This is a genomic window from Bacillus sp. ms-22, assembly GCF_009759805.1.
Classification (GTDB): Bacteria; Bacillota; Bacilli; order Bacillales; family Bacillaceae; genus Bacillus; species Bacillus xiamenensis.
Map to the genome: position 1 here is coordinate 691,284 of NZ_CP046653.1, position 57,671 is coordinate 748,954.

55 protein-coding genes and 1 other annotated feature (1 of these 56 only partly in view) are annotated in these 57,671 nt (G+C 40.0%); of the genes, 43 read left to right on the forward strand and 12 right to left on the reverse strand.

Annotation, left to right across the window (positions count from 1 at the left end; translation table 11 throughout):
* Positions 1-76 precede the first annotated feature (76 nt).
* From GPA07_RS03565 to hpf, 21 genes are all read left to right on the forward strand, one after another.
* Positions 77-1,252: a two-component sensor histidine kinase DegS gene (locus GPA07_RS03565; protein WP_008360205.1), complete on the forward strand. Its 1,176-nt coding sequence runs from the start codon at positions 77-79 to the stop codon at positions 1,250-1,252.
* A gap of 64 nt (positions 1,253-1,316) precedes the next feature.
* Positions 1,317-2,006, forward strand: coding sequence for a two-component system response regulator DegU (gene degU, locus GPA07_RS03570; protein ID WP_008348273.1), 690 nt, complete (start codon positions 1,317-1,319; stop codon positions 2,004-2,006).
* 212 nt (positions 2,007-2,218) lie between these two features.
* Positions 2,219-3,061: a DegV family protein gene (locus GPA07_RS03575; RefSeq protein ID WP_157292039.1), complete on the forward strand. Its 843-nt coding sequence runs from the start codon at positions 2,219-2,221 to the stop codon at positions 3,059-3,061.
* Between the two features lie 119 nt (positions 3,062-3,180).
* A complete protein-coding gene (locus GPA07_RS03580) occupies positions 3,181-4,560 on the forward strand; it encodes an ATP-dependent helicase ComFA (RefSeq protein WP_145939407.1) in 1,380 nt (459 codons plus the stop codon).
* 64 nt (positions 4,561-4,624) lie between these two features.
* Positions 4,625-4,918 carry a late competence protein ComFB gene (locus tag GPA07_RS03585; protein ID WP_008360197.1) on the forward strand — a complete coding sequence of 98 codons (294 nt, stop codon included), beginning with the start codon at positions 4,625-4,627 and terminating at the stop codon, positions 4,916-4,918.
* Positions 4,919-4,944: 26 nt separating this feature from the next.
* Positions 4,945-5,601 carry a ComF family protein gene (locus GPA07_RS18585; RefSeq protein WP_008360195.1) on the forward strand — a complete coding sequence of 219 codons (657 nt, stop codon included), beginning with the start codon at positions 4,945-4,947 and terminating at the stop codon, positions 5,599-5,601.
* Positions 5,602-5,657: 56 nt separating this feature from the next.
* On the forward strand, positions 5,658-6,077 hold the full coding sequence (locus GPA07_RS03595; protein ID WP_008360193.1) for a TIGR03826 family flagellar region protein: 420 nt from the start codon (positions 5,658-5,660) through the stop codon (positions 6,075-6,077).
* A gap of 79 nt (positions 6,078-6,156) precedes the next feature.
* On the forward strand, positions 6,157-6,420 hold the full coding sequence (flgM, locus tag GPA07_RS03600) for a flagellar biosynthesis anti-sigma factor FlgM (protein ID WP_003213252.1): 264 nt from the start codon (positions 6,157-6,159) through the stop codon (positions 6,418-6,420).
* 18 nt (positions 6,421-6,438) lie between these two features.
* Positions 6,439-6,921 carry a flagellar protein FlgN gene (locus tag GPA07_RS03605; RefSeq protein ID WP_008360191.1) on the forward strand — a complete coding sequence of 161 codons (483 nt, stop codon included), beginning with the start codon at positions 6,439-6,441 and terminating at the stop codon, positions 6,919-6,921.
* Between the two features lie 15 nt (positions 6,922-6,936).
* The gene (flgK, locus tag GPA07_RS03610; protein ID WP_008360189.1) at positions 6,937-8,457 is read left to right on the forward strand and encodes a flagellar hook-associated protein FlgK; all 1,521 of its coding nucleotides are present in this window, start codon (positions 6,937-6,939) and stop codon (positions 8,455-8,457) included.
* An 8-nt stretch (positions 8,458-8,465) separates the two neighbouring features.
* Complete coding sequence (gene flgL, locus GPA07_RS03615) at positions 8,466-9,377, forward strand: flagellar hook-associated protein FlgL (RefSeq protein ID WP_008360187.1); 912 nt, start codon at positions 8,466-8,468, stop codon at positions 9,375-9,377.
* 47 nt (positions 9,378-9,424) lie between these two features.
* Positions 9,425-10,003, forward strand: a complete 579-nt coding sequence (locus tag GPA07_RS03620; RefSeq protein ID WP_008360185.1) for a DUF6470 family protein — start codon at positions 9,425-9,427, stop codon at positions 10,001-10,003.
* 28 nt (positions 10,004-10,031) lie between these two features.
* Complete coding sequence (gene fliW / locus GPA07_RS03625; RefSeq protein ID WP_008360183.1) at positions 10,032-10,466, forward strand: flagellar assembly protein FliW; 435 nt, start codon at positions 10,032-10,034, stop codon at positions 10,464-10,466.
* Positions 10,460-10,684, forward strand: a complete 225-nt coding sequence (gene csrA / locus GPA07_RS03630; RefSeq protein WP_157292040.1) for a carbon storage regulator CsrA — start codon at positions 10,460-10,462, stop codon at positions 10,682-10,684. Before fliW ends, csrA begins: the two co-directional genes overlap by 7 nt.
* A gap of 162 nt (positions 10,685-10,846) precedes the next feature.
* Positions 10,847-11,188, forward strand: a complete 342-nt coding sequence (flaG, locus tag GPA07_RS03635; RefSeq protein ID WP_008360179.1) for a flagellar protein FlaG — start codon at positions 10,847-10,849, stop codon at positions 11,186-11,188.
* An 18-nt stretch (positions 11,189-11,206) separates the two neighbouring features.
* Complete coding sequence (locus GPA07_RS03640; protein WP_157292041.1) at positions 11,207-12,721, forward strand: flagellar hook-associated protein 2; 1,515 nt, start codon at positions 11,207-11,209, stop codon at positions 12,719-12,721.
* A 17-nt stretch (positions 12,722-12,738) separates the two neighbouring features.
* Positions 12,739-13,143, forward strand: coding sequence for a flagellar export chaperone FliS (gene fliS, locus GPA07_RS03645; protein WP_008360174.1), 405 nt, complete (start codon positions 12,739-12,741; stop codon positions 13,141-13,143).
* Positions 13,140-13,481 (forward strand): flagellar protein FliT, encoded by a 342-nt coding sequence (locus GPA07_RS03650; RefSeq protein ID WP_008360172.1) that lies wholly within the window; start codon positions 13,140-13,142, stop codon positions 13,479-13,481. Before fliS ends, GPA07_RS03650 begins: the two co-directional genes overlap by 4 nt.
* A 13-nt stretch (positions 13,482-13,494) precedes the next feature.
* Positions 13,495-13,875, forward strand: coding sequence for a DUF8042 domain-containing protein (locus GPA07_RS03655; protein ID WP_008360170.1), 381 nt, complete (start codon positions 13,495-13,497; stop codon positions 13,873-13,875).
* Positions 13,876-13,908: 33 nt separating this feature from the next.
* A complete protein-coding gene (locus GPA07_RS03660) occupies positions 13,909-15,594 on the forward strand; it encodes a methyl-accepting chemotaxis protein (protein ID WP_157292042.1) in 1,686 nt (561 codons plus the stop codon).
* Between the two features lie 189 nt (positions 15,595-15,783).
* Positions 15,784-16,347: a ribosome hibernation-promoting factor, HPF/YfiA family gene (gene hpf / locus GPA07_RS03665; protein WP_008360166.1), complete on the forward strand. Its 564-nt coding sequence runs from the start codon at positions 15,784-15,786 to the stop codon at positions 16,345-16,347.
* A gap of 98 nt (positions 16,348-16,445) precedes the next feature.
* Here the strand turns inward: hpf and GPA07_RS03670 are convergent.
* A protein-coding gene (locus GPA07_RS03670) for an IS3 family transposase (protein ID WP_157291940.1) occupies positions 16,446-17,599 on the reverse strand; the annotation gives its coding sequence in 2 pieces (ribosomal slippage) (positions 16,446-17,326 and positions 17,326-17,599; 1,155 coding nt in all).
* Between the two features lie 237 nt (positions 17,600-17,836).
* On the opposite strand from GPA07_RS03670, the gene secA reads away from it, so the two are divergent.
* The 3 genes from secA to GPA07_RS03685 all read left to right on the forward strand — a co-directional run bounded on the left by secA (position 17,837) and on the right by GPA07_RS03685 (position 23,449).
* On the forward strand, positions 17,837-20,362 hold the full coding sequence (secA, locus tag GPA07_RS03675) for a preprotein translocase subunit SecA (RefSeq protein WP_157293135.1): 2,526 nt from the start codon (positions 17,837-17,839) through the stop codon (positions 20,360-20,362).
* A gap of 67 nt (positions 20,363-20,429) precedes the next feature.
* Positions 20,430-21,531, forward strand: a protein-coding gene (prfB, locus tag GPA07_RS03680; RefSeq protein WP_145939408.1) for a peptide chain release factor 2 whose coding sequence is annotated in 2 segments (ribosomal slippage) — positions 20,430-20,501 and positions 20,503-21,531 — 1,101 coding nt in all. Because the reading frame shifts where the segments join, the coding sequence is not laid out codon by codon here.
* Between the two features lie 124 nt (positions 21,532-21,655).
* Positions 21,656-23,449, forward strand: a complete 1,794-nt coding sequence (locus tag GPA07_RS03685) for a M3 family oligoendopeptidase (RefSeq protein WP_071168503.1) — start codon at positions 21,656-21,658, stop codon at positions 23,447-23,449.
* Positions 23,450-23,465: 16 nt separating this feature from the next.
* On the opposite strand, the gene GPA07_RS03690 is transcribed toward GPA07_RS03685, so the two are convergent.
* Positions 23,466-24,200, reverse strand: a complete 735-nt coding sequence (locus GPA07_RS03690; protein ID WP_157292043.1) for an alpha/beta fold hydrolase — start codon at positions 24,198-24,200, stop codon at positions 23,466-23,468.
* A gap of 189 nt (positions 24,201-24,389) precedes the next feature.
* On the opposite strand from GPA07_RS03690, the gene GPA07_RS03695 reads away from it, so the two are divergent.
* The 5 genes from GPA07_RS03695 to GPA07_RS03715 all read left to right on the forward strand — a co-directional run bounded on the left by GPA07_RS03695 (position 24,390) and on the right by GPA07_RS03715 (position 28,946).
* Positions 24,390-25,238, forward strand: coding sequence for a YitT family protein (locus tag GPA07_RS03695; protein WP_071168505.1), 849 nt, complete (start codon positions 24,390-24,392; stop codon positions 25,236-25,238).
* A gap of 49 nt (positions 25,239-25,287) precedes the next feature.
* A complete protein-coding gene (cccB, locus tag GPA07_RS03700) occupies positions 25,288-25,617 on the forward strand; it encodes a cytochrome c551 (RefSeq protein WP_157292044.1) in 330 nt (109 codons plus the stop codon).
* Positions 25,618-25,998: 381 nt separating this feature from the next.
* Entirely contained in the window at positions 25,999-26,685 is a 687-nt protein-coding gene (ftsE, locus tag GPA07_RS03705) for a cell division ATP-binding protein FtsE (protein ID WP_008358447.1), read from the forward strand.
* Positions 26,678-27,568 (forward strand): permease-like cell division protein FtsX, encoded by an 891-nt coding sequence (gene ftsX / locus GPA07_RS03710; protein ID WP_008358446.1) that lies wholly within the window; start codon positions 26,678-26,680, stop codon positions 27,566-27,568. Before ftsE ends, ftsX begins: the two co-directional genes overlap by 8 nt.
* A 115-nt stretch (positions 27,569-27,683) precedes the next feature.
* Positions 27,684-28,946, forward strand: a complete 1,263-nt coding sequence (locus GPA07_RS03715; protein ID WP_008358444.1) for a murein hydrolase activator EnvC family protein — start codon at positions 27,684-27,686, stop codon at positions 28,944-28,946.
* A gap of 48 nt (positions 28,947-28,994) precedes the next feature.
* Here the strand turns inward: GPA07_RS03715 and GPA07_RS03720 are convergent, their stop codons facing one another.
* Positions 28,995-29,735 carry a sulfite exporter TauE/SafE family protein gene (locus GPA07_RS03720; protein WP_157292045.1) on the reverse strand — a complete coding sequence of 247 codons (741 nt, stop codon included), beginning with the start codon at positions 29,733-29,735 and terminating at the stop codon, positions 28,995-28,997.
* Between the two features lie 153 nt (positions 29,736-29,888).
* Between GPA07_RS03720 and ctpB the strand changes: the two genes are divergently transcribed.
* The 6 genes from ctpB (at position 29,889) to GPA07_RS03750 (ending at position 37,972) form a co-directional block, all read left to right on the forward strand.
* On the forward strand, positions 29,889-31,337 hold the full coding sequence (ctpB, locus tag GPA07_RS03725) for a carboxy-terminal processing protease CtpB (RefSeq protein WP_071168507.1): 1,449 nt from the start codon (positions 29,889-29,891) through the stop codon (positions 31,335-31,337).
* 344 nt (positions 31,338-31,681) lie between these two features.
* Positions 31,682-32,035: a swarming motility protein SwrAA gene (locus GPA07_RS03730; RefSeq protein WP_007500014.1), complete on the forward strand. Its 354-nt coding sequence runs from the start codon at positions 31,682-31,684 to the stop codon at positions 32,033-32,035.
* A gap of 68 nt (positions 32,036-32,103) precedes the next feature.
* Positions 32,104-33,291 (forward strand): PDZ domain-containing protein, encoded by a 1,188-nt coding sequence (locus tag GPA07_RS03735; protein ID WP_034739052.1) that lies wholly within the window; start codon positions 32,104-32,106, stop codon positions 33,289-33,291.
* A 560-nt stretch (positions 33,292-33,851) separates the two neighbouring features.
* A complete protein-coding gene (locus GPA07_RS03740; RefSeq protein WP_157292046.1) occupies positions 33,852-35,117 on the forward strand; it encodes a pectate lyase family protein in 1,266 nt (421 codons plus the stop codon).
* 440 nt (positions 35,118-35,557) lie between these two features.
* Complete coding sequence (locus tag GPA07_RS03745; protein WP_008358431.1) at positions 35,558-36,232, forward strand: NAD(P)H-dependent oxidoreductase; 675 nt, start codon at positions 35,558-35,560, stop codon at positions 36,230-36,232.
* Positions 36,233-36,322: 90 nt separating this feature from the next.
* Positions 36,323-36,547, forward strand: a binding site (T-box leader).
* A 75-nt stretch (positions 36,548-36,622) separates the two neighbouring features.
* Positions 36,623-37,972 (forward strand): amino acid permease, encoded by a 1,350-nt coding sequence (locus GPA07_RS03750; RefSeq protein WP_008358429.1) that lies wholly within the window; start codon positions 36,623-36,625, stop codon positions 37,970-37,972.
* A gap of 47 nt (positions 37,973-38,019) precedes the next feature.
* Here GPA07_RS03750 and GPA07_RS03755 read toward each other — a convergent pair whose 3' ends face one another.
* The 8 genes from GPA07_RS03755 to GPA07_RS03790 all read right to left on the reverse strand — a co-directional run bounded on the left by GPA07_RS03755 (position 38,020) and on the right by GPA07_RS03790 (position 49,301).
* The gene (locus GPA07_RS03755; protein WP_008358427.1) at positions 38,020-39,012 is read right to left on the reverse strand and encodes a glycosyltransferase family 2 protein; all 993 of its coding nucleotides are present in this window, start codon (positions 39,010-39,012) and stop codon (positions 38,020-38,022) included.
* A 29-nt stretch (positions 39,013-39,041) separates the two neighbouring features.
* Positions 39,042-41,186: an ArnT family glycosyltransferase gene (locus GPA07_RS03760; protein WP_008358425.1), complete on the reverse strand. Its 2,145-nt coding sequence runs from the start codon at positions 41,184-41,186 to the stop codon at positions 39,042-39,044.
* Between the two features lie 190 nt (positions 41,187-41,376).
* The gene (locus GPA07_RS03765; RefSeq protein ID WP_008358423.1) at positions 41,377-42,792 is read right to left on the reverse strand and encodes a HAMP domain-containing sensor histidine kinase; all 1,416 of its coding nucleotides are present in this window, start codon (positions 42,790-42,792) and stop codon (positions 41,377-41,379) included.
* Positions 42,789-43,475, reverse strand: coding sequence for a response regulator transcription factor (locus tag GPA07_RS03770; protein WP_008358421.1), 687 nt, complete (start codon positions 43,473-43,475; stop codon positions 42,789-42,791). Before GPA07_RS03770 ends, GPA07_RS03765 begins: the two co-directional genes overlap by 4 nt.
* Positions 43,472-44,455: a YncE family protein gene (locus tag GPA07_RS03775; RefSeq protein ID WP_008358419.1), complete on the reverse strand. Its 984-nt coding sequence runs from the start codon at positions 44,453-44,455 to the stop codon at positions 43,472-43,474. The genes GPA07_RS03770 and GPA07_RS03775 overlap by 4 nt, the downstream gene beginning before the upstream one ends.
* Before the next feature lie 275 nt (positions 44,456-44,730).
* On the reverse strand, positions 44,731-46,065 hold the full coding sequence (locus GPA07_RS03780; protein WP_034739057.1) for an MFS transporter: 1,335 nt from the start codon (positions 46,063-46,065) through the stop codon (positions 44,731-44,733).
* 41 nt (positions 46,066-46,106) lie between these two features.
* A complete protein-coding gene (locus GPA07_RS03785) occupies positions 46,107-46,679 on the reverse strand; it encodes a TetR/AcrR family transcriptional regulator (protein ID WP_008358414.1) in 573 nt (190 codons plus the stop codon).
* Between the two features lie 90 nt (positions 46,680-46,769).
* Positions 46,770-49,301, reverse strand: coding sequence for a PEP/pyruvate-binding domain-containing protein (locus GPA07_RS03790; RefSeq protein ID WP_008358412.1), 2,532 nt, complete (start codon positions 49,299-49,301; stop codon positions 46,770-46,772).
* A 283-nt stretch (positions 49,302-49,584) separates the two neighbouring features.
* On the opposite strand from GPA07_RS03790, the gene GPA07_RS03795 reads away from it, so the two are divergent.
* The 3 genes from GPA07_RS03795 to uvrA all read left to right on the forward strand — a co-directional run bounded on the left by GPA07_RS03795 (position 49,585) and on the right by uvrA (position 54,991).
* Complete coding sequence (locus tag GPA07_RS03795) at positions 49,585-49,830, forward strand: CsbA family protein (protein WP_008358409.1); 246 nt, start codon at positions 49,585-49,587, stop codon at positions 49,828-49,830.
* Positions 49,831-50,121: 291 nt separating this feature from the next.
* Positions 50,122-52,107, forward strand: coding sequence for an excinuclease ABC subunit UvrB (uvrB, locus tag GPA07_RS03800; protein WP_008358403.1), 1,986 nt, complete (start codon positions 50,122-50,124; stop codon positions 52,105-52,107).
* A gap of 7 nt (positions 52,108-52,114) precedes the next feature.
* Positions 52,115-54,991, forward strand: a complete 2,877-nt coding sequence (gene uvrA, locus GPA07_RS03805) for an excinuclease ABC subunit UvrA (RefSeq protein WP_157292047.1) — start codon at positions 52,115-52,117, stop codon at positions 54,989-54,991.
* A 32-nt stretch (positions 54,992-55,023) separates the two neighbouring features.
* Here the strand turns inward: uvrA and GPA07_RS03810 are convergent, their stop codons facing one another.
* Complete coding sequence (locus GPA07_RS03810; RefSeq protein WP_008358394.1) at positions 55,024-55,254, reverse strand: hypothetical protein; 231 nt, start codon at positions 55,252-55,254, stop codon at positions 55,024-55,026.
* A 195-nt stretch (positions 55,255-55,449) separates the two neighbouring features.
* Here GPA07_RS03810 and GPA07_RS03815 point away from each other — a divergent pair, with 195 nt between their 5' ends.
* The 5 genes from GPA07_RS03815 to GPA07_RS03835 all read left to right on the forward strand — a co-directional run.
* Positions 55,450-55,785 carry a magnetosome magnetite crystal formation protein family gene (locus tag GPA07_RS03815; RefSeq protein ID WP_008358389.1) on the forward strand — a complete coding sequence of 112 codons (336 nt, stop codon included), beginning with the start codon at positions 55,450-55,452 and terminating at the stop codon, positions 55,783-55,785.
* Positions 55,786-55,796: 11 nt separating this feature from the next.
* The gene (locus tag GPA07_RS03820; RefSeq protein ID WP_157292048.1) at positions 55,797-56,888 is read left to right on the forward strand and encodes a DUF4097 family beta strand repeat-containing protein; all 1,092 of its coding nucleotides are present in this window, start codon (positions 55,797-55,799) and stop codon (positions 56,886-56,888) included.
* A 6-nt stretch (positions 56,889-56,894) separates the two neighbouring features.
* Positions 56,895-57,089, forward strand: coding sequence for a PspC domain-containing protein (locus tag GPA07_RS03825; protein WP_008358386.1), 195 nt, complete (start codon positions 56,895-56,897; stop codon positions 57,087-57,089).
* Positions 57,090-57,476, forward strand: coding sequence for a phage holin family protein (locus GPA07_RS03830; RefSeq protein ID WP_008358383.1), 387 nt, complete (start codon positions 57,090-57,092; stop codon positions 57,474-57,476).
* A gap of 94 nt (positions 57,477-57,570) precedes the next feature.
* A protein-coding gene (locus GPA07_RS03835; protein ID WP_157292049.1) for a lamin tail domain-containing metallophosphoesterase family protein crosses the window boundary here: on the forward strand, positions 57,571-57,671 show its 5' portion. Its footprint extends 3,754 nt past the window's final position; the window shows 101 of its 3,855 coding nt (coding positions 1-101); the start codon lies at positions 57,571-57,573; the stop codon falls past the right edge of the window.

Here is a 57,671-nt window from a genome sequence, read left to right on the forward strand (position 1 = left end):
TAATTCGACATAAAATACAGATCAATGACATTTATAATAAAAAAAGATGACATCACTGTTACGGGAGGGAAAAGCCATGACAACACCTAAAATGGATCCGAAATTATTGGATTCAATCATCATGAAAATGCTAAGTACAGTTGATGGCAGTAAGGACGAAGTATTTAGAATAGGCGAGCAGTCCCGTCAACAATATGAAAGCCTAGTAGAAGAGCTTAAACAAATCAAACAGCAAGTAAATGAAGTAATTGATTTTGGTGATAAACTAGAAGTACATACGAGACATGCTAGAAACCGATTATCTGAGGTCAGCAGAAACTTCAACAAATTCAGTGAAGAAGAAATTCGAGAAGCCTACGAAAAAGCGCATAATCTGCAAGTAGAACTCACTATGATCCAGCAGCGTGAAAAGCAGCTGAGGGAAAGAAGAGACGATCTAGAAAGACGATTACTAAGCTTACAAGACGTCATTGAACGTTCAGAAACACTTGTGAGCCAGATCACGGTCGTCCTCAACTACCTAAACCAAGATTTACGCCAAGTCGGCGTTTTACTTGAAGATGCTCAGGCAAAACAAGATTTTGGACTAAGAATTATTGAAGCCCAAGAAGAAGAGCGCAAAAGGGTATCACGGGAAATACATGATGGGCCTGCTCAGATGCTGGCAAATGTAATGATGCGTTCTGAATTAATTGAACGAATTTTTAGAGACCGTGGAACAGAAGAAGGCTTTAAAGAAATTAGAAGTCTTAGACAGAATGTGCGAAATGCACTGTACGAAGTGAGAAGAATCATTTATGATTTAAGACCGATGGCTTTAGATGATTTAGGTCTCATTCCGACGCTAAGAAAGTACTTAAACACAATTGAAGAGTACGATGGGAAAACCAAGATTACGTTCCAGTGCATTGGTGATACAGAAAGCGAAAGAATCGCTTCTCAATTTGAAGTGGCACTATTTAGACTAGCCCAAGAAGCTGTCACAAATTCATTAAAGCATTCTGAAGCTGAAGAAATCTCTGTGAAGGTTGAAGTAACAAAAGACTTTGTGACCTTAATTATCAAAGACGATGGAAAAGGCTTTGATATGAAAGATGTGAAAACAAATAAAAACAAATCATTCGGGTTACTTGGTATGAAAGAACGCGTTGACTTACTAGAAGGTAAAATGACCATTGACTCAAAAATAGGTCTAGGGACATTCATTATGATTAGAGTGCCGTTAACATTACAAAATAAAATTGTAAAATAGAGTCAAAAGACATATTGACCGTAAAGTTAAGGTGTAGAACAATAAACATGGGGAGGCGTAGCTTGTGACTAAAGTAAATATTGTAATTATTGATGATCACCAATTATTCCGTGAAGGTGTCAAACGGATTTTAGATTTTGAACCTACTTTTGAAGTAGTTGCAGAAGGAGACGACGGTGACGAAGCTGCACGCATCGTAGAGCACTATCATCCGGATGTTGTCATTATGGACATTAATATGCCGAATGTAAATGGTGTAGAGGCTACAAAGCAACTAGTAGAGCTTTATCCCGAATCAAAAGTCATTATCTTATCTATTCATGACGATGAAAACTATGTGACACATGCTTTAAAGACAGGAGCGAGAGGCTACCTGTTAAAAGAAATGGATGCAGACACCCTCATTGAAGCAGTGAAAGTAGTAGCTGACGGAGGTTCTTATTTACATCCGAAAGTCACTCATAACTTAGTAAATGAATTCCGACGCCTAGCGACTAGCGGCGTTTCAGCACATCCACAGCACGAGGTATATCCTGAAATTCGCAGACCACTTCATATCTTAACAAGACGTGAATGTGAAGTTCTTCAAATGTTAGCTGACGGAAAGAGCAACAGAGGTATTGGCGAATCGCTCTTTATTAGTGAGAAAACAGTCAAAAACCACGTGAGTAACATTTTGCAAAAAATGAATGTAAATGACCGTACACAAGCTGTTGTTGTAGCGATTAAAAACGGTTGGGTAGAAATGAGATAATGTTCCGAACAAGTACTCCTTTTTCGCCTGTTTTTGGTTCTCACACCTTTTTAGGTTGAGAGAGAAAATAGGCAGGACAAGGAGTCTTTTTCGGATATAGCAGCTTGCCTATTGATTAGGCAGGCTTTTTTGATTACTATTATAAATCTAATGAAAAACAATCAGGATACTTTTAAAATAAAAAGAGAAACGAATAAGGAAGGTATTTAAGAATGAAAATAGCCGTTGTAACAGACAGTACTGCTTATATACCACAAGAGCTGCGTGATAAACATCGAATTCATATGATCCCTCTTAACGTCATCTTTGGCACCGAATCATATCGAGAAGAAATTGAGATGGATTGGAAGACATATTATGAAGAAGTAAAAAAGCATAAAGATCTTCCAACGACCTCTCAGCCTGCTTTTGGTGAATTAGTAGGATTATATGAAAAATTAAGTGAAACATATGATGCGGTCATTAGTATTCATCTTTCGAGCGGAATCAGTGGAACATATAATAGTGTAGCCGCAGCGAACGACATGGTCGAAGGAATTGACATTTATCCGTTTGATTCAGAAACTAGCTGTATGGTGCAGGGATTTTATGCACTAGAAGCGGCTGAAAAAGTTCAAGAAGGTGCTTCTCCAGAAGAAATTTTAGCACACTTGAATCAATTGAAAGAAAGCGAAAGAGCCTATTTTATGGTAGACGACTTAACTCATTTGCAAAGAGGCGGCAGATTAAGTGGTGCTCAGGCTTTTATTGGGAGCCTCTTAAAGGTAAAGCCTATCCTTCATTTTGACAACAAGCTAATTGTCCCTTTTGAAAAGATTCGTACACGAAAAAAAGCCATTTCACGCATCTTTGAATTATTCGATGAAGATGCATCACGCGGTGTACCGATGAGAGCTGCAATCATTCATGGAAATAGAGAAGAAGAAGCAGAAGAATTGATTGCACATTTATCAGAAAAGTACCCTCATGTCGAATTTTATAAAAGCTACTTTGGTGCCGTGATTGGTACACATTTAGGCGAAGGCGCTTTAGGTCTTGGCTGGATGATTAGATAGATATCAAAATCCCCTTTTCGTATGGAAAAGGGGATTTATTTTTCTATTTTTGCAGTTGGACGAAAGGTCTTCTCTTTGTACATAATAGGCAAACATTAGTCGAAAGGTGTTGGGTAATATTGAACATGAAGAAAGCGCTGGAACTCCGGCAGCAGCTCCAATCACGACACCTTCTTGCTTTTGAATGTCAATGTACACAGTCTGATTTGGATTGGCTGGAGAAGCAAGGATTTATTGATAGAACACACGCCATTGAAAGAGAATCGATTGGTTTAATATGCTGTCGATGCGGTGTATCAAATAAACGATATTTTGCCCGCTCACCGTGTGAAACATGTCAAAAAGACTGTCTATACTGTAGATCTTGCATCATGATGGGTAAAGTAACTGAATGTGGTTTCCTCTATGAATGGACGGGTCCGCACAAGGAAGAAACAATCCAAGCTGAATTGACATGGCAGGGAGAGCTGTCTAAAGGACAAAAGAGGGCGTCAAAAAGAATGGTAGAAGCGATAAAAAACACATCTGATTTACTGGTTTGGGCTGTTTGCGGTGCGGGGAAAACGGAGGTGCTTTTTCACGGAATTGAATATGCGTTAAATAAAGGAATGAGTGTCTGTATTGCGACGCCTAGAACCGATGTTGTACTTGAACTCGAACCACGAATTAGAAAGGCATTCCAAGGGCTTGATATAGCTGCACTTTATGGCGGAAGTCCTCAAAGATTTCAAATAGCACCGCTAATGATTGCCACAACCCATCAACTGATGAGATACAAAAATGCTTTTGATGTCCTCATAGTAGATGAAGTCGATGCCTTTCCTTATTCAATTGATGAACGTCTTCAATTTGCTGTTGTTAAGGCCATGAAGAAAACAGGAGTTAGGATTTATTTAAGTGCCACGCCATCTAAAAAAATGAAAAAGGATGTGGTTCGTGGACAATTAGAAGCGGTAAAAATTCCTTTGCGTTTTCACCAACAACCGTTGCCTGTCCCAGCATTTCAATGGATTGGACAATGGAGAAAGAAATTAAAAAAGAATCGGCTGCCATCTATTACAATGAACTGGCTGCAGGAACATATCAAAAAGAAAAAAAGGGTTTTACTTTTTGTCCCTTCTATTTCTACTATGAAGAGGGTCACGCAGATCCTTCGAGCACATCATGTAAATGTACAGGGTGTTTCTGCCGATGATCAAGATAGGAAACAAAAGGTTCAACACTTCAGAGAGCATAGATATGATGTTCTAGTTACAACAACAATTCTAGAAAGAGGCGTCACCATTCGAGATGTTCAGGTGGGTGTGTTAGGTGCAGAATCTACTATTTTTACAGAGAGTGCGCTTGTTCAGATTTCTGGCAGGGCTGGCAGACATCCTGAATACGCTAAAGGAGATGTGTTCTTTTTTCATTTTGGTTTAACGAGAAGTATGAAAAAAGCGAAGAAGCACATCGAACAAATGAACACGGTGGCTAAACAGGAGTTTTCTGAAAAATAGTGTAGGTTCAACTAAATCATGATACATTATATTCACAATACACAAATGGCAGGAGAGACAAAATATGCTACTCAACGCAAAAGAAATACTACTCAAAGAAATCCTCTATCAATATCTCAACCAATTAAACATGATTTGTCATTGTGAAAAGTGTATAGAAGATGTATTAGCTATTTCTCTAAATCAAGTGAAACCGCAGTATATAACAGATATCGATAAAATATCTTACAGTAAATCCGAGATGGTAGACAAACAGAAGAATACGGCCATGCTGGTCATTCTTATAGAAGCTGCTTCAACAGTCACAACATTTCCAAGGTGCGAAAAACGTTTGCCGATGAACAAGGAAAATAGTTGATTTGCCCAATTTGTGAGGGGCATTTTGTGGCTGCTTTTACATGGAAGTCATTTCTTCTATCAAATGAAGATCGTTTATGTGTAGCATGTAAGAGGAAGCTAACGAAGATTGACAGTCCTATTTGCCCCAAATGCGGAAGAGTACAGTCAGATGACCATTTGTGCCATGATTGTTCACGGTGGAATAAACGAACTGATTCTGAGGAAGTCCTTGAGAAGAATAGGTCTGTTTATGTTTACAACGATTTTATGAAAGATGTTCTAGCACGATTTAAATTCCGAGGTGATACGGCTTTAGCTGAGCTATTTAAAAGAGATGTACAAGCAGTGTTTAAACGCTCTTTTTCAATCAAAGAGCCTGTGCTTGTCCCAATTCCTTTGAGTAAAGAGAGGCTAAAGGAAAGAGGATTCAATCAGTCGGTAATGCTTGCTTCCATGATTGGTGGACCTATATTCCAGCCACTCATTAAAGTACATCAAAGGAAGCAGTCAAAGAAAAGCAAAAATGATCGTTTAAATCAAAAGGGTTTGTTCCAATTAAAACAGCCAGATCCGATCGTTCTAAAGGATGTCATATTAGTTGATGATATTTATACAACCGGGGCGACAGTCTACCATGCGGCAAGAATTTTAAAAGACGCAGGTGCCAAAAGCGTTTCCTCTTTTACGTTGATTCGCAGTTAAAAATCATGACAATCAACCGATATTAAGAGAAGAAAATAACGTAAGGGGTTTTGGTTATGAATCAATTGGCAAACTGTCCACAATGTAATCAGTTATTTTTAAAAACCACCATCCAAACGGTTTGTAACAAATGTTTTGAAGAAGAAGAACGTTCTTTTGATCTCGTTTATAAATTCTTACGAAAGCAAAGTAATAGACAATCAACCATTGCTGAAATAGTAGATGCAACAGAGGTTGATGAAGAATTAATCCTAAAATTTATTCGATTGAAAAGGCTTCAAATTAGTCAATTTCCGAATATCAACTATCCTTGTGAAAGATGTGGCCAACCGATCAGGAAAAATAAGCTATGTAGCCAATGTGAACAGGATATAAATGCTCAAATCAGCCAAATGAACCAAGAAGAAGAGCGTAAAAGAGAGATCGAATCTAGGAAAAAAGACACCTATTATGCCATTAATCCTAAAAATGACTGATTCCCTAAACTAAGTTGCAGTTTGGTCGATAAAATGGATAGAATCAAGACAGACTGTAACGGAAAGCGAGAGGAATCCCGTGAAAATTAATCGATATGGAACACAACCAGTAAATCCTTACAAGAAAACATATGAGAAACAAACGTTGCAATCGAATCAAGCGAAATCAACTGATAAAGTCGAAATTTCTAAAAAGGCAATCGAAATGCAAAAGGTGCCGAATATCATGAAAGAACGCCAAGATAAAATAGACCAAATTAAAAAAAGCATTGAAGCCGGAACATATCAAGTAGATACAAAAGGCATTGCAGATAAAATGCTAAATTTTTATAAACAACAATAACAAAAGGGAGTAGCGTGGATGTCAGTAAAAATAATTATTGAAGAGCTGCATCGTCTCTATGGATTACATGAACAGCTTCTAAAGCTGTCTAAGGATAAAACAGAAATGCTGAAAAATAATGAGATTGATACTCTTTCAGAGGTTCTGAACCTTGAGCAAAAATACATTCAGGCCATTTCACAATTAGAAGAAAAGCGGATTGAAGCCACAGTTCAATTTTTACAGAATGATCAATCACCGACCATCACCGCATGTATCGAAAAAGCTGAAGGTACGGATCAAAAAGAGCTTATTTCGCTATATGAAAAACTAAATGACATCATGGTGGAATTGAAAGGTGTAAATGAACTAAACAAACAGCTTATTCAGCAGTCACTTCAATTTATTTCACTGACATTCGATCTTGTAAATCCTAACAAAGAAAATATGAATTACGGACAAAATGGTCTTGAGAGTTCAAAGCCTAAACAGCATCGGGCTTTGTTTGATTCAAAGGCGTAAATAAGGAGGATATCTATGGGTTCTACATTCATGGGACTAGAAACGGCAAAACGAGGAATAACAGCTCAGCGTGCAGGTCTTTATGTCACATCAAACAACGTGTCCAATGCAAATACAGAAGGCTACTCAAGACAGAGAGTTGCCTTTAAAGCAGATAATCCTTACCCAGTGATTTCTGTATATGATGGCAAGACATACGGCCAAATGGGGACAGGCGTTCAAGTTGGGACTGTTGAAAGAATACGAGACAGTTTTTTAGATCTTCAGTATAGAGATCATAACAACAATATGTCTTATTATGCAGCGAAGTCGGATGCCCTTTCACAAATGGAAGGAGTTATGAATGATTTGACAGATGAAGGCTTGAATAGAGCTTTTGATAACCTTTGGAAATCATTACAGGTCCTATCAGAATCGAAAAATGCCGATACTGCTTCAGCACGTACAGTTGTTAAAACAAGTGCACAAGCTTTAGTTGACCAATTCCGTCTGCTTAATTCTTCTTTAACAACGATACAAAAGAATTTAAAAACCGAACTTGATTCAACAGCTAAAGATGTGAACACCATTTTATCTCAAATTGATGAAGTGAATAAACAGATTGCAGCAGTAGAGCCTAATGGTTATCTTCCTAATGATCTTTATGATACACGTGATGCTCTTGTCGATCAGTTATCCTCACTTGTTGATATTAAGGTGAGCTACAATCCATCTGGAGGGAATGCACTGAAAATTGCTGAAGGAACCGTCAACATCGACATGATCGGTGCAAATGGACAATCTGTTGGAACGATTTTAAATGGGATTACCAATGAAAAGTCTGAATTGCAAATTTCCTATGATGATACGACAGGACTTATCAACTCACTTCAATTTGGAACGACAACCATTGCAGCAGATCAATTACAAGTGAATGGAAAAATAAAAGCACTTGTTGAGGCGTATGGCTACATGTCAAATGGAGCTGAAAAAGGAATGTATCCAGAGATGCTTGCAGAGCTAGATGAAGTAGCACAAGTATTCATGGATACATTTAACGATGTGCATAAGCAAGGGTACACGTTAAATGGCACAAGCGGACAAGACTTTTTTGACATCGAGAATAACAATGATTTGAATAAAGGCTTGGCAGCTCGTATCAAAGTGAGCGATGTCATTTTAGCATCAACAGATAACATTGCTGCATCTCTTAATCAAACGCAAGGTGACGGTTCGAATGCTACACAATTAGCCGATATTCAAAACTTAAAGCTGGCAATTGGCGGAAATACAACGACGATTCAGGACTACTATCAAAATGTCATTGCTGAAATGGGAATACAAGGTAAAAAGAACATGACGCTTGAAAGCAGTTCAGCAGCGCTTGTTAACTCAGCCAATGAACGCAGAATGTCAACTAGCTCTGTATCTTTGGATGAAGAAATGACGAACATGATCCAATTTCAGCATGCGTATAACGCAGCTGCAAGAATCGTGACATTACAAGATGAGGTATTAGATAAAGTAATAAACGGCATGGGTGTCGTAGGAAGGTAGGGTAACTGATGCGAGTCACACAAGGTATGATTTCTCAAAACTCACTTCGCAATATTAGTAAAAGCTATGAAAAACTCTCTAAAATTAATGAGCAGGCACAGGCTGGAAAACGTTTCACAAAAACGTCTGATGATCCTGTTGCAGCAGTGAAAAGTCTTCAATATAGTACAGCCCTGTTTCGAAATGAACAATATCAAAATAATTTAAATGAGGCACGAAACTGGATTGATACATCTGAAACAAGTGTCACTGAAATCATTGATATTATGTCAAATATACGAGATAAAGTGCTTGATGCGGCGAATGGAACAAAACAGCCAGAAGATTTAGCTGCTGTCGGCGTAGAAGTTGGTCAGATGAAGAAACAAATCATCGATGCAATGAACACTCAAATGTTAGGTAAGTTTGTATTTAATGGGACGAATACTAATGTAAAACCAGTTGTAGAGAATGCAGATGGTACGTATACATTTAATTTTGAGACCTATACAGATGCAAACGCAGTGAAAACGAACATTTCTGATGGTATCACTTTAAATGTGAACTCAAATCCTCTAACAGCGTTTGGTGGTCAGTCTGCCAACGGTCAAAATGTCATTGAAATGCTGACGGATTTAGAAAACGCATTGAAAAATGGAACGTTTACGGATTCAGATGAGGCACTAGGTGATATTGATCAATTCAAAGAAGTGATGAGTGCTGAACGTTCGGATCTTGGTGCCCGAACGAATCGTGTTGACTTAGTCGAAAGCCGTTTGACTGCACAAGCCGAAGTGCTGAAAAATGCTAAATCAGATAACGAAGATGTTGAAAGTGAAAAAGCCATTCTTGATCTTCTTCAACAAGAGACAGTGAATAGAGCTGCCTTAGCAACGACAGCTAAAGTCATTCAGCCATCACTTGTCGATTTCTTAAGATAATAAAAAGCATCCGCTGGGTGCTTTTTTGCATCATGGAGGTGAACATTATGCAAATCCCGAGATTGTTAATAGAGCAAACTTATGCAAAGCTGCAAATGTCAACAACCCCCTCTAGCCAAGAATTAGAACAGCCAAGAGCGGATCTTGAAATTCAACAGCCAAAAGCTGTTATGAGCATCACAAGGACACCGTCGAAATTAACCATTGATCAAACTGAGGCGTTTGCTGATATGGATATCAAATCAATTTTTAGGCGTTCTGAGGAATGGGCAGCTGAAGGGAAACGTGCTGTTGGAGAGGGGATGGGTCGAAGAGCGGAAGAAGGAAGCGAACTAATCAAGATCGAGGAAGGTGGTAGTGCGATTGCGGAGTTTGCCAAAATCAATGGCAGTCCTCCAGCAAAACAATTCACCATCGGTGTGATTCCTTCATTCTTTAGTGTGAAAATTCACTATCAGCCATCCGAGCTTCAAATTGATGTGGAGCCGCAAAAAGCTGTCATAGAGGCAACACCTCATAAACCAATCGTTAACTACAAGCCAGGTAAGGTCAATATTGATATGCTACAATACCCTGAACTAAAAATAGAGGTTGACGAAACTGGTCAAAATGGTGATAAGGTATAGTTAAGAAAAACGAAAAAGGTCGTGAATTATGATCATTCAAACAAAATACCATGGCGAAGTGACGATTAAAGAGGAGCAGATCATCAACTTCTCTAACGGAATTCCAGGATTTCTAGATCAAAAACAATTTGTCATTTTACCTTTATCAGAAGAATCTCCATTTCTCGTTCTCCAATCATTGAAAAATGCAGAATTAGGCTTTATTGTCAGCAGCCCGTTTTTGTTCTTCAATCAATATGAATTTGACTTAGAAGAAGCGGTTGTAGACATTCTCGGTGTTGAAGATGCCAATGATGTAGAAGTGATGGTGATTTTAACAATGGGATCTTCTATTGAAAAAACGACAGCTAACTTAAGAGCGCCTATTATTGTGAACCGGAAAAACATGAAAGCCAAGCAAGTGATTTTGCATGATTCTGCCTATCATACAAAACATTTGTTAGAGGTGGCTTCCTCATGCTAGTTCTATCTCGTAAATTAAATCAGTCAATTCAAATAGGCGATGATATTGAAGTTAAGATTATTTCGATCGAAGGCGATCAAGTAAAAATCGGGATTGAGGCCCCTAAGCACGTTGATATCCATAGGAAAGAAGTTTACTTGTCTATTCAAGAAGAGAACAATCGTGCTGCAAGCTTGTCTTTAGATCTCCTTTCTCAATTATCCTCACAGAAAAAGTGAGGATTTTTTTATCTGATTCCTCCATTTTTCTCCGTGTAAAAGCGTTTCTATGTGGATGTACACCATCTATATGAAACTTTAACAAATCGGTCCATCTATATTTAATTTGAAAATTCAAAGCCGATATAAAAGATAGATTAAAAGCACAGGAGCTGAATAATTATGTCTGTTGGTAAGTTGACATCGCTAGAGCCACTGATTGATGCATTTCAAACCCGTGTTACGAATCATCAGAATGACAATGCAAACACCGATTTACAAGCAAATGGAAAAGTTGTTTCAAAGGACGAAATTGAAAAAACGCTTCAAGGAGCAAATAAGCTGATTGAACCTACTCAATTTCATCTTCAATTTGAATTACATGAAAAACTCAATGAATATTATGTCAAAGTCGTAGATAACCAAACTGAAGAAGTCATTAGAGAAATTCCTTCCAAGGAATGGCTTGATTTCTACGCGGCGATGACAGAGATTGTCGGTTTATTTGTAGATAAAAGAATGTAATTGAAGGGAGAATAAACAATGGTTAATCGAATTACTGGGTTTTCAAATGTGTTTGATATTGATGAAATCGTATCAAAACTTATGAAAACAGAACAAGCACCACTTGATAAAATGACACGCCAGAAACAAACACTTGAATGGCAAAGAGACAGTTATCGCGAGGTGAATTCGAAAGTCAAAGAATTAGATGATTTGATCAACAATTTAAACTTATCGCGTCCAAGTACATATGGCGCAAAAAAGGTGACAAGCTCAAACGAATCTGCTGTCACAGCAACTGGATCAACAAATGCTACATCTGGCTCGATTAATGTGACCCAACTAGCGACAGCTTCCGTATTCAAATCTTCTGGTACATCTGGGTTTACGCCAGCAAACGGTACGTTTACGTTTGAGGTGACAACACCAGATTCTACGACACCAAAAACAGTGACCATTAAAACCACTGATACAGATACCATTGATTCAATCGTGACAAAATTGAATAACTCTCAACTAGGTGTCACCGCTTATAAAGGCCAAATCTCTGATGGAACCAACTACGTGGATACGATCGCTCTGACTTCGCGTACGACTGGTGAAGGTGTCAGTATTAAAGCAACGGATGGCGATTCTGCTTCATTTTTAACGCAATTAGGCTTTCAGGTGGATGGAGATAATAAATTAGTTGCGACCACTCAAGGACAAAAAGCGCAATATGAAATTAATGGTCTCAAAATGGAAAATAACAATAATACATTCACGCAGGCTGGTATCACATATGAGCTCAAAGGAACAACAGATAAGCCTGTCAGCTTAAACGTTTCAACAGATGTGGATACGATTTTTGATAAAATTAAACAATTTGTTGATAAATACAATGAACTGGTTGAGCAGGTCAATGGTAAAGTCAATGAAAAAAGAAACAGAGACTATTATCCTTTAACTACTGAAGAGAAATCAGCTATGTCTGAAAAGGAAGTTGAGCTTTGGGAAACGACCGCTAAGTCTGGCTTGCTGAGAAGTGATTCAATTTTACGATCTGGTGCATCTAAATTAAGAAGTGATTTTTATGCTGATATTACAACAAGTGATGGGAATAAAATTCACATGACACAAATCGGAATTACCACTTCAGATAAATATAAAGATGGCGGAAAGCTTGTAATTGATGAACCGAAACTAAGAAAAGCCATTGAAGAAGACCCGCAGAAGGTCAGTCAAATGTTCATCTCAGGTAGTTTAAACGTGGATTCAAAAGATCAAGACAAAGCGCAGCAACAATATAAAGAACAAGGGATCATTTATCGTGTCAAAAATTCTTTAACAGCCTTCACGAAGAGCATTCAAACAAAGGCTGGAAGCACAACGATGGCATTAAAGGAATACGGACTTGGTAAAGACCTTGATTCTTTGACAAAACGAATGAGTACGTTCCAAGACCGCTTGAAACTTGTTGAAGCCCGTTACTATACAAAATTTAATGCCATGGATAGTGCGATTCAAAAGCTAAACAACCAATCTGGCTATCTTTCTCAACTGCTTGGACAATAATTGGAGGTTTATAACATATGGCAATTCAGAACCCTTATGCCGCCTATCAGAAAAATTCTATTGAGACTGCAACACCGGCCGAGTTGACGCTTATGCTTTATGAAGGATGCTTAAAGTTTATCAAACTAGCGAAGCATGCTATTCAAAAAGACGATGCCGAAGCAAGAAACTTGAACCTGAAAAAGGCTCAAAACATCATCCAAGAATTAAATGTCACCTTAAATCGTACTTATGATGTATCAAAGAGCATGGCGAGTATGTATGACTACATTTATCGTAGACTTATTGAAGCCAATCTGCAAAATGACGAAGAGATACTGAATGAAGTAGAGCAATACGTGATTGATTTCCGAGATGCTTGGAAAGAAGTCATTCAAACCGATCGAAAAGGGCGTCATCACTCTATTGGGGGATCTCTATGAGTATTGTGGACCAGCTGCATGACCAAACATTAAAAATGGCAGCAGAAATAGAGGCCAATCCGCAAAGCGAAACACTGGTTGAAGACTTTGATGCTTTTTTAATTGAGAGAGATGAATTAATGAGAGACATTCAGCATGAGCTTTCAGTTCAAGAGAAAGAGAAGATCAAGGAAATTATTCAAACAGATCAACAGATGGCGAAGCAATTAACAGAGATTCAAAATGGGATAAAAGCAGATATTCAAGCCATTCAACGCAAGAAAACAAAACAGTTAAATTATCAACATCCGTACCAGCCCATGACAAGTGACGGCATATACTACGATAAACGGAAATAAATAGGTGAGACCTGTGGCGTATCGTTCAGATGACTATATCTTATTAACCACATATTATGAACTTCTATATACGATAGAAGAGAGTCTGAAATATTTAGATGAAATTGAGAAGGATTTCACTAAAACAGAAGGGGATCGGATCTTTAATGATCTGATCCATGCCTTCTTTCACTTAGAGACAACACACCCCCTTCTGCTTTCAATTATTGAAAATGATGACTTTGCCAAGACGATTCGTTCGTTTGACCAAATTTTTTTAAGTTTCGATATACTAGCTTTCTATACATTCCCTTCAAATCACTTCCAGTCATTCCTTACAGCATATTTTATACCTGAATATAGAAAGTGGATGGATGAAATACATGCCTGCATGAGGCCGTATGTCATTCATTAATTTTTGTTCAATTCAGACCATTCGGAGGAATTTATGAGACTAAAAAATCAATTTTTATTTGGGCTTATTGTCATATGTGTATTGTTTGTCAGTATTTTAGGATTTTCAAGCTTCATCTATTACAAAACAGATCAATCCTATAAAGCACTCCTCAGCAAAGAAGTAAAGCTGTATCAGACCTCACTGGAATTAGAGACATTGCTGCAAAAGCAGGAAGCACAAATCAAAACATATGTGGTTGTGCAAGACGCTGAAAATTTACAGAAAATTGAGCAAACATATGAAGATATTAATAAGAAAACAACTGAAGCATTAAAACTTAGCACGGTTAAACAAGCAAAAAATCTATTAGATCAAATTTCCGAAAAGAATTATCTTTACTATACCTCAACGAATCGATTATTTAATTCACTGAATATGCAAAATCAAAAAGAATTCAACACCCGCCTCACGCAAGAATTACAGCCTATCGAACAAAAAATACATACCTTTACACAAGAATTTGCCCAAACCCAACTGAAACAGCGTGATCAAAAAATCAGTCAGCTCAACCAAGAAAGTAATCAATTATTGCTGACACTCATTCTTGTCAGCGCAGCAATTGTGGTCGGCTTTTTGATCATTGGGGTCAGATTCGTCCGTCGAATGACAAAACCGATTGTCTCTGTCACACATGCTGCCAGAAGGATGGCAGATGGTGACCTTACACTTGAAGAGATTGAAGTAACCTCTAAAAACGAGATTGGTCAGCTCGCTGCAGCTTTTAACCAAATGACAACTCATTTACGTCAGTTGATTTTACAGGTGCAAAACGGATCAAGGCAGCTGGCTGATTCTGCTACTCAATTTGAAGAAACCATCAGTCAAACCATATCGGCTAGTGAACAGACGTCTAGCTCGATTGAACAGGTCAGTGAAGCTTCACGTGAACAATCGGGAGCAGTTGGAAAAGTGGCCTCTACCATTCAAGAAGTCTCAACGGGCATGCATAATGCGGCTGAACATACATCTGATGTTTCGGGTCACTCAATTTCAGTGACTGAAAAGGCTGAAGAGGGTGCATCCCTCATTCAACAATTTGTGAAACAAATGAGCTCTATTAAAGAATCTGTGAATGAACACCATTCCACAATGGCCAATGTACAAGTGCAGTTTACCGGCATCCAAGACCTGTTAGGGAATATCCATGCTATTGCAGACCAGACGAATTTGCTTGCTTTAAACGCAGCCATTGAAGCGGCAAGGGCTGGGGAACACGGCAGAGGCTTTGCGGTTGTTGCAGATGAAGTCAGAAAGCTGGCGGAAGAATCGAGTCAGCTGACAGATCAAATTAGTCAATTACTCGCGAACGTGAACAAAGATACTGAAAGGTCATCACATTCTATGACGAAGGTGGAACGAGATGTAGCAGAAGGTGTGAAAGTATCGCAATTGTCTGAACAGAGCTTTCATGACATTCTGGAATCGATCCGAGATATTTCCATGAAAGCAGAGGAGCTGTCAGCCACTACAGAGCAAATTTCAGCTAGTACAGAGGAAATTTCTCAAACAGTTGGTGTCATTGAAGAAGGGGCTAAACGGAACTCAGAAGAGACAGAGTATATGTCGGCGGCTGTTGAAGAATCATTAGCGGCGAATGAAGAAATGAAAGCAGCAGCAGAAGATTTAAAGTCCTTGTCTCAATCACTGAAAACATCTATCTCATCTTTCAAGATTTAAAAGCAAGCTGGTCTTTTTCAAGAATCACTCGAATATATATTCATCACCTATCAAGCAAAAGTTGAAGCACCGCAGGATTCGACAAATTTCAATAAAAATTCACATTTTTTTTACGTTTGAGCAGGAGAAAAGGAGGGAAAAGTAGAAATAGGTTTACATATCCTTAATTTTAAAGGAGGCGTTCTTTACATGAATTACAATGTTAGAGGAGAAAACATCGAAGTAACACCTGCACTAAGAGATCATGTCGAGAAAAAAATTGGAAAGCTGGAGCGTTATTTTGAGTCAGATGTTGATGCTTCAGTCAACGTAAACTTGAAGTTTTACAACGATCAAGAATCTAAAGTTGAGGTTACCATTCCAATGACTGATCTAGCACTTCGAGCAGAGGTGCATAATGAGGATATGTACAATGCAGTAGACCTAGCAGCCAGTAAATTAGAACGTCAAATTAGAAAACACAAAACAAAAGTCAACCGTAAATTCCGCGAGCAAGGTGCGAAAAAGCATTTATTTGCTGGGGGAAATGGTGCTGCCGATGTAGCAGTTCAAGATGACGAAGAAGTGGATGAAACAGAAATCGTCAGACAAAAACGGTTCAACTTAAAACCAATGGATAGCGAAGAGGCCATTCTTCAAATGAACATGTTAGGTCACAGCTTTTTTGTCTTCACAAATGCTGAGACAAATTTGACCAACGTGGTCTATCGTCGAAATGACGGTAAATATGGACTCATTGAGCCAAACGCTTAATCATCAGCTTCAGCTGGTTTGGAAATAACCTAAAAAAAGTAAACCCGTTCCCTTCATTGGGACTGACCCCCGTTTTTGAGACAGGGATCAAAACACCTTTACGAAACAGCCAGTTGCCGAAACTCTTTTGGTGACTGGCTGTTTAATTTCAATTGAATTCGGATATTGTTATAATAATCAATATACTCCCTGACTGTTTTTTCTACAATGGCTGTTGTAGTGTTTGTCAGGTGGTGGAGATAAAATCCTTCTGATTTTAAACTTGAGTGGAAGGATTCGATGGGAGCATTATCAGCGGGCATTCCCTTACGGGACATGCTCATGGTAATGCCTTTTTCCTTTATCTCCTTTTGATAAGCATAAGAAGTGTAGACCGAACCTTGATCACTATGAAGTACGCAGCCTTTAGGCAGTGTCTTTAACTGCTTCAATGTATCTAAAACAAGAGAAACATCCTGTTTATCACCAATCGTATAAGCCACAACCTCACTTGTATATAAATCTTTTATGCTGGATAGATAAAGCATTTTTTGCCCAAATGGCAAATACGTGATATCAGTCACCAATTTTTCAAGTGGCTTTGTCGCAGAAAAATCTCGTTTTAAGTGATTTTCTGCAATGTAATAGGGTTGACCGGTCTGTTTACGCTTTTTCACTTTCACACGACACTGCAAACCGTAGGTTTGCATCATTCGTTGTACTCTCTTATGGTTAATCTTCATTTCTTTGCGTAGAAGAGCCGTTATTTTACGATACCCATACGTATACTTGTGCAACTTACAAAGTGTTGAAATAAGCTTGATTAACCCATGTTGCTCTGAGTGATGATGATCTTGTTTTTTCCAACGATAAAATGTTGATTTAGCCACTTCAAATAGCTGACAGAATTCACTGACACTCACTTTATCTTTTACCGTTTCGTAGATCGACACGAGTGCTTCTTTTTCCACCACCTTTCCCATTCTCGGTACTTTTTTAATATGTCTATTTGTTGATTTAGATAGCGATTTTCTGTTTTCAATCTCTCGTTTTCATCTTGGTATTCAGGTCCTTTACCGTATGAATACTGCTTTCCAACAGGTTGATGAAACCGGTGGGTTTCACCATTGTGATACCATTTCATCCAAGTTTTCACTTGTGTTTTATTCTTAATTCCTAGCTTGTCCATGATTTCTTTTGTTGAGACTCCTGCCAACTTCATCTGAACCGCCTCTTCTTTTACACTTGCGGGGTAACTGACTCTTGTTCCCATACAAAAAACACCTCCAAATTGTTTTCAGATATGATATACCCGATTTTCAACTTAAAGGTGTTTTTATTTGTCTCACTTTATGGGGTCAGTCCCATTAGGGGCGGGTTTTTTGTTCTAAATCATTGCAAATTCTTTGGAAATCAAGGAAGGTATGGTATGATAAATGCAGGTAAATATGGACCTGTCAAACTTTTGGACATGCCGAAAAATTGCATGAAAATAGAGGAGCGTTATTATATGCTTGGAATTTTAAACAAAGTGTTTGATCCTACGAAACGTACGATCAGCCGATACGAAAAAAAGGCAAATGAAATTGAAGCTCTCGCTCAAGATTTCGAGAAATTATCTGACGAGGCTTTACGAAATAAAACAATCGAATTTAAAGAAAAACTTGAAAAAGGACAATCTGTAGACGACCTTTTGGTTGAAGCATTTGCAACGGTTCGCGAGGCATCCCGCCGCGTGACAGGAATGTTCCCGTTTAAGGTGCAGCTCATGGGGGGGATTGCGCTTCATGAAGGCAACATCTCAGAGATGAAAACAGGTGAAGGTAAAACGTTGACATCAACAATGCCTGTTTATTTGAATGCTCTTACTGGAAAAGGCGTCCACATCGTGACAGTCAACGAATACTTGGCAAGCCGTGATGCGCAGGAAATGGGCAAGATTTTTGAATTTCTTGGATTAACGGTTGGCTTGAACTTAAACAGTTTAGACAAAGATGAAAAAAGAGAAGCGTATGCTGCTGATATTACGTATTCAACAAACAATGAACTTGGCTTTGACTACTTACGAGATAACATGGTGCTGTACAAAGAGCAAATGGTTCAAAGACCCCTTCATTATGCCGTCATTGATGAGGTTGACTCCATCTTAATTGATGAAGCGAGAACACCTTTGATTATTTCTGGACAAGCTGCAAAATCGACAAAGCTTTACGTACAAGCAAATGCATTTGTTCGTACGTTAAAAGCAGAAGACGATTTCACTTATGATATTAAAACAAAAAGTGTACAGCTGACTGAAAGCGGAATGACGAAGGCGGAAAAAGCATTCGGCATCGAGAACTTGTTTGATGTGAAACATGTGGCTCTTAACCACCACATCGCGCAAGCTCTTAAGGCACATGTTGCGATGCAAAAAGACGTGGATTATGTCGTGGAAGATGGCCAAGTCGTTATCGTTGACTCCTTCACAGGACGTTTAATGAAAGGACGCCGCTATAGTGAAGGTCTGCACCAAGCCATCGAGGCAAAAGAGGGTCTTGAAGTGCAGAATGAAAGCATGACACTTGCAACGATTACGTTCCAGAACTACTTCCGTATGTATGAAAAATTATCTGGTATGACAGGTACAGCGAAAACGGAAGAAGAGGAATTCCGTAACATTTACAATATGCAGGTTGTGACAATCCCGACCAATAAACCAGTGATTCGTGATGACAGACCTGACTTAATTTACCGCACAATGGATGGGAAATTTAAAGCAGTGGCTGAGGATGTGGCACAGCGTTATATGACTGGGCAGCCAGTTCTTGTCGGAACCGTTGCTGTTGAGACATCAGAGCTGATTTCTAAGATGCTGAAAAACAAAGGCATTCCTCATCAAGTATTAAACGCGAAAAACCATGAGCGTGAAGCACAAATTATCGAGGAAGCTGGTCAAAAAGGTGCCGTCACGATTGCGACAAACATGGCGGGACGCGGAACAGATATTAAGCTTGGCGAAGGTGTGAAGGAACTAGGCGGTCTAGCTGTTATTGGGACAGAGCGACATGAATCACGTCGTATTGATAACCAGCTCCGTGGTCGTTCTGGTCGTCAAGGAGATCCAGGGGTTACACAATTTTATCTATCGATGGAAGATGAATTGATGCGCCGATTTGGTGCAGAGCGGACAATGGCGATGCTGGACCGCTTCGGCATGGATGACTCAACACCAATTCAAAGTAAAATGGTGTCTAAGGCTGTTGAATCTTCCCAAAAACGTGTTGAGGGGAATAACTTTGATTCCCGTAAGCAGCTTCTGCAATATGATGACGTGCTTCGTCAACAGCGTGAAGTCATTTACAAACAGCGCTTTGAAGTCATCGATTCTGATAACTTAAAATCAATTGTGATCAACATGATTCAATCGTCTATTGAGCGGGCTGTTGGCTCTTACACGCCGAAAGAAGAGCTTCCTGAGGAGTGGAAACTAGATGGTCTTGTTGAATTAATCAACACGAACTATTTAGATGAAGGTGCCATTACGGTCAAAGATATCTTCGGCAAAGAAGCAGATGAGATCACGGAATTCATTATGGATCGTATTAAAGAGAAATACGATGCAAAAGAAGAGACATTTGGCGAGGAACAAATGCGTGAATTTGAAAAAGTCATCGTTCTTCGTGCGGTAGATTCGAAGTGGATGGATCATATTGATGCAATGGATCAGCTGCGTCAAGGAATTCATTTACGTGCGTACGCGCAAACCAATCCGCTTCGTGAGTACCAAATGGAAGGATTTGCAATGTTTGAGCATATGGTTGCTTCAATTGAAGATGATGTGGCCAAATATGTTCTGAAATCAGAAATCCAAAACAACCTAGAACGTGAGGAAGTTGTTCAAGGTCAAACAACTGCTCATCAGCCTCAAGAGGGAGATGAGGAGAAAACAGTGAAGAAAAAGCCGGTGCGTAAAGTGGTGGATATAGGTCGAAACTCACCATGTCACTGCGGAAGCGGCAAGAAATATAAAAATTGTCATGGGAAGACAGAATAAGTAATGGAAAGAGGTGAAAACCTCTTTCTATTCATGTCAGCTCCTATACATCTATGAGGTGAAGGGTATGGAATTAGTAGAAATTAGACAAGAGCTTGAAAATATGGCTAGCAGGCTAGCTGATTTTAGGGGGTCTCTTTGACCTCGATACAAAAGAAGCAAAAATTGCAGAGCTTGAGGCGACCATGTCAGAAGCTGATTTTTGGAATGATCAGCAAAAGGCGCAAGGTGTCATCAATGAAGCCAATGCACTGAAGGATTATGTGAATACATATCATGAGCTCAGTGAATCTCATGAAGAGCTGCAAATGACGCATGATTTATTAAAGGAAGATTATGATGAGGAGCTTCATGCAGAGCTTGAAAAAGAGCTGAAGAGCTTAACTAAACAGTTTAACGAGTTTGAACTGCAACTGCTCTTAAGCGAACCGTATGACAAAAACAATGCCATTCTTGAGCTTCATCCAGGTGCAGGCGGGACTGAATCACAGGATTGGGGATCTATGCTCCTCAGAATGTATACCCGCTGGGCAGAGCGCAGAGGCTTTAAGGTTGAAACACTTGATTATCTTCCAGGTGATGAAGCCGGAATTAAGTCTGTGACATTGCTGATTAAAGGACATAATGCTTACGGTTACTTAAAAGCAGAAAAGGGTGTCCATCGTTTGGTTCGTATTTCTCCTTTTGATTCATCTGGCCGTAGACATACATCCTTCGTTTCCTGTGATGTAATGCCAGAATTCAATGAAGAAATTGATATTGATATTCGTACAGAGGATATTAAGGTCGATACGTACCGTGCAAGTGGTGCTGGTGGTCAGCACGTCAATACGACGGACTCTGCTGTTCGTATTACCCACATCCCAACAAATGTCGTGGTAACTTGCCAAACAGAAAGATCACAAATCAAAAACAGAGAACGCGCAATGAAAATGCTGAAATCTAAGCTTTATCAAAAACGGATCGAAGAACAGCAGGCGGAATTGGATGAAATTAGAGGAGAACAGAAAGAAATTGGCTGGGGAAGCCAAATTCGCTCTTACGTCTTCCACCCATATTCCCTTGTGAAAGACCACCGGACCAATACGGAGATGGGAAATGTCCAAGCGGTGATGGATGGAGATTTAGATTCATTCATTGATGCTTATTTACGTTCGAAATTATCATAAAAACTCGGCTTCTTGCCGGGTTTTTTTAATTATGAGAAAATAAAATGAATATAAAGGAATACATACGCCATACTGACTCTATATCCTTTGTATGATGAAATTAGCAAATAAAGGGGGAAATACTTTGGGATTAAAACCATTACAAGAGACGTGGGATTTAGATGCCTTTTTTAAAGGAGGCAGTTCTTCACCGGAATTGATGACATACTTACAGCACATCCATCAGCTATTAGATGAATTACGTCAAAAGGTAGATGCCTTTTCAAAAGAAGATACACAGATTGAAAGCAGATTAACGTCTGTCCTTGAAACATATGAAATCACATATAAAAAGCTATCACAAGCAGGTTCATTTGTATCATGTTTGCAATCTCAAAATACAAAGGATATGAAGGCGGGGAGCCTTCGAGGGGCCATTGCCAAGCTGGCAGCTGAATTAGGAACCATTCTTGCCCGCTTTGATCAATCACTTGCTGCCATCCGTACTAGCAAGTGGGAAGAATTGATGAATTCAGCTGCTTTTTCAGATGTTCGCTACATATTAAATGAACGAAGAGAGCGTGTGAAGGATCTGCTGCCTGTTGAACAGGAAACACTGATTCAAAAGCTGGCGGTAGATGGGTATCATGCGTGGGAGGAGCTTTATACCAGTTTAGTGAATAAGATCACCATTCCATTTGAGCAAAATGGTGAAACACAGATGATCTCTGTAGGCCAAGCAGAAAATGCGATGGATGATTCAGACCGTGAAGTGAGAAAAGCCGTTTATCATAATTTAGAGCATGCCTGGACACAGGATGAACATTTATTTGCAAGCACGCTCAATCATCTTGCGGGTTTCCGTTTACAAGTGTATGAAGCAAGAGGCTGGGATCATATGTTAAAAGAGCCTCTGGATATTTGCCGGATGAAACAAGAAACACTCGATACGATGTGGTCTGTCATTGATGAACACAAACAGCCATTCATTGATTACTTACAGCGCAAAGCTGACATGCTTGGGGTTGATAAACTGAGCTGGTTTGATGTTGGAGCGCCAATTGGAAGTGAGACAAAGACCTATTCTTATCAAGACGCAGCTGCTTTTATTATTAAGCATTTCGCAGGGTTTGGAAAAAAGCTTGCTGCCTTTACTGAAAAAGCCTTTAATGAACGCTGGGTAGAGGCTGAGAATCGTCCCAACAAACGAGTGGGCGGTTTCTGTACGAATTTCCCTGACAGCGGGGAATCACGTATTTTTATGACCTTCTCAGGGACGCCGTCCAATGTAGCGACACTTGCACATGAGCTTGGTCATTCGTTCCATCAGGAAGTGATGCAAGACGTTCGTATGCTGAATCGTCAATATGCGATGAATGTAGCTGAAACAGCGTCGACATTCGCAGAAATGATTGTGGCGGATGCTTCATTAAAAGAAGCAGTAAATGAAGAAGAGCGTCTCAGTTTGTTAGAGGATAAGCTTCAGCGCAGTGTGGCGTTCTTTATGAACATTCAATCACGCTTTTTATTTGAACAGCGCTTTTATCAAGAGCGTAAACATGGAGAAGTGTCGGCTGACCGCTTGAATGAGCTGATGGTAGAAGCGCAGAAGGAAGCCTTTGGTGACTCTTTAGATGAATACCATCCGCATTTCTGGGCATCTAAATTGCATTTCCATATTACAGGTGTCCCGTTCTATAATTTCCCTTATACCTTTGGATACATGTTCTCGTTAGGTATTTATGCGAAAGCATTGCAGGCCGGGGCATCGTTTGAGGAGAAATACATTGCGCTATTAAAGGATACAGCTTCAATGACTGTAGAAGATCTGGCCTATAAGCATTTAGGTGTCGACCTCACTCAAAAAGTATTTTGGGAAGAGGCGATTTCACTGGCTGTGGCAGATGCCGAAGCGTTTTTAGCAGCGACGAAAGAATAAAATCCGAAAGCTCCCATTATGGGAGCTTTTTTGCTGGCTTTAACCATTCAAGCATCGTCTGAATGATATCGTTTTGTTGGGTCAGTGCTGGAATGTTTGCAAGCTGATCACCTTTTTGTTTGCCATACATGCCAAATTGCGCGTGGTTCCCACCTTTTATCTCATGGTACACCGTTTGAGACGGCAGCAGCTTTTTCGATTCTTTGATTTTCTCTTGTGTCGCTAGCCCGTCCTTTTCGCCTGAAATAGATAGTACTTGAAAGGAAGCCTGTTTCAAGTCGTCTGATGCTGGATAGGAGGCAAGGAAAAAGAGGCCGTCGAGCTTGCTCTGATTTTTCTCTGCGTACATAGCGGCAGCTGTCCCGCCTAGTGAATGCCCGCCAATGTACCAATGCTTAATGCCTGGATGATCCTTGATGATATCTTCTGCTTTCTTTGTATGGAAGATCGCAAAGGAAAATGGCATGTCTGGGACAAAGACCGAATAGCCTTTCTTCATCAGCGCATTCCCGAGATAGGCGTACGCAAGAGGTTCAACCTTTGCACCTGGGTACAGGATGATGCCAGTATCGCTTTTAGCTGCTTCAAATGCATAAACCCCGTTTTGATGATCAACCTGCTCGATGTTCACCTGCTTTTTTAATGCTTCAGATGGTCCATATGTAAAGCGGCTCCATGTATAGAAAGCACCAAAGGCTAAAATCAGCAGTGCGAGTAATGTGATACCAGTGATTTTTAATATTTTCTTCATCGCATGTCCCTTCTTTCTCATGTACATATTAAATATATCATCATTTCCTCTCATGCCAAGTAATGAGTAAGCTGATCCGGCTGTGTGATAAAGTATTAATCCATTAGCACTGCATTTGGCTGTTATTTACAATCCAAATAAGAGGGCTTAAAATAGGTGTGCATTCAGAAGTAACGGAGGAAGAAAGACATGAAGCAGGGACATTCTCAATTTTGGATTGAAGCGAAAAACTATCTGTTCATTTTCATAGGGTCAGCCATCGTGGCGATAGGGTTTAATACGTTATTATTACCGAATCAGATTGCCGCTGGAGGTGTGAGTGGCATTAGTACCATTATGCAGTCATTCGGTTTCGAAGCAGCATATGTACAATGGGGCCTCAATATTCCGCTGTTTATCGCCGGCTTTTATTTATTGGGCGGAACATTTGGGGTGAAGACACTTGTTGGGTCTGTTTTTTTACCTTTGATGGTATTCTTAACGAGACATATTGCCCCTGTGACCCATGAAGCGCTGCTCGCAGCGATATTTGGCGGAGTGGTGATTGGAATCGGAATAGGGCTCGTGTTCCTCGGGAATGGTTCAACGGGTGGAACGGCACTCGCTGCCAAAATCATCAATAAATACACAGGACTGACGTTAGGTACATGTTTAGCAATGATGGATGGCCTCATTGTACTGGCTGCGATGACTGTGTTTGGTATCGAAGAAGGATTGTACGCTGTGATTGGCGTGTTTATTTCTAGTAAAACGATTGATGTGGTACAGGCTGGCTTCAGTCATTCGAAAATGGCCATGATTATTACTGGGCATGAGGATGAGGTGAGACAGGCGGTTTTTGATCAAATTGATCGTGGTGTAACGAAGATCTCAGCAGTAGGGGGATACACCGACCATGAACGGCCGATTCTCATGTGTGTTGTAGGGCAGTCACAATTCACAAAGTTGAAACAAGTGGTCAAAGCAATCGATGCATCAGCATTTGTCATTGTCATGGATGCCAAAGAGGTGCTTGGTGAGGGTTTTAAAAGGGCGTAAACAAGGATATAATAAGCGTTGACCAAATGATCGTAAGGGAGGGAAATAGATGAAAAAGAGTGGATTAACGCTTTTATTTGCGGCCATGCTATTTGTACTTGCGGCCTGTGGAGGAAATTCAAGTAGAAGTGACAAAGAAGGCAGTAAAAGTGCATCAACTGTGAGCAGTGGTGAAGAGGTTTATCAGCAGAACTGTATTGGCTGTCATGGAAAAGACTTATCTGGCGGAGGCGGCCCAAGCCTGAAAGAAGTCGGGAAGAAATATAATGAAAGCCAAATTGCAGAAATTGCACAGAACGGTAAAGGGTCTATGCCAAGCGGGATGGTAGATGAAAAACAAGCAAAAGAAGTCGCCAAATGGCTTGCAGAGAAAAAATAAAAACTTTGTCTAATCGACAAGGTTTTTTTATTTTCTATATGTAGAAAAAGACTTTTGAACAGTATGAAAACGTATTATATTAAATTTTATTTAAAAAATAAGGGTAAAAAGGCATGTTTTTTGGTTTTGTTTGTTCGATTTACCTTTTATTTATAAGTTTTGAAATATAAATGTAATACCATTGCGTCGAATCATGACGTATAATTGGAGTTGTTGAAATTTAGACGATTCAATTTTTTCATCTTTTTGGATGAAAAGGACATAAATTGCTTTTGCGTATCGAAAGGTATGTGCGTGACCATACATAACGTTTTTGATGAGAAGTGTCAAAACATCATGATAAGCTGTTTGTCAGCGAATAAGAAAAGATTAGGTGATTACATGATTGAAATGAAGGAAGTCTACAAGATCTATCCTAATGGTGTAAAGGCGATCAATGGAATCAATGTCTCTATCCATCCAGGAGAGTTTGTGTATGTTGTTGGTCCCAGTGGCGCTGGTAAATCTACTTTCATCAAAATGATGTATCGTGAAGAGAAGCCAACCAAAGGGAAAATTTTAATTAATAACAAAGATTTAGGCTCTATTAAGGAAAAAGAAATTCCTTACGTGAGAAGAGAAATAGGCGTAGTATTCCAAGATTTCAAACTGCTTCCAACTCTCACAGTGTTTGAGAACGTGGCATTTGCCCTTGAAGTCATTGGTGAACAGCCTAGTATCATTAGGAAAAAAGTGCTTGATGTACTCGATTTAGTGCAATTAAAGCATAAAGCGCGCCAATTCCCTGACCAGTTGTCTGGCGGTGAACAGCAGCGAGTGTCTATCGCTAGATCAATCGTCAATCATCCTGAGGTTGTCATTGCAGACGAGCCGACAGGAAACCTTGATCCAGATACTTCATGGGAAATCATGAAGACACTCGAAGAGATTAATAACCGCGGAACAACAGTCGTCATGGCGACACACAACAAAGAGATTGTAAACAGCATGAAGAAACGCGTCATCGCAATCGAAGACGGGATGATTGTGCGTGACGAAGCAAGAGGGGAGTACGGAATTTATGATTAAAACTCTCTCGCGGCATTTACGTGAGAGCTTCCGTTCACTTGGAAGAAACACGTGGATGACATTTGCCTCAATTAGTGCGGTCACTGTCACATTGATTTTAGTTGGGGTTTTTCTTGTCATTATGCTCAACTTGAATAACATGGCATCGAACGCTGAAAAAGAAGTAGAAGTAAAAGTATTAATTGAATTAACAGCGAATCAAAAGCAGCAGGATGAATTAAAAGCAGAAATTGAGAAGATTCCTGAAATCAGTGATGTGAAATACTCATCTAAGGATGATGAACTGAAAGCACTGATTAAAAGCTTTGGTGAAAATGGACAATCCATGGGATTGGTTGATCAAGAAAACCCATTAAATGATGCGTTTATTGTGAAAACAACAGACCCTCACGATACACCAAAAGTAGCGAAGAAGTTAGAAAACCTAAAAGGGACGTATAAAGTCACTTATGGAAAAGAAGAGGTCAGCCGACTCTTTAATGTTGTCGGTGTGGCACGTAACGTCGGCATCGCGCTCATTATTGGGCTTTTATTCACAGCGATGTTCTTGATTTCCAATACGATCAAAATTACGATTTTTGCTAGACGTAAAGAAATTGAGATTATGAAGCTAGTAGGTGCAACGAACTGGTTTATCCGCTGGCCATTCTTCATTGAAGGATTACTGCTTGGTGTATTTGGTTCCATTATACCAATCGCTCTATTGCTTGGCACGTATCAATATGTTGTCGGCTGGGTAGCGCCAAGGGTACAAGGTTCATTTATTTCAATGCTTCCATACAATCCGTTTGTCTATCAAGTATCACTGATCCTTCTATTGATCGGTGCCGTTATCGGTGTGTGGGGAAGTTTAACGTCCATCCGTAAATTCTTGAAAGTATAAATCTATTTTATTTTGATGGCAGCACTCGAGGATTCTATAGAAGATGTGACCGGTTGATCCAATTCATCCGGTCGAATCTTTATGCAGGCAGTTGTCATGGGAGGGGAATATCGTTTTGAAAAGAAAGCTGATAATGGCTGGAATGGCAGCGTTTATTGGAACAACGTGGCTATACATTCCAGGGAACGAGAATCGTGCATTCGCATACGAAGACCTAGATCAAAAACGTCAACAAATCGAAGAGAAAACATCGAAGACTGAATCAACCTTGAAGAAAAAGAAATCAGATCTGGCAAAGCTTGAAAAGAAAGAATCAAAGCTGAAACAAGAGATTGAAAAGATTGACCAAAAAGTAAGTGCTGCAACTGAAAAAGTCGCTGAAAAAGAAAAAGAAGTCAAAAAGACGAAACAAGAGATCAAAAAACTGAAAAAAGACATTGAAGTCATCAATGAGCGAATTGAAAAAAGAAAAGCGATTTTCAAAGACCGCATTCGTTCTATGCAAAAAAGCGGCGGTACGATCAACTATTTAGATGTGCTGCTAGGTGCTCGCAGCTTCAGTGATTTTGTGAGTCGTGTTGGAGCTGTCACTACCATTGTCGAAGCAGATAAAGACATGATTACAGAACACGAAAATGATTTAAAGCTTGTGGAGCAAAAAGAAGCAGAGCTAAATAAACAGCTAAGTGGACTTGAAGCATCTCTGAAAGAGCTTGAGGCGCTGAAAAAGGATTTATCTAAACAGCAAAAAGCAAAAGCAAAAGTCCTTGGTCATGTAACGGAAGAAAAAGAACATGCACATGATGAACTGGGCAAGCTTGAAAATGAAAAAGAAATTTTAGCGAATCAGAAAGCGGCTGTAAAGTCTGAAGAGGCACGCCGTCAAAAAGAAGAAGCGAAAAAAGCACAACAAGCAGCTGCTGAAAAAAATGCACCTGCATCAAATGGCGGATCTGATCAAGTGTCAGATACACCAGCAAGCAGCTCAGGTTTCATTAAGCCGGCTGCAGGCCGATTCTCATCAGGCTTTGGCGGACGTTCTAGTGGACAGCACTACGGATTAGATATTGCGGCAAAAGGCACAGTATCTGTTGTGGCAGCAGCATCTGGAACAGTTACGAACTCAAGCTATTCGCCGAGCTATGGGAATGTTGTATTCATTACGCATAACATCAATGGACAGACGTATCAAACGGTATACGCTCACCTGTCAACAAGAAGTGTTTCAACAGGCCAGAGAGTCAAGCAAGGGCAATTCCTTGGATATATGGGGAACACAGGCCGGTCATATGGTCAGCACCTTCATTTTGAAATTCATAAAGGGTTATGGAATGGCGCAAAATCAAATGCTGTCAATCCAGCTCAATATATTCGCTAACAAAAAGCCGATAACACTCTGTTATCGGCTTTTTTCATCTAGATAAAATTAAAATAACAGCAGTAATCCGGCGATAATAGGTGTTAAAAGCACAGCGGATTTCAGTAGAAGTTTCGGTGCGAGGCGTGTGAATTTAGCCCCAATAAAAGCCCCTAATACTGTACCAATTAAGATTTGAATGAGCAGGATAAAGTCAACATACCCCTCTGAAATATAGCCAATTCCACCGCCAATAGAGATTGGAATAATGACAAGCATGGTCGTCCCAACAGCTTGTCTAATAGACAGCCTCAGCAAAATCAAAAGTCCCACTTGGATAAATGGTGCTGACCCGATACCGAACATGCCTGACAGCATACCTGATACAAGGCCTAAAATAATGCCCCTTATGAGCAATTGACGTGAAGAAAGCGGCTGTTGCTCTGCTTCTTCATTCAGGACAAACAATTTGATCATCATAAAAACAGCAGATAAAAAGAGCATACCAGCTGTTAAATAGTGCAGGCTTTCCTCGGGAATAAAAGGAGCAATCTTTGCTCCCGCAAAAGAAGCAATACAAGCTAAAGCACCGACAATCAACCCGGATTTCAGCTGAATATTCCCTTCCCGGTAGTGGCTGTATGCACCAGATAAAGTCGTAAATGCCATAGCAGCTAAAGATGTCCCGAGTGCTGTATGGATTGGTACATCAAAGAGTAACGTAAGCAATGCGATGACAAAACCAGCTCCGCCAGCTCCGACAAACCCTAGTAAAATTCCTAATAAAAGCATAGTCAAAATAATATACATAGCGAAGACTCCTTCTCGATCATACCAAAATAAAAATTACACCTAATGAAATGATTAGTCAAGCCTTCCGGGGAGAATGTCTTTACATGAAATCCCTTCTTCTGGCATATAATAACTCAGGTCATCAGGAAGAGTTGAAGAAGGAGGCAAAATATGAAAAAACAAATCGCATCTATCATGGCAAGTGTCGTTCTTATCATGAGTGCAGGGGTGATGACGTATAAAGACAGAACTCATGCGGAGTCACCGAAAGCGGCTGTTGCAGTGGCTGGACAAGCTCAATCAAATGATCGGGCGAAGGAAAACGGAATGGAGAAAATTGAGAAAGCCTATGACCTTATTTCGAATGAATATGTGGAGGAAGTGGATCGTCAAAAGCTGCTTGAAGGCGCCATTCAGGGCATGCTTTCAACTTTAAATGATCCGTATTCAGTATACATGGACAAGCAAACCGCAAAACAATTTTCTGATTCGCTTGATTCCTCTTTTGAGGGAATTGGCGCAGAAGTTGGGATGGATGAAGGGAAGATCATTATCGTCTCTGCCTTTAAAAAATCCCCCGCGGCTAAGGCAGGTCTTAAACCGAAAGATGAAATTATCAGCATTGACGGTGAGACGATGAAAGAAAAAAGCCTCAACGATGCTGTGCTGAAAATAAGAGGAAAAAAAGGAACGTCTGTCGCCTTGAAAATTAGACGAAATGGGATTGAGAAAGAGCTAACGTTCCATATCAAACGAGAAGAAATTCCACTTGAAACAGTTACTGCTTCAATGAAAGAGGTCAATGGTCATAAAACGGGCTATATTGCGATCTCCAGCTTTTCTGAAGATACTGCGAAGGATTTCACTGCAAGCTTGAATCAGCTCGAGAAAAAGGGCATGGAAGGTCTTGTGCTGGACGTGAGAGGAAATCCAGGCGGCTATCTGCAAAGTGTGGAAGACATTTTGAAGCATTTTATCACAAAGGATCAACCTTATATTCAGATTGCAGAACGGAACGGCGATCGAAAACGGTATTTTTCAAAGCGAAAAGAACCAAAACCTTATCCGGTCAATGTCTTGATTGATAAAGGAAGTGCATCGGCCTCTGAGATTCTTGCTGGTGCGATGAAAGAAGCAGGAAAGTATGAAGTGGTGGGGGACGTTTCCTTCGGGAAAGGAACTGTGCAGCAGGCAGTTCCGATGGGAGATGGAAGTAACATTAAATTAACGCTGTATAAGTGGCTGACACCAAAAGGCAATTGGATTCACAAAAAAGGCGTCGTGCCGACGATTGCGATTCATCAGCCAGATTACTTCACAGTTGGCCCGCTTCAGCTAAAAGAACCACTTCAGCTTGATATGAACAATGAAGAGGTCAGACAAGCTCAGACGCTGCTAAAAGGCTTGTCTTTCGATCCAGGCAGAGTAGATGGATATTTCGACGAAGAAACGAAAAAAGCCGTACTTGCTTTTCAAAGCACATACAATCTTGATAAATCAGGTGTCATTGATTTGAAGACAGCGAAAATGATGAACAAAATGGTAGATGAAGTGAAATCCTATGAAAAGAATGATCTTCAACTGCAAACTGCACTAAAAGCACTATATCTCAAAAAATAAAGAGGCGAATAAATGCCTCTTTTTTTTGGTTCATAAGTGTCACGAACATGTAATAATTTATTCTTAAAAATAAATTATATCGAGAAATATATTCATTTATTTTACAAAAAACATAACATTCCTTCGAATTTACCCGATAACATATTTATATAAGAGACTTTCTGTTGATTTAAACATGTCATGAAAATGAAACTTTTGAAAGTTGTATGTTACATAAATAATTCTTACAATAAAAAGTAGCACTCATTTTAAATATTTTATTTTTTGCGGATATTCAGCTTAAGCATTAAGCTGTACCGAGGTTTGCGCTTTTCTTAAAAGAACTAGTAAATGGGGGTACACAATTGAAAAGGGCAAGTATTGTGAGAGAAAAAAAATATTACGAGTTGGTAGAGGAGCTTAAGAGTCGTACGAAAGATGTGACGTTTTCCGCTACAAAGGCATTAAGTCTGCTCATGCTGTTAAGCAGGTACTTGGTCAATTACACAACGGTAGAATCAGTCGACGAAATCGATGAAGACTGTGCTGAGATATACTTCAATTATTTAATGGATAATCATAAGAGACTTGGTATAAACTTAACCGACATCAAGAGGTCCATGCAGCTTCTCGGCGGCATACTAGATGTAGATGTGAATCACTATTTAAAGGATTTTTCACTGTCAAATGTCACACTTTGGATGAATCAGGAGAAATAAACCTGATGTCAAGCATCGATTTATTTGATAGAATAAGAGAAAATGCTTGACTTGGGCGGTGAACGATAATGAGCTCGGAGTGGATGGGAGCCGGATTAAAAGCGGTCGGTCTGTTTTTAATCCATCCTCTTTTTTATTTCATGATATTAATAAGCCTATTGTATGGCTACATCCGCGTAAAGCGGGAGAGAAAAGCGTTTCAAACAAGAATAGAAGATGTTTACGATGAACTAAAATTTACATATTCAAAGGGATGGATTCTAGGTATTTGTCTATCTGTCATTTCAGTAGGCTTAGGGATATCCCTCCCGCCTGGATTCATCGTGCTGATTGCAGCAATGACCATCGTTTTCTCTTTATTCTTTAAGGCGAGTGCGCTTTCGTCTGCATACACACTCGGTTTCAGTTTTGTTGCGGCATTTGGACTAATGTTCTTCCAAGTGAACCATTCTTGGCTGCCGCAGCTTTCAATGATGAATGCTTCAGCCGTAGTCATCCTGTTAGGGCTCCTATTAATGACCGAGGGAATTCTAGCATATCGAACGGCGCATTTACGTACATCGCCTGCAATGGTGATGAGTGCGAGAGGACTTCTGATTGGCCAGCAGCGGGCAAACCGTCTGTGGCTTTTACCGCTTGTTTTGCTGATGCCAGCAGGTGAATTCACTTCTACCCTGCCATGGTGGCCGGTGCTTCAAGTGCACGACCAAAGCTTTTCATTTATTCTGATTCCGTATATCATCGGCTTCGGCCAGCGAATTCAAGGCTCGCTGCCAATTGTCAGTATTCAAATTACGGCACGACGAATTCTGATGCTTGGACTCGCTGTTGCCTTACTAGGTGCTGCAAGTATTTGGTTTGAGCCTATTGCCCTGGGAGCTGTTGTAATAGCGATTGTTGGAAGAGCCTTTCTTTCATGGAAGCAGAGGGTCAATGACAATGCTGCACCGTTCTTCTTCTCTAAGCGGAATCAAGGACTGATGGTGCTTGGCATCATTCCCAATACCCCTGCAGCTGATTTAAAGCTTGAGATCGGGGAAATGATTACAAAGGTAAATGGAATCGAGGTCAAAACCGTTTCAGAATTTTATGAAGCACTTCAAACCAATCGTGCTTTGACAAAGCTTGAGATCATTGGCCTAAATGGTCAGACAAGGTTTGAGAAACGAGCTTCTTACGAAGGGGAGCATCATCAGCTTGGTATCTTGTTTGTGAAGGATGACCCGCAGCAAGAACCAACGGCGATTTCATCTTAAAATAGCTAAAAGCTGCTAGAGATAGCAGCTTTTAGCTTGTTGACAAAGGGCTAAAATGATCTTGATTTTAGCCCTTTGTCTTCTTTTCAGCGTGACCTGAAAACCTTTGCAGTCTAGGAAGGACGAGTACCGGCGCGGAGCGAATTTAAGATTCGTGAGCACCGGCACGCAGGACTGACAAAGAATGCGAGGGTTTGTCTACACGCTGAAAGCTGCTAGAGATAGCAGCTTTTTTTGATGGCTTCAAAAGGAAACAATAAATAAAACAAGTATTTATTGTAAAATATATTGTAATTTTTTGAAAATATGTAATAATGATGTTTATAAAAATAGAGAGAGGTGAGAGGCTGAAGATATCATAAGTGAACATAGTGCCGTCTGCACGAGGGTGCTATATTTGTCAGTATATGAACGGGGGTGCATGAATAAACGCTGTTCTGTATCATCATTTGTTTTCTTCAAACACCAATGAGAAAGCAGTAGATGCAGGATTGCACAACTCTCTGCTGCTAAAAAATTAAATTATGTTCACGTGTGCAAAAAATAATAGGGAGAAAAAAATGAAAAAAATAATGTTAGTTATGATGTTATTGTCTTTATTCAGCTTTGAGAACATAGCTTTTGGAGCAGACATCGGACGTGAAACGCTTGCTAAAAATGATGGATGGGGCTCAAACTCAACTGGAGTTACTGGAGGGTCCGCTGCTAAAGCTGCAAATGTTTATACTGTATCTAATCGAAACACTCTTGTGAATGCTTTAGGTTCTAAAACCAATACAACACCAAAAATAATCTACATTCAGGGAACCATTGATTTAAATGTGGATGATAAGCTCAAAAAACTTGGGTTAAACGATTATAAAGACCCAAAATATGATTTTGACAAATACTTAAAACAATATGATCCGAAAACATGGGGGAAGAAGGAGCCGACTGGTACATTAGAAGAGGCACGTAAACGCTCTCAATTGAATCAGAAAGCACGTGTTCAAATTGATATTCCGTCAAATACGACGATCGTTGGTGTGGGGAATAACGCAAAAGTAATCGGAGGCGTTTTTCTTATCAAAAGTAATAATGTAATCTTAAGAAATATTCAATTTCAAGATGCATATGATTTCTTCCCATCGTGGGATCCTACGGACGGTAAAAACGGAAATTGGAATTCAGAGTACGATAACGTTTCTATTAATGGGGGAACGAAAGTATGGATTGATCATTGTACTTTTAATGATGGCTCTAGACAAGATCATACATTCCCTTCATATTACGGAAGGAAATATCAACATCATGATGGCTTGTTAGATATCACAAACCAAGCGGATTACATTACGTTATCTTATAATCATTTCCATCATCATGATAAGGTTATGACCATTGGCTCTAATGATAAAAATACTATTGATGATGGGAAATTAAGAGTGACACTTCACCATAATCGGTTTGAAAATATCGTACAGCGGGCACCGAGAGTCAGGTATGGAAAAGTTCATATTTACAATAACTACTATAAAGGTAGTTTAAGCACGAAAGAGTATCCTTTCAGTTATGCTTGGGGCATTGGAAAGAGTTCGAAAATCTATGCAGAGAACAATGTGATCGATGTACCCAATTTGACATCTAAGAACGTGATTAGTATTCTTTCGGGTTCTGAATTGCGGGATTCAGATACTCTATTAAATGGTTCTTTAACACAGAAAATTGGTGCGAATCAAGGATTAAAAACAAGTGTTGGTTGGACGCCTACTTTATTTTTATCCAAAGATTCAGTGACGAAAGTAAAATCAAACGTTCTATCAAAAGCTGGTGTAGGTAAAATCAACTGAAAAACGTGACCCTGACTGGTATAGTCAGGGTTTTTCATATTGATAATTTGTTCTTCATAATGTTCGATGATCTTTCCAAGCCCCATTTCCCCTCTGCATCTTCTTGCAGAAAAGGGTGTCACATAGCTGACGATCTCAGAAAATCGCCAGCAACACAATGATATCTTTTTTATCGATTGGATAGTAGAGACTTAATTCCCTTTTTTGGAAGTGGTCATTCTGGTGTTTTTTTCCCTCTTTTTTTTATTTGTTCAACTTATGTTTTAAATGAAGATATGCTGAACGTGACAATGATAGAAATTGATTGAAAGGCAGTTTACTTGAATGCAGTTGTTATATCTTTTAACATAAACGATATGACATCACACCAAAGGGTGATTATTTTTCAAATATAATGGTAAAAAATAATATGCCAAAAATCATGTGAAAGGATGAACGATATGAGAGACAAAGAATTACTAAAAAAGGAAATCATTGAAGCATATAAGTTCCGCCATGCGACAAAAGAGTTCGATCCATCGAAAAAAATTCCTGAGGATGATTTTGCATTTATTTTAGAAACAGGAAGACTGTCTCCAAGCTCTGTAGGCTTTGAGCCATGGAAGTTCCTCGTTGTGCAGAATGAAGCTTTTAGAGAAAAATTAAAAAAATATACTTGGGGCGCGCAAAAACAGCTTCCCACTGCCAGTCATTTTGTGATCATCCTGGCAAGAACAGATGCCCGCTATGATTCCGCTTATGCAGAATATATCAACAAGCAAATCAAAGGCATGACAGATGAAACGTTTGAAATGGTCAAGGAACGCTACAAAGAGTTCCAAGAAAACGACCTTCATTTACTTGAAAATGACCGTACATTATTTGATTGGGCGTCAAAGCAGACGTATATTGCCCTTGGAAATATGATGACAGCTGCAGCACAGATCGGTATTGATTCATGCCCAGTTGAAGGATTTAGCTACGATGAAATACATCGTATCCTAGAAGAAGAAGGTTTACTTGAGGATGGTCAATACGACATTTCTGTGATGGTAGCCTTTGGTTATCGTGTCACTGAACCGAAGCGCGGCAAAACGCGCCGTCCGATGGATGAAGTAGCCGTTTGGATTCGTTAATCGCCGTTTGTCTGAAAAAGGATGTTGACAATTGCGTGGTTAGTCAGTATATTTAAAAAATAAAATCTTTGATGAATATATAAATTGACGATAAACGCTTTGACTTGAGAATAGTAGATGAACATCCGTTTTTTAAGAGAGCTGCGGGTCGGTGCAACGCAGTAAAACGAATCATTGAACTCGCTCAAAGAGCGGTAAGACTGAATGAATGGTAAGTCTTTACGTGTGACCTCCGTTATTGGGTTTTAAGTTGGATTCAGCACGTGCTGAATCAATTAGAGTGGTAACGCGGTTGCAAGGTCAGTCGTCTCTTCAAGGAGATGGCTGGCCTTTTTATATGCTTTTATCTTATATTTGTCTGAAGATTCAAATTTAAAGGAGCTATAGAAAATGGAAAAGGAACATGTGCAGTTAAAACGAACAATGACGTCAAGGCATATTATGATGCTTGCGCTTGGCGGTGCAATCGGCGCTGGTCTATTTAAAGGAAGCAGTTCTGCCATTGATATTGCAGGTCCTGCTGTCATTTTGGCATATATGATTGGTGGTCTTATTTTATTATTTATTATGCAAGGACTTGCCGAAATGACCGTTGCACGACCTGGAGCAAGAACATTCCGTGATTTAATAGAACCTGTCTTAGGTAAATATCCAGCCTATTTCTTAGACTGGATCTATTGGAAAATGTGGGTGCTGAACATTGCAGCAGAAGCCATTGTATCTGCGATCTTTATTCAATACTGGTTCCCTCACGTGCCGATTTGGACGCTTGTGTTAATCATTTCACTTGTTGTGACATTGATTAATGTGTGTTCAGTCAAAATGTTTGCTGAGACGGAGTACTGGTTAGCTTCTATTAAAATTGCTGTCATCATTTTATTTATTATCATTGGGTTAACGATGCTGTTTGTCTCATTTGGACAGCATGCGGCACCGGGACTATCTAACTTAACCGGCCACGGAGGATTTTTCCCTAATGGAACTGGCGGCTTAATTGCGGCAATGCTGGTTGTGGTCTATTCATATGGCGGAACTGAGATGATTGGGGTCACATTAGCGGAAACAAAAAATCCTGAAAAAGTGATTCCAAAGGCCATTCAAAGTACGTTTGTCCGTATTATCGGTTTCTATGTACTGCCGTTCTTTATCATTGTCAGCTTAATCCCTTGGAATCAAGTAAACAATGAGCAAGTAAGTCCATTCGTCACAGTGTTTGCAACGATTGGTGTGCCGTATGCCAGTGATATCATGAACGGCATCATCTTGCTAGCGATCTTGTCTTCTATGAACTCTGGACTGTATGCTTCATCAAGGGTGCTCTATACGCAGGCAATGGATGGACGTGTATGGAAAGGCTTCTCTAAGCTGTCAAAACAGCAGGTACCTGTCAGAGCCATCCTTGTATGTACATCCACATTGTATGCAGCTGTATTGATTTCTCTTTTTGTGGGAAGTCAAACGTTCAATTATTTGATGGGGTCTTTAAGTTATACCGTCCTGTTCATCTGGTTTATCATTGCAGTCGGTCATTTGAAATCTCGAAGTGTCGCACAGCCAGGTGGATATCGCGTGAAGTTGTATCCGTTCACGACATGGTTTTCTGTCATTGCGATCATTGCTATTTTTATCGGCGTTGTATCAACAACACCAATTGTACAAACGATGGTCACAATGGGAATTTATCTACTCATTACACTCTCTTTTTTCATCAACAGAAAGCGGTTTGAAACTGCCGTTTAATCTAAAAAGCGTGCAAGATCTTTTTATAAGGTCTCACACGCTTTTTTTTAATGCTGTTTATATTGCTTGAAATGAACAGGGGATTGAACCGCGTGAGGCTTTGCCTGAAGCCCATAGCTTTCCCTGACGATATAAAGCGGCCGGTCCTTTGCTTCATCGTATATTCGGCCAATATACTCTCCAATCATTCCTAACATAAAGAGGATGATACCGCTAAAGAATAGCTGGATGACAATTAATGAACTCCAGCCAGTGATGGTGCTGTTTGTGAAAAGCTTTAAGTATAAAACAACAAACATAGAAATGAATCCAATAGCAGAAAGGGTAATGCCTGCCACGCTGGCTAGCTTTAAAGGTTTATAGGAAAAGGATGTGATTCCATCCATTGAGAGTTTGAGCATCTTTTTGAGAGGGTACTTTGTTTCTCCTGCTAGACGCTCATCTCGAACGTATTCTACCGCAATTTGTTTGAAGCCGACCCAGCTGACTAAGCCGCGGACAAATGGATTTTTCTCACGAATTTTTCTCATTTCATGACATACCTTACGATCCATTAATCTAAAGTCGCCGGTGTCGATAGGAATATCTACTTCGGTGATTTGACGCAGCACTCGGTAGAAAAGGGAAGCAGTGTATTTTTTGAAAGCCGTTTCTCCTTTTCGTTTGGTGCGGACTGCGTAAACGACTTCATAGCCTTCCTTCCATTTCTCAATCATGTCTAAAATCAATTCAGGTGGATCTTGTAAATCCGCATCAATCACCACGACGGCTTCTCCCTTTGCATAATCCATTCCCGCCGTGATCGCAATTTGATGTCCAAAGTTACGAGAAAAATCAATGAGTCTCACATTAGGATCTTCCTGACAGTACCCTTTAATCAGTTCAGCTGTTCGATCCATACTACCGTCATTGACGAAGAGAAGCTCATATGCTTCTCCCGTCGAATCCATGACAGTTTTGAGGCGCTGATACGATTCATGGATCACAAGTTCTTCATTATAGACTGGGACAACAATAGAATACTTTATGCTTTTTTCCATCAGTCATTTTCCTCCTTTTAATAGATGAATTAATCAACGGATAGTTCGTAAAGGGTGCCGCTCTCCGTTCCGCCCATTCGTCCATTTGACTGATTATTTTGTTCCGATTGCTGGCTGTCTGAGCTGCCTGTTTGCTGATTCGTTTTAGATGTAGTGCTGTTCTGCCATTTAGAAGCAGAAACTTCTTTCCCATTTTTTTGAATCCAGCTCAGAATGTCAGAGCTTCCGCCTCTCATCTCAGAGAGATAGAAGTATTTGATTTTGCCGTCTTTGACGAGCTGTTTGAATTCACTAAGCGTAAGGATGTTATCAGATCCACTAAATCCACCTAATGCCATAACAGCTTTTCCTGTCTTAATAATGTAAGGCGAAGCAGTGGTTGCATCTGTTGTACCAAACAGGAACTCTTCCCCTGTATTGTTTTTCTCAAGGTAACTGATCAGCTTTTCATTGACTTGTGAACTCATGCTGCCACTTGAAGTTGCAAGCTGAGGACCAGCCTCTGGCAGCATACTGTTTCCTCCATAAAGAAGAGGTGTGCTTGCCCAGTACAATGGTGCGATCAGCATGCCAAGGATGGCGATGAGAGACATCAATTGTTTTAGTTTTTCTTTCCCTTTTATCAAGAGCAGTGCAAGGGTGGTTCCAACGCCAATGACACCAACTGCAATGCTTAATCCAAGACCAATCGTGCTTGTAAAGGTAGATAAGATAAAGATTTCAAATGCTGTCGTCACTATAATAGCAGTTGGAAGCAGCCATTTTTTAAAGCCGGTTGCTGTTTGGAACAATTGAGTCATAGACACCCATCCTGCTCCAGCTAATACAGCAATTGGCGGTGCCAGCATGATTAAGTAATAGTGATGGAAAAATCCTGCTACACTGAAAAATGCAGCGACCGGTATAAGCCAAGCTAACCAAAATAGTGTTTCTTTTTGTTTTGTATTGAGACGTCTTCTTTCAAATGCTGTTGAGAAGAAGATACCAATTGCACCAAAGATTGCAAATGGAAGCAGCCAGCTGATTTGATCGGATAATTCAGATTGGAATAAACGTAATGGCCCTTTTGTTCCTGTACCAAACATGCCAGAGCCGCTTCCCATCTTGCCGCCTCCACCATTTGGTGGGCTACCGCCATCTCCTCCGTCTCCTCCAGAAGGCATTTCAGATGCAGTTGAGCCGTTCGCGCTGCTTGGCGGCCCTTGCATAGACGGCTGTGTTTGACCTGAAGATTGATCCGAGCTGTCTGAGCTGCTTTGATTTCCATTAGATGGCGGCTGAGGCATAGTGGATGAATCATTGTCGTTTTGCTGTTCACCCTGCTGTGAAGGTGGTTGACCTTGACCCTCACTTGAACCACCGCTCATCCCACCACCGCCGCCAGACTGTTGACCAGTCAGCCGCTGAAGGCCGTTGTAACCAAAGGCTAATTCTAAAGCAGAATTGGATTGACTCGAACCCATATAAGGGCGATTGTCTTTTGAGGTAAGATCAACTGCTATAGACCAAGATGCAGATACACCTAACAGGACAATCATTGAAATCATGAGTGAAAGCAATTTCTTCTTCCATGTCGTTCGATAGGCAATGATGTAAAACAGGATAAGAGCAGGTACGATCATATACGCCTGCAGCATTTTTGTATTAAATCCGACCCCAATCATCGCAAATGAAGCAATGGCCCACAGCACTTTTTGCTGTTTTACAGCCTTGAACATCATGGCTGTTGCTAGTAAAAGTATAAAGACGAGTAAGCTGTCAATGTTATTTGTACGAGATACGGCAACTGCGATAGGTGTACAAGCCATAATCAGTGCGGCAAGTCTTGCAGCAGCCTGACCGAAAGTAGGTTTAACAAGTCGATAAATTAAATAAACAGATCCAATGCCAGCTAAAGCTTGAGGCAAGATTACACTCCAGCCATGCAGTCCGAAAATTTTGGCACTGATGGTTTGCAGCCAGAAGGCAAGAGGTGGTTTATCCACCGTGACATAACCTGCTGGATCAAACGAAGCAAAGAAGAAATTATGCCAACTTTGCATCATACTTGTGACTGCCGCCGTATAATAGGCATTCACCGTATCATCTTTCCAAATGTTATAAATGTTTAAAATGGCAGATAAGATCAATATGAAAAATAAATAGATATCAAATTTCTGAAAACGTCTCACCAAAAGTGTGTCACTCCTTTTTCTTTACTTGAAAAAAGTGTAACAAGCAAATATGAATAAATTGTTAATAAAAAAAGGCCAATTCTTTATTTTTCTGATGAATAAAAACAGCTCTTGAAATGAGCTGTTCTGTTTCACATTTGTATATAGATGTGAAGGATTTATAAGGTGAAGGAGAGTGTAACTGTATTTGTTATTGAGCAGGCAGATTTTCGCTGAATGCAGCACTTGGTAATTGAATGATAGCTGTCGTACCGAGTCCTGGTTCAGATTGAATATCAAACGTGCCATGATGCTTTTTCATAATTTGATAAACAATGGCTAGTCCAAGGCCAGAGCCTCCATCTTTTCTTGTACGGGCTTTATTCACTCGGTAAAATCGCTCAGAAACATGATGTAGGTCTTTCTTTGGAATCCCGCTGCCTTCATCTATCACTCTCAATTCAGCCGTCTTTTGGTGAACAGTTAATTCAATCGAAATCGATTTCCCAGAGGGGGTATAATGAATGGCATTGTCCAATAAATTACGCACCACTTGTTGAAGCCGATCGCTATCACCATATACAATACAATCCTCTTCAAGGGTCCGTGTGAACGATATCCCTTTTTGATGAGCGATGAATGTCATCTGATCAAGAACATCATGAATAAGCTGTGCAAAGACGATGGGCTCCATCGTTAGTGGGTAAGACTCCCCCTCTAATTGTGCAAGGTCTAAAAGATCATGCACAAGCCTGCTTAAACGTGCAGCCTCATCTTGGATGATTTGCATTCCTTTCTTTTGTTCAATGATGCCCTCTTCAATCCCTTCTGCATAGCCTTTCATATAACTTAAAGGTGTCCTAAGTTCGTGAGAGACATTCGCCAGAAACTCCCTGCGGTGCTGCTCAACCTTTTCTAAGGTAGAAGACAGTTTATTAAAGGAACGGCTCAGCTGATTTAACTCATCCCCTTTTTTTGTCACAGCCATGCGCTTTGAAAAATCACCAGATTCCATCTCCATTGCAATTTCTTTCATTTGATTAATCGTCTTTACGATTTTATTTGAGCTCTTATATCCGATAAAGAAAATCAGCAGCAGGATAAATAAAATGGATAGGCCAAGTGTCAATCTAATCTGAACAAACGGTTCATACACATCGGATAAAGGCATCGAGAGAAAAATCGTCCCTGATAGATCATCTTTGTTTGAAAATACAGGGATGGCAATCCCGAGAATATCTTGATGAAACTGGGGATGTTCTCTAATTAACACAACTGTTTTCCCTTGAAGTAGCTTTTGGCGTTCCTTAAACGTAATGAGATTATCATTTGTATTCGTATCAAAAGGAATACCACTTGAAAGCTCCATTGGATCATCAGTAAAAATAACACGCGCCTGACTTGAATCATTTGCCCATTTCATTCTGTCGGTAAAATACGTGTCTTTTCCGTGTTTGTGATAGACTTCTGCCAGCTTCTTTCCTTGTAAACTTAAGGAGTCAATCTGTTTATCTATATATAAGTGCTGGTATAAGTAATAGGTTAGTGCAAGAGCTGAGGTGGCAACGATTCCTATAACGGAAAGGATTAAGAAAAGTACCTTCTTTTTAATGGATAATGGCTTCATTCGTTCTCCTCAAATTTATAGCCGACACCCCACACGGTCTTAATATGCCGTTCGGCTCCTTTTAATTTCAGCCGCAATGTTTTAATATGTGTATCGACTGTTCTTAAAGAGCCGCTAGTTGAGTGTGACTCCCACAATTTTTGATAGAGCTGCTCACGGGAAAACACCTGGCCTTGATTAAGCAGAAGAAACATGAGTAAATCAAATTCTCTTCTTGTTAAATTAATAGGCTCTTTCTTTAGATAGACTTGTCTTCCATCTTGATCTATCTCCATGTCACCAATCTGCACCCGGCTGCGCTTTAGTGAAAGTCCTCTAATTCTTCTTAAGGTCGTTTCAATTCTTGCTGAAAGCTCACGCAGACTGAAAGGTTTCATGATGTAGTCATCTGCTCCTATTTCCAGCCCTTTAATTCGATCCTCCTCATAACTTCTAGCTGTTAAGAATAAAATGGGGATTTGGGAGGTTTGCCTGATACGCTGGCAGACTTCAAATCCATCCATTTCAGGCATCATGATATCTAATACAATAAGATCTACCTGCTCTTTTTCAAACTGACGTAAGGCATCCTTTCCATTATTGGCAGTCATCACGTGAAAGCCTTGCTTCTGCAAAAAGGCTCCGATTAACTCAAGCATATCTAACTCATCATCTACTATTAAAATATTCATCTGTTCTTTCATTTCTTTTCCTCCAACACGATAGCGTAAGGCCCTGATGGGATATTCAGCCGATTTTTTAACATGAATGTATGTTTATCAATGACTGATACTGAATTGTCATCTAAGTTGCTTACATATATGGATGAGGAATCGGCAGTAATATAATTCGGATTTTGACCGGTTTCAACAGAAGAGAGCTGCTGATTCCTCTTCGTATCTACTTTGTAGAGTGTATGGTCTCCATGACATAGTACATATAAAGTAGAGGCGTTTTTTTCTGAGAAAAATGCAACAGGCATGACGCCTAGTTTGATTTCCTGCTGTTTTTTTCCTGTTTTAGGGTCGTAAGCAAAAATACTTTTATTTAAGGTGCCAGGTTTACCGTGTCCTCCAATCCAAATGGAATGCCCATCAAAATGGATACCAGAAGGTCGTTCTAATACAGAAATGGTACGTATATTTTTTTCTTTTTCAATATCAATGACTGAAACGGTATGACTTTCTGCATTTAAAACAAACAAAGTTCCTGCAGAAGAAAGAGTCATAGAAGAAGGTAATTTTCCTGTCTTCACAGTTGCTTTTATTTTTTTGCGCTGCGTATCAATAAAATACACGGCATTTTTTTCTGAATCTGCTGCAAGTAAAGTGCGGGAAGCTGCATCATATGTAAGTGACGTCAGCCCTTTTTTCACATTCATATAGTCTGTTGCTGTTCCTTTTTTTAAATTGATTTCTATTAGAGATTGTCCTTCTTTACTTGAAGCAATGATGACGTCTTTGTTGATTTGAATAAGATCAGTGAGAGGATGTTTTAAATCAACGGAAGAGACAATTTTTTTCTTTTGTAAATCAACTATTGAAAAGGAGGCTTTTTTTAATTGAGAAATCACAGCAAACGATTGAGAGCTGCTAGGTGGCGTAAATTGCTGTTCTTTTCCACAGCCTGACAGGAAAAACAGTAGAGCTGATAAACAAATCAAAAAATATTTCACACGTTCCATCTTTCTGCTCCTTTGCGTGCTCTATTTTCAAAAAGCATAACACAAAAATTGTGAAAAAAAATCGAAGTTATGATTGCTGGAAGATATGAAAAAAAGCTTTTAGGTAGGGAAGTGGGGTGAAATTTGAGCTGAAATCCATTTTTCTTCTGAACATATGACATTTTTTCATGTTTAAAAGATGATTTTCACGGTTTGATCAATATGTTCTTCATAATGTAAAGTGACAGATAATCATAGATCCCCCGCCCTAAATGAACCTAGAGCGAAGGAAGTCATTAAGCAGAGTGTCCAGATGAATGAGAGGTGGACTTTGTTTTTAAGCGATGAGATAGGAGGAAACCAAGAATACCGGCGCCCATTAATACAATAAATAAAGATTGAAAACCACTTATAATTCCAATCAATGTAGATGAAATGATACTTCCGAAATATCGAAAGGTAGAGAAAATCCCAGATGCCGAACCTGATAAGCTCTGATCAACAGAGGTTAAAGAAGCCATCTGCATGCTAGTCATGCCAATACCGGATGAGATTCCCCCTGCGACTAATGTGATGATCAGGAGAGGTACATTTGGGTAACTGCTTAGTGTGATCAGCAGGATGCCTGATAAAGTAAGACAGAAAAATGAAAATCGAATCATTTTCTTTGCGCCTTTTACTGGATGGAGTTTTGCCCCAAGCAGTCCGCTAATAGACATACAGAGTGAAAAGATAGAAAGAATGATCCCGCTTTGTGTATGAGACAGCGTAAGTTGTTGTTCCATAAACAGCGGCATAATGAGAAGAATAGCGTACATCACAAAATTACTAAGCATGATGGAAAGGTTAGCGTTTGTAAAAGCACTATTTTTAAATAGGGCCAAATCAATGATCGGATTTGTTACTTTACGTACATGTTTGAAGAATAAAGGAATGGCGGTCAATGCAAGTATCCCATAGACCATGTATTCATTTAATAGTTGGCTTTTGGTGAACAGAATAAGTGTGGCGATCCCGATCGTTAAGTATAACGAACCGATGATATCTACATTGGCTTGTAAGCGTGTATGCTCCATCTTCGGAATCAGCAAGACGCCGGTCACAAGTGTGAGGAATAAAAAAGGAATATTCACTAGGAAAATGGAATGCCAGTCAAAGCTCTGAATAAGCATCGAGCCAATAAAAGGCCCAAGTGCAGCACCAATTCCTGCTCCAAAACCAAAGAACCCCATTGTTTTAGAGAGTTTTTCAGGTGATACCGTTGCCCGAATTAATGCAATGCTGTTCGGTGTTAATATAGCGCCACCTGCTGCTTGGATGGATCGAAAAGTGATGAGCAAAGCAAGATTAGGTGCGAAAGCACAGCCAATGGAGCCAATCAAAAAGAGTGTCACACCGGCTAAATACATGTTGCGGTGGCCGTATATATCTCCTAGCTTACCCGCAATAGGCTGAGTGACTGCCATCACAATAAGATAAATCGTAACAACCCAAGTAATGTTTGAAATGGATTGGTCGTAATAAGTTGATATAGATGATAGAGCTACTGCGATCATGGTTGAGTTGACCGGAACTAAAATAGCACCAAGTAACAAAGAATAAATAATCAAGCTCTCTTTTTTTAATTTCAATGTGTATACCACCTTTTTGTAAAAAAGAAGAATTTCACCCTTCAAGCGGGAGAAATTCCTCTCATGAAAATGTGTGTGCATGTCTCAATAAAATCTTCTTTCTGTGTTAAAACGAGTTGGAAGTCTAGCTCCAGCTGTTGAATGAAAAAACCGAAATACGTACTAATAAAAATGTCCGAGTAGATTTCTTCATTTCCTTTTAATACTTGATGCCGATCACTCATCTTTTTGAAATATTGTATCAGCATTTCCCTCAGTTCTTGAGGATAAATTTTTTCATGGTTTGCTAAATCCTTAAACATAGCTGGTTCTCTCATGCTGATATAAATAAATTCTTTTTTGGAAGTCAAATGTTCAAGGAAATAGGTACCGAGAAATTTTAAATCCGTGTATAAATCTCCTTTAAATTCTGCTTCTAGGGTTTTTGTCGGTGTTGATTTCATTTTCATCATGGCAGCAATCACGCCGCGTTTGTTTTTAAAGTTACGAAAAATTGTCGCTTCACTCACATTCGCTTTTGACGCAATTTCTTTAGTGGTTGTTTTTTGATAGCCCTTTTCCGACAATAAATCCATCGTTGCGCGAATGATTCGTTGATTTGTTGATTTTAACAAGCATACTCACCTCAGGTTATGAATGTGTTTGCAACAAAGTAAGTATACCGATAAAATCCATGACCGCCAATATGAACCAAAAAGTTCCGATTATGCCCTTGAATGTTGTTTTAATAACTGAATACGCCCATTGGCACCATCTACTGTAACAAGATCACCTGATTTTAGTTTTTCGGTGGCGATTCGTGTTCCTAGGACAGCAGGCATCATATACTCTCTAGCGATAATAGCGGAATGAGACAAAATGCCGCCAGAATCGGTGATCACGGCTTTGGCGTCTCTAAATAAGCTGGTCCATAAAGGCGTCGTTGTTTTGCAAACTAAAATGTCATCCTTTTGGAATTGTGAGAATTCATCAGCGCATGTAATGACTTTTACCCTTCCAGATACAATGCCGCTAGATGCGCCAATTCCGTGGATTACATCATTTGTGTTATTTTCATTTTCTCTTAACGAACCGAGCATTCTTTCTACTTGCTGTAATTCAGCTTCAGAGGGGCTGCCTGTATAAGCTGGCGGTTGAATCGCTTCATTTTCTTTCATTTCAATTTTTCTTTGCTGGATGACCGAATCGTATGTGATAGAAGTTGTAAGTGCTTTGTGTACTTCATCATCGTAGAGATACCAAAGGTCTTCTTGATGAGGAATGGCTCCTTTTTGGACAAGAAGTTCACCAATTTTCAAGAGATATAGTCTAGCTTTTGCATCTAACATGGCATCAATGTAGAAGTGATGATCATCTCGAATATTGGCTGCCTGAAGCGCAAAATGATAAAGTTTTTCAAATTTTGTTTTAAACGCTTCATCCTTTACTTGACTCATAAATTGCTCATAAGTTTCTCGTCTTTTGAGCACTGCTTGTGCAAATTCATCGTCAAAATCAGATTGGTACTGAATGTTATTTCTAATGATATCTAAGACAAAATCAGGGTTCTCTACCCATGTTTCATCTGTAAAATCATGACTTTTGACAGATCGCCAGCCATAGATTTGGAGAAATTCTTCTATTTTAGAAATGAAGTTCTTTCCTTTATCCGTGTGATTGAGCGCATATAATCGTTCTGGATTCGTTGCATGGTTTGTAAATGCCTGAAGAAGTTCTTCATCTTGAAGGACTTCTTTTGCCAGGTAAGATAGCTTTTGATCTGTTTCAAGAGACTTGTTCATCACACCTATCATCATTTCATGCAGCAAGACGACTTGTGTTTGATCACCGGTATATGTGACAAGCATATCTTCGATCATTGCTGATAGAATGACTTGTGGGATGACGATATCAAAATGATCGTCGTACGCTTTTAGATAAATATCTTTTAATTCTTTGAGGCCAATGATGGCTTCATCAGTTGTCAGAGGCTGATTGATTTGCCGATCAAGTTTTTCGTATAAGGGAAACAAGTTTTGCTCCAAAATGTGATACATTCTTTCGCTTAAACGGGGAAACAGCTCAAATAGACTCTCATCAAAAACTGGTTCAGTATCCGTTCCTGCTTCTGGCATAGATGGTGAAGAATACAGATGGCCTCTATAAAGCTTGATATCTTTAATATTGAGATCAGGCACTTGATACTTTTCTCCGCTTTTCTTCATCCCGCTTTTTAAAGCAGGGATGATTAGACTTGAAAAGAGAGGACTTGTTGGTCCAGGCATATGATCGTCCATTGAAATCCAGAAATCTTGCAGCTCTTCTGGCTGTATTTGAAAAGAAGCTCCTGCCACTTCATTGGCTGTTTTTGGAAGAACAGTGGTAATGGGTCTCGCTTGAAGTAAATAAAAAGTACCATTTGAAATTCCAAATTCAATATCTACTCCATGTCCGTAAAGTGCTTCGACTTGTTTGGTGATTTTCGTGATTTGTAACAATTGATCATCATGCAGACAAAACTGACCAGCCCTTTCCTTAGATACAGGCTGTTCAATGACGCCCTCTTGACAGGGGACAATTTGCAGATCTTTTGTTCCCAGTGATTTCTCAATAGAGTCCGTTTCTTTGTCTACAATAAACGTGTCTGGTGTCACAAGGCCGGAGACGATGGCTTCTCCTAGTCCGTAGCTTGCTGTCAACATGACTTCATTTGTTTTTCCTGATACCGGGTTCTCACTAAAGATGACGCCGGAGACGTCAGAATGGATTAATCCTTGAACGACAATTGCCATGAGCGGCATATCTTCCTCGGTTTCGACCATTTCTTCCTTATATTCTGTGACTCTTGCTGCAAAATAAGAAGACCAGCATTCTTTCACAGCCTGTAAAAATTCTTCATTGGTTTTGATATTCAAATAGGTCTCGTATTGTCCTGCAAATGAGGCGCCTTCGAGATCTTCCGCCACAGAGGAGGATCGAACTGCAACGGAGGGATATGTTTTGAGCAATGATTGAAAGGACGAAAGTAACTCTGTTTCCATTTGTGAAGGAAACGAAGCATTTTTGATTTTTTGTTCAAGCATTTGTTCAGTTGGATGCAGGTGGTGATAGGAAAGAAAGCTTGCAAAGCTGTTGGTTTTAATAATAAACCCATCTGGAACTGGCAGCCCGTGATTGTTTAATTTAATTAAATTCACGCCTTTTGCCCCTGCGAGTGATGCGGATTCTTCAGCCGCATGAAATAATACTGAATACATGGGAAAGCCCCCTTATTCAAATAGCCAATTGTTTGTCTGTGTCTCTATATTCTCAAGATGATAGTGCGCACTATCATTTTAATCATAGAATTTATTGGATGTAATTGTCAAAGACGTAAAGACCTATCTTTGGAAAGGGGACGTTCTCACTAATTCTCCTCCTCATCTATATCAAAAGTCTTCATTAGAGAAGAAAAAAAGCTGAAATTGAAAACTGTGAATTGTTCATTATGCCAATCTTTACTATAATCAAGGGAGTAGACCATGTAGAGGGAGGGTTATTGTGATTACAAAAGCCATATTTGCACTTATTTTTCCTTTCCTGCTTGTCATTTTATTTTCAAAGGTTACTTATAATCATTACGTTGGCATTGCTTTAACCGCGGCCCTTTTATTTGCCTCGTATATGAAAGGCTATACAGAAACTTACTTTATTGTAGGATTAGATATTATTTCTTTAGTAGCTGGGGCATTGTTTATGGCTAAGAAAGAAATTGAAAAGAGAGAGAAGGCTGAAAAACATCATTGATGTTTTTCCTTGTGATCAATCGAAAGAATACGTTTTGTACTGAGCTGTGCTTACGATTTTTAGTGAGTGCAGCTTTCTTTTTTGTGATCTTTCTGTTGATCGAATATCTCGCTCCAAAATGTTCCATACTGAAAGGAAGGTTTCTTGAGGTGGTTATTTGCCTCGGCAGAGAGGGTATGATGGTATTGGAAATAAAAATCAAGTGAGAAGCGAACTTTAGTTCGTATTTTTGTGTTCTTTTATGATAATATATTCATTAGATAGATTTCGTAACGAAACGGAGGCTTTGATGTGAGTGACCGCTTTGAATTAGTTTCTACCTATCAACCCCAAGGGGATCAGCCAAAAGCGATTGAAAAGCTTGTGGAGGGCATCCATCAGGGGAAACAGCATCAAACGCTGTTAGGTGCTACAGGTACGGGAAAGACTTTTACTGTATCAAACCTGATTAAAGAAGTGAACAAACCGACACTTGTCATTGCGCATAATAAGACACTTGCTGGTCAATTATACAGTGAGTTTAAGGAATTTTTTCCGAATAATGCTGTTGAATATTTTGTGAGTTACTATGATTATTACCAGCCAGAGGCGTATGTGCCTCAAACTGATACATTTATTGAAAAGGACGCCAGCATCAATGATGAGATTGATAAGCTGAGACACTCCGCCACATCCTCGCTATTTGAGCGGAGAGATGTCATCATCATTGCCAGTGTGTCCTGTATTTACGGCTTAGGTTCGCCAGAGGAATACCGGGAGCTTGTCCTGTCTTTGCGAACGGAAATGGAAATTGAACGTAATCAGCTTCTGCGTAAGCTTGTGGATATTCAGTATTCTCGTAATGATATAGATTTTCAGCGCGGTACCTTCCGGGTTCGAGGCGATGTCGTTGAAATTTTCCCAGCTTCACGAGATGAGCATTGTATCAGAGTGGAGTTTTTCGGTGATGAAATTGAGCGTATTCGTGAAGTGGATGCTCTGACTGGAGAAATACTCGGTGATCGTGATCATGTCGCTATTTTCCCAGCATCTCACTTCGTCACAAGAGAAGAAAAAATGGAAAAAGCCATTATCAATATTGAAAAAGAGCTTGAGGAGCAGCTTGAAAAGCTTCGTGAGAACGGAAAGTTGCTTGAAGCGCAGCGTCTTGAGCAGCGGACAAGGTATGACCTTGAGATGATGAGAGAAATGGGCTTTTGTTCAGGAATCGAGAACTATTCCAGACATCTAACCTTGCGTCCTCCGGGTTCGACGCCTTACACACTGCTTGATTATTTCCCGGATGATTTTATGATTGTGGTCGATGAGTCACATGTGACCATCCCGCAAATTCGAGCCATGTACAACGGGGACCAGGCAAGAAAACAAGTGCTGGTAGATCACGGATTCCGTCTGCCGTCAGCGCTTGACAATAGACCGCTCACTTTTGATGAATTTGAAAAGCATATTAACCATATTGTGTACGTATCCGCAACGCCTGGACCGTATGAGCTTGAGAAAACGCCAGAGGTTGTGGAACAAATTATCCGCCCAACTGGTTTGCTCGATCCAATCATTGAAGTGCGTCCGATTGAAGGGCAAATTGATGACTTAATTGGAGAAATCCATGCAAGGGTTGAGAGAAATGAACGGGTGCTTGTGACGACTTTAACGAAGAAAATGTCTGAGGATCTCACAGATTACCTAAAAGAAATCGGAATCAAGGTCAATTATTTACATTCAGAAATTAAGACCCTTGAGCGAATTGAGATTATTCGTGATTTACGTCTCGGTAAATTTGATGTACTCGTCGGGATCAATCTTCTACGTGAAGGTTTGGATATTCCAGAGGTGTCACTCGTAGCCATTTTGGATGCGGATAAAGAAGGTTTTTTACGTTCTGAAAGATCTCTCATTCAGACGATTGGCCGTGCTGCGAGAAATGCAGAAGGCCGGGTAATTATGTATGCGGACAATATGACGAAATCAATGGACATTGCGATTCAAGAAACAAAGCGGAGAAGAGAGCAACAAGAAGCGTATAACGAGAAATATGGAATTACTCCGCAAACGATTCATAAGAAGATTCGAGATGTCATCAAGGCAACGAAAGTACATGAGGATTCGGAAGAATACGAAACAAAAGCAGCGCCAAAGCTGTCAAAAATGAGCAAAAAAGAACGAGAAAAAGTGATCGAAAAAATCGAGATGGAAATGAAAGATGCAGCAAAAGCGCTTGATTTTGAAAAAGCAGCAGAATTAAGAGATTTATTGCTAGAGTTAAAAGCGGAAGGATGAATGCCTGATGGCTATGGAACGAATAGAGGTGAAAGGTGCTAGAGCCTACAACCTTAAAAATATTGATGTCAATATCCCGCGTGACCAGCTAGTGGTGATGACGGGATTATCTGGTTCAGGAAAATCGTCGCTTGCCTTTGATACTATTTATGCTGAAGGACAGCGGCGATATGTTGAATCTCTTTCAGCCTATGCACGTCAGTTTCTCGGTCAAATGGACAAACCTGATGTAGATGCCATTGAAGGTCTTTCACCAGCGATTAGTATTGACCAAAAAACGACCAGCAGGAACCCTCGATCAACAGTAGGAACTGTCACAGAAATTTATGATTACCTGCGCCTTTTGTATGCTCGAGTCGGAAAACCGATTTGTCCTATACATGGGATAGAAATTACGTCACAAACGATTGAGCAAATGACAGACCGTATTTTAGAATATCCAGAGCGTACAAAACTGCAAGTGCTTGCGCCAGTCGTCTCTGGCCGAAAAGGAACACATGTCAAAGTGCTTGATCAAATCCGAAAGCAGGGCTATGTTCGAGTGAGAGTTGATGGCGAGATGGAAGACCTGTCAGAAGAGATCGAGCTTGAAAAGAATAAAAAGCATTCCATTGAAGTCGTGATTGATCGAATTGTCGTGAAAGAAGGCATTGCTGCACGTCTGTCTGATTCTCTTGAAACGGCGCTTCGACTTGGTGAAGGTCGGGTCATGATTGATGTAATTGGCCAAGAAGAGCTGTTATTTAGTGAGCACCATGCTTGTCCGCACTGCGGGTTCTCTATTGGGGAGCTAGAGCCTAGAATGTTCTCATTCAACAGTCCTTTCGGTGCCTGCCCAAGCTGTGATGGTCTCGGCTCTAAACTGGAAGTAGATCCAGAGCTTGTCATTCCGAATAAGGATTTGACTTTACGGCAGCATGCCATTGCTCCATGGGAGCCGCAGAGCTCACAGTATTATCCGCAGCTTCTTGAGGCCGTATGTACACACTATGGAATCGACATGGACATACCAGTCAAAGATATACCGCCGCATTTATTTGATAAAATTTTATATGGTAGCGGCTCTGAGCTGATTTATTTTAAATATGAAAATGATTTTGGCCAGGTACGTGAAAATGAAATTGAGTTTGAAGGGGTTCTTCGGAACATTGAACGCCGTTATAAGGAAACCAGCTCCGATTATATTCGTGAACAAATGGAAAAATATATGGCCAATCAGCCATGTCCGACCTGTAAAGGATATCGCCTGAAAAAAGAAACACTTGCGGTTCTCATCAATGGCAAACATATCGGAGAAATGACCGATTTGTCTGTATCTGATGCCCTTGATTTCTATGAGAAAATTGAGTTGTCTGAGAAAGATTTGCAGATTGCCCAGCTCATTTTACGTGAAATCAAAGAGCGCTTATCCTTCTTAAATAATGTCGGATTAGATTATTTGACATTAAGCCGGTCTGCTGGCACATTATCAGGCGGGGAGGCGCAGCGGATTCGACTGGCGACTCAAATCGGGTCAAGGCTGACAGGCGTACTTTATATATTAGATGAACCGTCTATTGGTCTGCATCAACGAGATAATGACCGTTTGATTGGCACACTGAAAAACATGCGTGATATCGGAAACACGCTGATTGTTGTAGAGCATGATGAAGATACCATGCTTGCTGCTGACTATTTAATTGATATCGGACCAGGAGCAGGGGTTCATGGGGGAGAAGTGATTTCAGCTGGAACGCCAGAAGAAGTCATGAAGGACCCGAAATCCTTGACGGGACAATATTTATCTGGTGAGAAATTTATCCCGCTTCCGATTGAGAGAAGAAAGCCTGACGGCCGCTACATTGAAATTAAAGGTGCAAAAGAAAATAATCTGAAAAACGTCAATGTCAAATTCCCTCTAGGTGTCTTTACGGCTGTGACTGGTGTGTCAGGCTCAGGGAAAAGTACGCTTGTGAATGAAATTCTACTGAAGTCCCTTGCGCAAAAGCTTCACAGAGCGAAGGCGAAGCCAGGACAGCACAAAGAAGTGAAAGGAATGGATTATCTAGACAAGGTCATTGATATAGATCAATCTCCCATTGGCCGTACACCAAGATCCAATCCGGCTACGTATACAGGTGTATTTGATGACGTGCGGGATGTCTTTGCGCAGACCAATGAAGCGAAAGTGCGAGGCTATAAAAAAGGCCGATTCAGCTTTAACGTGAAAGGCGGACGCTGTGAGGCGTGTCGTGGAGATGGCATTATTAAAATTGAAATGCACTTTTTACCTGATGTATATGTGCCTTGTGAGGTGTGTCACGGGAAACGTTATAACCGTGAGACTCTAGAGGTCACGTACAAAGGGAAAAACATTTCTGATGTTCTTGAAATGACTGTTGAGGATGCCCTTCAATTTTTCGAGAATATCCCGAAAATTAAGCGGAAGCTTCAAACGATTTTTGATGTTGGTCTAGGGTACATTACACTTGGACAGCCTGCGACGACATTGTCTGGTGGAGAAGCGCAGCGTGTGAAATTGGCATCTGAGCTTCACCGCCGTTCGAACGGAAGGTCTCTTTATATTTTAGACGAGCCGACAACAGGTCTACATGTGGATGATATTGCCCGGCTGTTAAAAGTGCTTCAGCGCTTGGTTGAAAATGGAGATACGGTTTTGGTCATTGAGCACAACCTTGATATTATTAAGGCGGCCGATTACCTTGTTGATCTAGGACCAGAAGGCGGTGCAGGCGGGGGAACGATCATTGCCTCGGGGACACCTGAACAAATTGCAAAAGAAAAAGCTTCTTACACCGGTCAATACTTAAAACCTATTTTAGAGCGTGACCGTGAACGAATGAAACAGTTAGTCAAAGAAACAGAAAGTGTGACATCCTCATAAAGGAAAACCCCTCCGGTCGAGGGGTTTTCCTTTTATTGCGCATCTTCCTTTGGCATTAAGTTACTGAGGTGCGTTAAATCCTTTAAAATATGGGTACTGCTGCTGTCGAGCAATACTTTTAAATAACGGATATCACCATACTTCGGATGAGACGGGTGAATGGTCTCCAGCTCCTTGATCATATCGCTGTTCATGCTTTTCTGTTTCTGTATAAGGTCTAAAAGCGTTTGCGCCGTGTGATTAGAATTATGATGATCTGTCAAAATAATTACCCCCTATAATGATAATCACCATCTTTTCAACATATTTTAAAGGGTAATCCATGAAGAATCTACACTTACGGGCAAAAAGAAATAATTTGTGTCTAAGGTCATATGTAAATCGAATGAGTTTGAAACTTTTTATACGCAAGAAACGTATGAGTTAGAAAGGAATTTTCATCATGAAGGAGCGAATATATGAATAGAGATCAGTCGATCATTGCATCTATTTGTTATTTTAGTGTATTTTTTATGCCATTTATCGTACCGATTGTGGCATATTTTGTAGTAGATCAAAAGGAAACAAAACGTCATGCGGTGCGGGCGCTATGGTCACACCTGCTGCCGATTGCAGCGTGCTGTATTCTCATTTTTGGGTCTATCCCATTTTTACTTGCGACGCAGTCGACCGATTCGGTCATTCCAGTCATGACGGTGTTTATCTTGACCTTTATCATTGCCATTAGCTTTTTGATCTCTGTCATTTGGAATATCATTCAAGGCATTAAAGTACTTCAAACCATTAAATCGTAGGAGGGCTTTGTATGAATGAGAAAGAACGAATTTTAAAATTAGTAGAAGATGGGACATTATCGGCAAAAGAAGCGATTACGTTATTAGAAAAGCTGGAAGAAAGTCAGTCTGTCTCATTAGAAAAGTCTACAGCCGATCACACCTTTCATGAAGAAAAAGCGGGAGCAGAAAGCAAAGGAAACAGCAGTGAGAATCTTGGAGCAAAGCTGTTTGGCTGGTTAGATTCTGCCATGAAAAAAGTCAAAGATGTTGATCTTGATTTGAACTTCGGACAGTCCGTCGACGTTGAACACATTTTTCAATTCAAAGACGCCTCACTGTCTCATCTAGATATTCAATTGGCGAACGGCAGTCTCAATGTGATGCCGTGGGACGATGGGGACATTCGAGCAGAGTGTCATGCGAAAATTTACCGTGCAGAGGATGGAGAGCAGGCAAGACAGCAATTTCTCAATCAACTGGATTGCGGGCTTGAAGGGGATAAATTTTTTATCCGAACTGAAAAGAAGACAATGAAAGTCAATGTCACCCTATATGTACCGCGTATCCAATACGAGAAGATCAAGGTCAAGCTGTTTAATGGCCCAATTCGTGGGGAAAAGCTAAAGACAAAAGAACTGGCTGCAAAAACCACAAATGGCGTTGTCTCTTTTGCCTCTTTACAAGCAGAAAAGGTCGGAATTGAAACAGCAAACGGACAAATTAAACTGGCAGATCACGAGTGTGGTATGATTGAAGTAGAAACCATCAATGGGCTCATTGACCTGCGTGGGAAAAGTGAATCAATTGATGCACAGAGCTTCAACGGGAATATTGCTGTCCAGCTGTCAGATGAGAAGTGCCGTTCGATTTATGCAAAAACCACAACAGGCAGTGTGGACGTTCACATTCCACGTGCATGTGCAGTGACGGCGGAGCTGAAAAGCAATCTCGGTTCAATTTCTCACGATTTGCTTGATGCCAATATGATTAAAGAGAAAAATGAAACGCTACAAAAAGAAAAAATGATCAAGGCCAATCAACAGGCAGAGCATAGTATCTCTATTTTTGCAGAAACAAAAACAGGCTCAATCCAAGTAAAGCACCAATCAGACAAGGAGTGATTCTACATGAAGAAGCTGTATCGTTCAGCAACAGATAAAAAAATAGCGGGTGTTGTTGGTGGACTTGCTGAATATTTAAGTGTTGATGCATCCCTGCTTCGCATTTTAACAGTGATCATCGGTTTTATGACAGCATTTATGCCGATCTTTCTCATCTACTTCATCTGGTATTTTGTTGTTCCGGAAGAAGGCACTAGCTAAATGTTTAGATGGATTGCCAGTATTTTAGTGAATGCACTACTTTTAATCGTCATTGCTGGATATTTTGATTCGGGCATTCTGCCAGGACTCGGCAGCGTGTATGTGGAAGGGTTTGGCGCAGCCGTTGTGGCAAGTATCATTTTGTCCTTGCTCAATATTTTAGTGAAGCCGTTTTTGATCATTTTAACGCTGCCAGTGACAGTACTTTCACTAGGATTGTTCCTATTTGTTATTAATGCCATCACACTGATGATGACGTCAAGCTTTATGGGAGATCGTTTTCACATTGATGGGTTCGGAACGGCCATTTGGGTGGCTGTCATTTTATCCATTTTCCATCTGCTCATACAAAAAGGAATCGTGGAGCCGTTAGCGAAGAAAAGCTAACGGTTTTTTTATGCGAATTTATCCCTTTTCCCCGTTCCATCTGTCATAAAAACCGCCTTTAGGAGACACAATATCCGAAGGGAGGCGGTGCACGATGGTGAACGTGAGCAGACAAATGATTCTTTTACCTTTTTTTATCATTCTTTTTTGTTTCAGTCAGCCTGCTTCAGCAGGGGCCTACATTCAAACCCAAGT

What these genes read in the sequence shown, in the direction of transcription:
- GPA07_RS03565 (WP_008360205.1), top strand. Translation starts at nt 77, where the DNA reads ATGACAACACCTAAAATGGATCCGAAATTATTGGATTCAATCATCATG.
- GPA07_RS03575 (WP_157292039.1), top strand. Translation starts at nt 2,219, where the DNA reads ATGAAAATAGCCGTTGTAACAGACAGTACTGCTTATATACCACAAGAG.
- GPA07_RS03585 (WP_008360197.1), top strand. Translation starts at nt 4,625, where the DNA reads ATGCTACTCAACGCAAAAGAAATACTACTCAAAGAAATCCTCTATCAA.
- GPA07_RS03595 (WP_008360193.1), top strand. Translation starts at nt 5,658, where the DNA reads ATGAATCAATTGGCAAACTGTCCACAATGTAATCAGTTATTTTTAAAA.
- GPA07_RS03605 (WP_008360191.1), top strand. Translation starts at nt 6,439, where the DNA reads ATGTCAGTAAAAATAATTATTGAAGAGCTGCATCGTCTCTATGGATTA.
- flgK (WP_008360189.1), top strand. Translation starts at nt 6,937, where the DNA reads ATGGGTTCTACATTCATGGGACTAGAAACGGCAAAACGAGGAATAACA.
- flgL (WP_008360187.1), top strand. Translation starts at nt 8,466, where the DNA reads ATGCGAGTCACACAAGGTATGATTTCTCAAAACTCACTTCGCAATATT.
- GPA07_RS03620 (WP_008360185.1), top strand. Translation starts at nt 9,425, where the DNA reads ATGCAAATCCCGAGATTGTTAATAGAGCAAACTTATGCAAAGCTGCAA.
- fliW (WP_008360183.1), top strand. Translation starts at nt 10,032, where the DNA reads ATGATCATTCAAACAAAATACCATGGCGAAGTGACGATTAAAGAGGAG.
- csrA (WP_157292040.1), top strand. Translation starts at nt 10,460, where the DNA reads ATGCTAGTTCTATCTCGTAAATTAAATCAGTCAATTCAAATAGGCGAT.
- flaG (WP_008360179.1), top strand. Translation starts at nt 10,847, where the DNA reads ATGTCTGTTGGTAAGTTGACATCGCTAGAGCCACTGATTGATGCATTT.
- GPA07_RS03640 (WP_157292041.1), top strand. Translation starts at nt 11,207, where the DNA reads ATGGTTAATCGAATTACTGGGTTTTCAAATGTGTTTGATATTGATGAA.
- fliS (WP_008360174.1), top strand. Translation starts at nt 12,739, where the DNA reads ATGGCAATTCAGAACCCTTATGCCGCCTATCAGAAAAATTCTATTGAG.
- GPA07_RS03650 (WP_008360172.1), top strand. Translation starts at nt 13,140, where the DNA reads ATGAGTATTGTGGACCAGCTGCATGACCAAACATTAAAAATGGCAGCA.
- GPA07_RS03660 (WP_157292042.1), top strand. Translation starts at nt 13,909, where the DNA reads ATGAGACTAAAAAATCAATTTTTATTTGGGCTTATTGTCATATGTGTA.
- hpf (WP_008360166.1), top strand. Translation starts at nt 15,784, where the DNA reads ATGAATTACAATGTTAGAGGAGAAAACATCGAAGTAACACCTGCACTA.
- secA (WP_157293135.1), top strand. Translation starts at nt 17,837, where the DNA reads ATGCTTGGAATTTTAAACAAAGTGTTTGATCCTACGAAACGTACGATC.
- GPA07_RS03690 (WP_157292043.1), bottom strand. Translation starts at nt 24,200, where the DNA reads ATGAAGAAAATATTAAAAATCACTGGTATCACATTACTCGCACTGCTG.
- GPA07_RS03695 (WP_071168505.1), top strand. Translation starts at nt 24,390, where the DNA reads ATGAAGCAGGGACATTCTCAATTTTGGATTGAAGCGAAAAACTATCTG.
- cccB (WP_157292044.1), top strand. Translation starts at nt 25,288, where the DNA reads ATGAAAAAGAGTGGATTAACGCTTTTATTTGCGGCCATGCTATTTGTA.
- ftsE (WP_008358447.1), top strand. Translation starts at nt 25,999, where the DNA reads ATGATTGAAATGAAGGAAGTCTACAAGATCTATCCTAATGGTGTAAAG.
- ftsX (WP_008358446.1), top strand. Translation starts at nt 26,678, where the DNA reads ATGATTAAAACTCTCTCGCGGCATTTACGTGAGAGCTTCCGTTCACTT.
- GPA07_RS03720 (WP_157292045.1), bottom strand. Translation starts at nt 29,735, where the DNA reads ATGTATATTATTTTGACTATGCTTTTATTAGGAATTTTACTAGGGTTT.
- ctpB (WP_071168507.1), top strand. Translation starts at nt 29,889, where the DNA reads ATGAAAAAACAAATCGCATCTATCATGGCAAGTGTCGTTCTTATCATG.
- GPA07_RS03735 (WP_034739052.1), top strand. Translation starts at nt 32,104, where the DNA reads ATGAGCTCGGAGTGGATGGGAGCCGGATTAAAAGCGGTCGGTCTGTTT.
- GPA07_RS03740 (WP_157292046.1), top strand. Translation starts at nt 33,852, where the DNA reads ATGAAAAAAATAATGTTAGTTATGATGTTATTGTCTTTATTCAGCTTT.
- GPA07_RS03745 (WP_008358431.1), top strand. Translation starts at nt 35,558, where the DNA reads ATGAGAGACAAAGAATTACTAAAAAAGGAAATCATTGAAGCATATAAG.
- GPA07_RS03750 (WP_008358429.1), top strand. Translation starts at nt 36,623, where the DNA reads ATGGAAAAGGAACATGTGCAGTTAAAACGAACAATGACGTCAAGGCAT.
- GPA07_RS03755 (WP_008358427.1), bottom strand. Translation starts at nt 39,012, where the DNA reads ATGGAAAAAAGCATAAAGTATTCTATTGTTGTCCCAGTCTATAATGAA.
- GPA07_RS03765 (WP_008358423.1), bottom strand. Translation starts at nt 42,792, where the DNA reads ATGAAGCCATTATCCATTAAAAAGAAGGTACTTTTCTTAATCCTTTCC.
- GPA07_RS03770 (WP_008358421.1), bottom strand. Translation starts at nt 43,475, where the DNA reads ATGAAAGAACAGATGAATATTTTAATAGTAGATGATGAGTTAGATATG.
- GPA07_RS03775 (WP_008358419.1), bottom strand. Translation starts at nt 44,455, where the DNA reads ATGGAACGTGTGAAATATTTTTTGATTTGTTTATCAGCTCTACTGTTT.
- GPA07_RS03790 (WP_008358412.1), bottom strand. Translation starts at nt 49,301, where the DNA reads ATGTATTCAGTATTATTTCATGCGGCTGAAGAATCCGCATCACTCGCA.
- uvrA (WP_157292047.1), top strand. Translation starts at nt 52,115, where the DNA reads ATGGCTATGGAACGAATAGAGGTGAAAGGTGCTAGAGCCTACAACCTT.
- GPA07_RS03815 (WP_008358389.1), top strand. Translation starts at nt 55,450, where the DNA reads ATGAATAGAGATCAGTCGATCATTGCATCTATTTGTTATTTTAGTGTA.
- GPA07_RS03820 (WP_157292048.1), top strand. Translation starts at nt 55,797, where the DNA reads ATGAATGAGAAAGAACGAATTTTAAAATTAGTAGAAGATGGGACATTA.
- GPA07_RS03825 (WP_008358386.1), top strand. Translation starts at nt 56,895, where the DNA reads ATGAAGAAGCTGTATCGTTCAGCAACAGATAAAAAAATAGCGGGTGTT.
- GPA07_RS03830 (WP_008358383.1), top strand. Translation starts at nt 57,090, where the DNA reads ATGTTTAGATGGATTGCCAGTATTTTAGTGAATGCACTACTTTTAATC.